This window comes from Serratia sp. root2 (assembly GCF_031931805.1).
In the GTDB taxonomy this organism is placed as follows: Bacteria; Pseudomonadota; Gammaproteobacteria; order Enterobacterales; family Enterobacteriaceae; genus Serratia; species Serratia inhibens.
Window position 1 is genome coordinate 1,082,830 of record NZ_JAUJXB010000001.1, and the last position, 57,671, is coordinate 1,140,500.

Below are 57,671 nucleotides of genomic sequence, written 5' to 3' on the forward strand. Positions count from 1 at the left end.
CCGTAATGTTAGGGAAGGACCATGAGATCAGCGGCCCGATGCTCCAGACGGTGGCGCCGCTGTTACCCCAATCTTCAGGCTGGTGAGCGGAGCTGAGCATATTGGCCCCCAGCGAAATTCGCGGATAGAGATCGGTGGCCGCTACGCGGATGTTGGCCGTCGCGGCGGCAAGCTGTTGTTGTGCCTCGCGCACATCGGGGCGACGGCGCAATAGGGCCAATCCGTCGTTGTCAGGCAAGCCGCGATACGCCAGCGTTGGCGGTTTCAGGCAGGCAAGTGCCGGTGCGGGGGGATTGGAAGGCAGGCGGCCCATTAACACCGCGAGTTCAGCCAATACGCGCTGACGTTCGGTTTTCAACACCGGCAGCTCGGCGCGAGTTTGGTAAACCAAACCTTTAGCACGAACCACATCCAGCATGACAGCGGCCCCGGATTGATGCAGCGCTTCGGTTATCTGCTGCCCTTGCTCAACCTGCGCCAAAGCCCGTTGAGCAATACCGATCCGTTGACCGTAACTACAGGCGCTGAGCCAGGCTCGGGTTGTTTCGGCGGCAACCCACACGCGCACACCGTCTTCTTCGGCCTGAGCAGACTCCGTGTCTGCCTGTGCTGCGCTGGACCTTGAGCGCAGGCGGCCAAACAGGTCGAGTTCCCATTGCAGATCGATTCCGACGCTATAGCGGCTGCCGGTGCGGATCTTGTCGCTTTGACCTAACGCCGCCTCGATTTGATCGTCGAGCGAACTGCCATATCCACCTTTGGCAGAGAAACCTGTGCTGGGCAGTTTTTGCGCATCGGTTTCGCGTAGAATTGCCTGGGCTGCAAGCAAATTTGCCGCTGCCGCACGCAGAGTCCGGTTGTTGCTCAACGCCTGCTCGACGGCCTGGTTTAAGGCGGGATCCTGATACAACGACCACCATTTATCCGGCGTATCCGGCTTGATAGTTTTCGTTTTTGCCAAAGGCTCAGCCGCGAGCGGCAGAGTGGTGAGGGGAAGTTGACCTGGGCCAACCGCACAACCGGCAGATAACACGGGAAGTAAGGCAATCGTCAGCCTTTTGGATATCAACATGCGTCACACTCTTCAATGAGAATGCGTCCAGATTAGCGGGTAAAAAACTGTCTTTATGCCGAGGTTTAGACTTTCATTATCTTGAAATGGTCATTTTTAACGGGCCCACTAGCCAACGCGAGCTTTAGCGATTATCAATAGCCTTCTTCCAATAATCGTTGTCTCGACAGACGCAGGTATCTCCCCATGCCACGAAGTAAAGACCTGCAAGACTGGGTTAAACCGGCCCGGTCGCCAATGCAAATTGAGCGTATCGAAGCCTTTTTCGGTGGCCACGGCTATGAGCTCCATCGCCACGATACCTACGCCATTGGCCGCACCTTGTCCGGTGTGCAAAGTTTCAACTATCGTGGCGGCAGGCGTCATAGCTTGCCCGGCGGCACCCTGGTATTGCATCCGGATGAGCTTCATGACGGGGAGGCGGGTACGCGAGAGGGGTTTCAATACCGCATGGTTTATATCGAGCCGGCATTAATCCAAAAGATACTTGGCGGCAAGCCACTGCCCTTTATTGCGGGCGGTCTTTCTGATGACCCAAGACTCTTTGCTGCGGCTCAACCCTTGCTCAGGGCCATGGAGGACCCGTTTGAAACGCTTGAGGAAGAGGATGCGCTTTATGACCTCGCGCAAACCCTGGCCATTGTCGGGGGACAGCGTTATCAGCGGCGGGCATTCGACTATCAGGCGGCTGAAAAGGCAAGGGAATATATCCATTCCTGTTTCGATAAAAATATTACCCTGGATGAGCTTTCTTCGATCAGCGGCAGAGATCGCTGGAGCCTGAGCCGGGATTTTCGGGTGCTGTTTGGCACCAGCCCCTACCGCTACGTCACTATGCGCCGTCTTGAACATTGCAGACGGCGGATGTTGGCGGGCCATAATCTGGCAGATATCTCAATCGATGCGGGATTTGCGGATCAAAGCCACATGACGCGCCAATTTGTCAGCAATTTTGGCGTTTCTCCTGGCCGCTGGCTGAAGTTTATCAACGGAGGGTGAGCCAGAGGTTGCACAATCATTCAAGATCGCCGCCCGCCGGGTCCACTATGCTGGGTTCCTGTTAACCAAGGAGCCTGAAAATGTATCAACCTATTAATTTCGCTCATAAACTCTCTCTGTTTACTGAACAATGGCAGCCGAAAGTGATTGCCGAGATGAATGACTACCAGTTTAAAGTGGTCAGAATTCACGGTGACTTCGTCTGGCATACGCACGCCGAAACCGATGAAACCCTTATCGTGTTGGACGGTGTTTTGCGCATTGATTTTCGCGATGGTCATGTGCTGGTCAATGCAGGCGAGATGTATGTGGTCCCGCGCGGCATCGAACACAAAACTTCTGCCGAGATCGAAACCCAACTGATGCTTATCGAACCTCGCGGCGTGTTGAACACCGGTGACGAAGGGGGAGAACGTACTGCGGTAAACGATGTCTGGATTTGAAAAATCCCGCCCGGCAAGCCGGTAGCGGGGAGAATAAAAGGCCGCCAAAACAGGCGGCCTGTGAAGGTCAGTCCAGCTTCAGCCGGGCGGTGATTTCAGCAATTTCATTGCGCCATTGCTGTTGCAACGCCGGTTTCTGGTGCCTGGTTTTACGCGCCAAATCCTCCTGCAGTTTAGCCTCGAGTTCGAACAAGCAGGCCAGCAGCCGCTCTTCGTCATGGTGTAACCCCTCGCTGTCGCCGGAGGCGGTTTGCCTGGCCGCTTGTGGCTCGGCACCGCGCTCTTCCGCCAGCCGGGCATAGACCGGTTCCAGATCCTGCCACTCTTCCAGCTGTTGATGGTCAATCAGCCAGAAGCGGTTACAGCTGTTTTCTATCAACATCCGGTCGTGAGTGACCAGCATCACTGCGCCTGCAAACTCGCGCAGGGTTTCCGCCAGCTCCTCTTTGCCTTCCATGTCCAGATGGTTGGTCGGCTCGTCGAGCAGCAACAGCGAATGGTTGGCCAGCGTCAGGCCGACAAACAGCAGGCGCGAACGCTCGCCGCCGCTCAGGGTGCTGATCCGCTGCTGATGGCGCAGGTAAGGGAAACCGGCGCCAATCAGCGCCATTTTGCGCTGATCTTCGGTCAGCGGAGCGAAGTGCGTCAACGCCTCGCTCAGCGTATCGCCATCCTGCAACTGCTGGAGGCTCTGATCGTAATACCCGATACGTACCCTGGGGTGGAATACCGCTTCACCGGAAACGGCGCTTTGGTATTCGCGCCACAGATGCTGCAACAGCGAGGATTTGCCGCAGCCGTTACGGCCAACGATGGCGATGCGATCGCCGCTTTTCACCCGCAGGTGCGCCAGGCGAAACAGCACCGGCGCATTGGCTGCCGGGCGTACATCCAGCTGCGGCAGAGCCAACAGGCGATCGGCGTCCAGGGCTTCACCCCGCAGCCGGAGCCGCCACTGGGTAGCGGCCGTCAGCTGAGTTTGATCTTCTTTCAGACGATCGACCCGTTTTTCCATCTGTTTGGCCTTGCGGGCCAGATCCTCGTTGTCGTACACCCGTCCCCAGACCGCCAGCCGCTGGGCGCTTTTTTCCACCCGTTCGATCTCCTTTTGCTCCGCCTGACGGCGATGCGTATCCGCCGCGTCCTTCTCCACCAGCGCCTGGCGCGCCGCAGAGCAGGGCAAGCGGAAAAACTGCAGGGTTTTGTCGCGCAGGATCCAGGTGCAGTTGGTCACCTTATCCAGCAGGTAACGGTCGTGGGAAACCAGCACGAAGCTGCCTGACCAGCTTTGCAGGAACCGTTCGAGCCACAACAGCGTCGGCAGATCCAGATGGTTGCTGGGTTCATCCAGCAACAGCAGGTCCGGCCGGCGTATCAGCGCGCGCGCCAGCAGCAGGCGGGTATGCTGGCCACCGCTCAGGGTACCGGCGGTCAATGTCCAGGATGACGCGCCAAACCCCAGGCTGGTCAGCAGGACTTCGCCTTGCCAGCTTTCGCTGACGCGCTGGTTTTCCGGCAGACGCGCCAGTACCGCCTCCAGCAGGGTGCAGTCGTGCAGTTCGGGGGGAAGGTGCTGTTCCACTCGCGCCATCAGGCACTGATGAGAGAGGGTTACGCTGCCACTGCCGGCAGACAGATCACCGCTGAGGATTTTAAGCAGGGTGCTTTTGCCGCAGCCGTTGTGGCCGATTAAACCGATGCGATCGCCTTTTTTCAGGCTGAAGGAAACCTCGGCCAGCAGCGGGCCGAACGCGTTGTCGTAACCGACGGATTGTGCAGATAATAATGTGCTCATTGCTTACTCAAGAGTTACAGGCATGCAAATGCCTATCGTCAAACATCGCTGACGACAACCCGGTAAGCCGGAGGGAAGGGACTCGGATTTTAGTAAGCTTCGCTCAAGCCTGGGTTATCGCAGCACGATACCGGTAATGCTTGAGCAGCGGCAATTACTATAGAAGTGTGAGTAAAAAAACAATTCACACATCGGCATAGTAATCCTCCTTTTATAATGTTGGTTAATAGATGGGCTGAGTATAGGGTTATTCTTCAGGATACGCCACTGCCCAATAACTCGGGTTATCAGTAAGCTAAGGACCAAAAGCGGCCAGGTTTCCGGTCGTGCTGTTCGCGGCGATGCAGCAGCAGGAATAATCGTGCTGAATGGGAATAATACTGATATTTAAGCTGAGATTAAGCAGCTATCATAATCCCAGTTTATGCTTAACCAAACGGGCCGGTAAATAATCAATACCGGCCCGTTTGTTTCGTCTGTCTATCATGCCAATGCCGAGCACTGAATTTATGTTAAAACCCCGTCAGATTATTCTTTTCCTGTTCCTGCTGTTTGGGTTGCAGTTGGTGCCGCTGACCAGCGTCGCCGCTGAGGATGACCCTGTTGACATCAGCGCGCCGGATGCCGCCACCGCGCTGAAAAACTACCAAAAGCAGCTGGACAGCATTAAACAGCAGGTCTCCAAGGCCAGCTCAGATACCCAACTCAGTAAGCTGAGGCAGACCACCGACGAGCTGGCCGCGGGGCTGGAAAAGCTGGCAACCGATCTGCAACCGGCACAGGAAAAGTTGCAGGGGCAGTTGGACGTCCTGGGCCCGCAACCCGCCGCCGGTTCGATGCCTGAAACCGCCGCCGTGGTACAACAGCGCAACGCGTTGAACAACAGCAAGAAACAGCTGGATGACGCGCTAAAACGTGCGCAAGAGATGAGAGCTGCCATGCTCGATCTGGGGCAGCAAATCAGCGATATGCGCCGCGTGGCGTTCAAAACCCAGCTGGCGCTAAATACCGGCAGCGTGTTGGGGGTCAAGTTCTGGTCGCCGGTCGTGCAACCTACGGCCGACGACGCACAGCGTCTGGATCAGTTCAATGTCGCCATGCAAGAGGTCTGGGACGCCAGTTGGCAGGAGGAGTGGCGCTACGGCACTCTTGGCTTGCTGCTATTGGCGGTCGTTATCTGGTCATGGGGCCGCTATTTCTCCGAGCGTTTCCTGGCCTGGGTGAGCATTCGTTATCTGCCGGACGGGCGTTTGCGCCGCAGCTTTATGGCGATGGTGACCGTCAGCGTCACGGTCATCACTACCGGCATCGCACTGAATCTGTTGTATCTCACTTTTACCCGCGTGCAGCCGCTACCCGCCATGCTGGAGGATTTTGCCGAGGGGTTTAATCGGCTGGGGATCTTCTGCGCGCTGATCGCCGGACTGGGCCGCGCGACGCTTTCGCTTAACCGCCCGTCATGGCGTTTGGCCTCGCTGGACGACGCCGTCGCTTCCGGTCTGCGTTTCTTCTCGCCGTTGCTGGCTGGGTTGGCGCTGGCGTTTGGCACCGTCGAGCTGATCAATAACGTGGTGAGCGCCAGCCTGGCCACGACCATTTTCGGCAATGGTCTGGTGGCCGGGTTGATCGGCATGGTGCTGCTGGCGATGCCGCTGCGCTCCCAACGCATCCGCCGCAAGCTGGAGCAGCAGGGCGAACACGTCGAGAAGCGCTCCACCATCAGCGGGTTGCTGCACATGGGGACGCTGGTAGGCTCGCTGGTCATCCTGTTCTCGCTGCTGATTGGCTATATCGCCTTCGCCCGTTTCCTGACCTATCAGGTGATCTGGATCGCTCTGGTGCTGATGGCGTTCTATTTCCTGCTGCTGTTTGCCGTCGATCTGTGCGGCGCGATTTTCTCGCCGCAAACCGCCAGCGGTAAAATGCTCAAGAAGTCCTTTAACTTCAAGGACCGTCATTTGGAGCAGATGGCGATAATCTTCACCGCCATCGCCAAATGTTCTTTGCTGTTACTGATGATTGTCGCGTTGTTTAACGGCACGTTCGGCACTACCACCCCTAACTCGCTGTTGGACAAGATTATCGCCATTCTGAGTGGCGAAGGGTTGAAGAGCCTGAACATCGTGCCCGGCAACCTGATCAACGCGGTGATATGCCTGGCCATCGGCATCTATATCATGCGGGTGACCCAGCGTTGGCTGAGTCAGGAACTGTTGCCGAAAACCATTTCAGATATCGGCATTCGCGCCTCGTTGGTCACGCTGTTCAGTAACGTGGGCTATGTGCTGTTGATCTTGATCACCCTGGCGGCGCTGGGCATCCAGTGGAGTAACCTGGCGTGGATTGTCAGTGCGTTGTCGGTCGGTATCGGTTTTGGCTTGCAAGAGATTGTGAAGAACTTTATTTCCGGCATGATCCTGCTGACGGAGCGGCCGGTGAAAGTCGGCGATATGATCGGTATCGGCGGCGTAGAGGGGGATGTGCGCCGGATTAATATCCGTGCCACCGAAATCCAACTCAGCGACCGTTCGACGATGATCGTGCCCAACTCGCAGCTGATCTCGCAAAACGTGCGTAACGCCACCATGGGCAACGCCCAGGGCGTGGTGACCATAGCGTTGACCTTCCCGACGGATATCGATCCTGAGCAGGTGCGCAATATCCTGCTCAGTGCCTATCAGGAGTATGAAGCCATTCAGGAAACGCCGGCGCCTTATGTTCGCTTCAGCCAGCTCGGCCCGGAAGGCATCATCCTCAGCGTGACCGGTTACGTTGCCAGCCCGCGTATGGTCGGCGCTACCAAAAGCGAATTGCTGTTTAATATTCTTAAACTGCTGCGCGCGCAGCGGGTCAGTATGTCCAGCCCGCAGGAAGTGGTATTTATGAAACAGCAGGCGAAGAATCTGATCAACGAAGAGGAGCAGTCTTCTTAACCTTTGCCGGAGGGCGGCGGGCCGGTGAGTTTCTCGGTGGCCCGCCAGTCTGCCGCTTAGTGCATCGCCGGCACTACCGATTGCGAACAGTCGCTGTTGGCGCTGGCGGATGAGTTGTTGCAGGTCTGCGGATCATTATGTACCGGCGGTGGCGGCACGTCCTGTGGACCGCCTCTGCCAATACAACCGGAAAGGACAAAAATCAACATCGCAGGGATTATCGCTTTCATTTCACTCTCCTCAAGCAATCTCACTGCCGTTCACTACTGCGGATACCGTTGTTGAGCGTCGTGTCCGGCTTCAGACCTTGGCGCCGGTCATTATGTAGAGCAGCATGCAAACGATCAGTAATGATATAACGATAGCCCAGATTAATCGGTTCATCTGCGGTCCCTGGTTATTCTGTGAACTCAGGGCCTACCATAGCGCTGCCGATGGCGCAGGGATATCAAAGATTGCCGTTTTTTTGTTCGCCATAGATTCACTCTATATCCTCCCGGCCGAAACCAATTTCACTTTGCCCGGCGAGCGGGCCTATGCTGCAGCGGCATGTGGCAAACTCTCTCAGGAGGAATAATGGAAAAGCATGAGCTGGCGGCATCGGTGTTGGCGGCATTCGGCGGGGCGGACAATCTCATTAAACTGCGTTACTGCGCCAGCCGCATCAGGGCGGAACTGCGCGATGCAGGCCGCTTGGATCGGCCGGGGATTGAGGCGCTGGATGGGGTTAAGGCGTTGCTGGAGGTAGAAACGCCGCGCCGAACCCCGGAGTTTCAATTGGTGGTGGGGCCAGGCAATGCCCGGCCCCTGTATCTGGCGTTGATCGCAGTGACCGGCGAGAAATAACTACAGCAGCAAAGGGCGGATCTGCTCCAGATGCTGATGCATTAACGCCTGCATCTGCACCACATGGGGCGCATCCGCCTTTTCGCGCATCAGGTAAATGCCGACCGTGCAACGCAGGCTTTCCTGCGTCGTTTTCAGCGGCACAATGCCGTAGTCGGCGAAATAACCCGCCATGCAGGTGGGATAAGCCAACATCACCGCGTCAGAATCGTTGACCATGTCCACCGCCGACATCATCGAGTTGGTCGAGCAAATTACCCGTTCCGCCAGGTGCAGCCGGTTACGTGCCAGCCTCTTCGGTTGCATGTCTTCCACCATATGCTGATAGCGGCTTTCGTCCGGCGTCAGTTCCACGCACGGGTAATCCAACAATTCGTCAGGCCCAATCTGCCGGCCCGCCAGCGGATGCCCGCTGCGTACGAACATGCTGTCGGTGGTGCCGAACAGCGGCAAAAAGCTGATGCCGGCCTTGGGGTTCAACCCCTGAATTTCATGACCGATAAACATATCGATATCCCCGCCCAACAGCAGATCCATCAGGCGCAGGTGGTTACCCAGATCGATATGAATATTCACCGTGGGGTGCAGGCTGCGGTAGGCATTAAAACTGTCGCGCACGAACATATACCACCAGGCGTGGCCGGTACCCATGCGCAGGCTCTGTTCCTGACGCGCCTTGATAAACGCCAGTTTGATCAGCGTGTTGTCATAAATGCGCTGCATCATTTGCGCCTGTTCCAGCAGCAGATCGCCGTATTCGGTGGTTTTAACTCCGGTGGAGGTGCGCTCCAGCAGTTGCACTCCCAGATTCTCTTCCAGTTTCTTCATGTTGTGGGTCAGCGTCGGTTGGCTCAGGCACAGTTTGTTTGCTGCATGACTCACATTTTTGAACATCGCAACTTCGATAAACTGCCGCAGAATTTTGTCCACGATCATGTTTTCCGCTAGTGGTATAGAAAGTTTCTATATCGTAGCGGCGAAAAACGATTTCCGCCAATGACCCGCCTTCGATAGTTTGCTCCTATGCCGGTATTCCCAGCCGCCACCAGAGAGGACGCAATGAGAAGATTGATACCGAGTATGGTCGCTACCGCACTGGCTTTGATGGCCGGCCAGGCGCTGGCCGATACCTTGCGGATGGAGTGCGCCCCCAGCAAAGAAGGGCGTCTGTTCTGCAATGAGATTAAGCAGCGCTTCGAGGCTCAGACCGGCCATACCCTGGAGTTTATCGATCTTCCCCGCGCCTCCGACGAAAAACTGTCGCTGTTTCAGCAATTGTTTGCCGCCAAAGACTCCAGCGCCATTGATTTGTTTCAGGCCGATACCGTGTGGATCGGCGTGTTGAACAAACACCTGTTGGATCTGACCGACAGCGTGGACGATATCCGGCAGGATTTTTTCCCCGCCGCCTGGCAGAACAACGTGGTCAATGGCCGGGTCAAGGCGGTTCCGGCTTATCTGGACACCGGGGCGCTCTATTACCGCAAAGATCTGTTGGAAAAGTACGGCGAACAACCGCCGGTCACCTGGGACGATTTGACGCGCATCGCTACCCGCATCCAGCAGGGAGAGCGCCAGGCGGGCCATAAAAACTTCTGGGGGCTGGTGTTCCAGGGCAAATCCTACGAAGGGCTGACCTGCAACGCGCTGGAATGGGTAGCCTCGCAGAACGGCGGGGGATTTATCGACGCCAACGGCAACATCACCATCGACAACCTGCAGGCGGCAAAGGCATTGGACAGGGCCGCCGGCTGGATCGGCACTATCTCGCCGAAGGGCGTGCTGGGCTACATGGAGGAAGAATCCCGCGCGGTATTCCAGAACGGCGACGCGCTGTTCATGCGCAACTGGCCCTACGCCTACGTGCTGGCGCAGGACGGCAGCAGCGTAATCAAAGGCAAGGTCGGCGTGCTGCCGCTGCCAAAGGGCGCGGACGGCAACTCGGTCAGCGCGTTGGGCGGTTGGCAGTGGGCGATCAGCGCCTATACCAAAAACCCCAAGGCGGCGATAGCGCTGCTGAAAATCGTCAGCGATGCCGAGTCGCAGAAAAAGGCGCTGGCGCTGATGGGATGGGCGCCGTCGCGCACCGCGTTGTATGACGATCCCGGTGTATTGGCGCAGGCACCGTATCTGGCTGACTTCAAAGGGATTTTCTCGCAGGCGATGCCACGCCCGGCGACGCAAACCAAAAGGCAGTATGCGCAAGTCTCTAAAGCCATCTACAACGCCACCTTCAATGTGTTGCGCGGTGACAGTGACGGTGTCACGGCGGTGGCGGATTTACAGCAGCGGCTGGAGCGGATTAAAGCCAGAGGATGGCGTTGAAGGCAGTGCAATTCCCCCCATTAACGGCCCGGAGTCTGATGCATGAAACGCGATACGTACAGGTTACCCCTGACCGCCACACCCGCTCCGGCGGCAGTGCAGCCGGCCAGGCGCAGCAAGCTTAATCATCGGCAGCGCCGCAGCCGCATCGCCTGGCTGTTGGTGGCACCGGCAATGTTACTGCTGGCGGCGGTTGCCGGCTGGCCGTTGCTGCGCACCCTGTTTTACAGCTTTACCGACGCGATGCTGGATGCGCCGGACGAATACCGCTTTGTCGGCTTCGCCAACTATCTGGATCTGACCGGGGGCGAACACTCGTACGGCGTACTGGCGGACCCGCAGTGGTGGCAGGCGGTGGGCAATACGCTGCGTTTCAGCCTGCTGTCGGTATCGCTGGAACTGGTGTTCGGCATGCTGCTGGCGCTGCTGATGAACCAGAAATTTCGCGGTCAGGGGCTGGTGCGCACCGCCATCTTGGTTCCCTGGGCGATTCCTACCATTGTCTCCGCCAAGATGTGGGGCTGGATGTTCCACGATCAGTACGGCGTGGTGAACGATCTGCTGCTCAGGTCGGGGATTATCGCCGCGCCGCTGGCCTGGGTCGCGGAGCCGGGGCTGTCGATGTGGGCAGTGGTGATTGCGGACGTCTGGAAAACCACGCCGTTTATGGCGCTGATGCTGCTGGCCGCGTTGCAGCTTATCCCCGGCGATCTGTACGAAGCCGCGCGGGTGGATGGGGCTAACGCCTGGCAGCGGTTCCGGCGCATCACTTTGCCTTTGATCATGCCGGCGATGATCGTTGCGCTGATTTTCCGGGTGATGGATGCGCTGCGGGTATTCGACCTGATCTATGTGCTGACCTCCAACAGCGAAGCCACCATCTCGGTGTCCGGCTATGCCCGCGACCGCATGGTCAGCTATCAGGAAATGGGTTCCGGCTCGGCCGCTTCGGTACTGGTGTTCATGATGGTGGCCGGCATCGCCGCCTGCTTCCTCACGTTGGGCCGCCTGAATGACAAGGAGAAACGCGCATGAAACTGAATCGCCGACAACAAAAGTACGGCCATAAGGCGCTGATTTTCGCCGGCGCCGCGCTGGCCAGCGTCATCTGCCTGTTTCCCTTTTACTACGCGCTGATCACCTCGCTGCGTTCGGGAAGCAGCCTGTTCCAGGTCGCTTACCTGCCGGGTGCGCCGCACTGGGGCAATTATCTGACGGCGTTGATGGATAACGGTATCGCCCGCAGCTTGTTGAACTCGATAGTCGTGGCAACGCTGACGGTAGGTATTTGCCTGCTGGTGTCGATTACCGCCGCCTTCGCTTTGGCGCGAATCAGTTTTCGCGGCCGCAAATATCTGCTGTTCACCATTTTGTGCGTCTCGATGTTCCCCCAGGTAGCGGTGCTGTCCGGCATGTTCGAACTGGTGCGCTTTATGGGGCTGTACGATTCGCTGGGCGCTTTGGTGCTGTCTTACACCACCTTTTCGCTGCCGTTTACCGTCTGGGTGCTGACCACCTTTATGAAGTCGATTCCTGCGGAGCTGGAAGAGGCGGCGATCGTCGACGGCGCCAACACCTGGACCATCATTACCCGCATCTTCGCGCCCATCATGGGGCCGTCGTTGGTGACCACCGGGCTGTTGGCGTTTATCGGCGCCTGGAATGAATTCATGTTCGCCCTGACGTTTGTCATCTCCAGCGGCAAGCGCACCGTGCCGGTGGCGATCGGCATGCTGCAGGGCGCCTCTCAGTTCGAACTCCCCTGGGGCACCATCATGGCGGCCTCGGTCATCGTCACACTGCCGATCATTATGCTGGTTCTGATCTTCCAGCGTCGCATCGTCAGCGGATTAACCAACGGCGCAGTAAAAGGCTGATTTTCGATTAACCCTGAAGCAGGAGAAATGCAATGGCTACAAAAATCGTTTTAGTGGGCGCAGGCAGCGCGCAATTCGGCTACGGCACCCTGGGCGACATCTTCCAGAGCAAGACGCTGTACGGCAGTGAAATTGTGCTGCATGACATCAACCCGACCGCGCTGGCAGTGACCGAGAAAACCGCCCGTGATTTCCTGGCTGCGGAAGATCTGCCGTTTACCGTCAGCGCCACGACCGATCGCAAAACCGCGCTGAGCGGAGCGGAGTTCGTGATTATCTCCATTGAAGTGGGCGACCGCTTTGCGCTGTGGGATCTCGACTGGCAGATCCCGCAGCAGTACGGCATTCAGCAGGTGTATGGTGAAAACGGCGGCCCCGGCGGACTGTTCCACTCGCTGCGCATCATTCCGCCGATCCTCGACATCTGCGCCGACGTGGCGGACATTTGCCCGAACGCCTGGGTATTCAACTATTCAAATCCGATGAGCCGCATTTGCACCACCGTACACCGCCGCTTCCCGCAGCTCAATTTTGTCGGCATGTGCCATGAAATCGCCTCACTTGAGCGCTATCTGCCGGAAATGCTCGGCACCTCCTTCGACAACCTCACTCTGCGCGCCGGCGGGTTGAACCACTTCAGCGTGTTGCTGGAGGCCAGCTATAAAGACAGCGGCAAAGACGCTTACGCCGACGTACGCGCCAAGGCACCGGACTATTTCTCCCGCCTGCCGGGCTACAGCGACATTCTGGCTTACACCCGCAATCACGGCAAACTGGTGGAGACCGAAGGCAGCACCGAACGCGATGCACTGGGCGGCAAAGACAGCGCCTATCCGTGGGCGGACCGCACGCTGTTCAAAGAGATCCTGGAGAAGTTTCACCATTTGCCGATCACCGGCGACAGCCACTTTGGCGAGTATATCCGCTGGGCCAGCGAAGTCAGCGATCACCGCGGCATTCTCGATTTCTACACCTTCTACCGCAACTATCTGGGGCAGGTACAGCCGAAAATCGAACTGAAACTGAAAGAACGCGTGGTGCCGATCATGGAAGGGATCCTCACCGACTCCGGTTATGAAGAGTCTGCGGTCAACATTCCGAACCAGGGGTTTATCAAGCAACTGCCGGCGTTTATTGCCGTCGAAGTCCCGGCGATTATCGACCGCAAGGGCGTGCACGGCATCAAGGTCGACATGCCTGCGGGCATCGGTGGCTTGCTGAGCAACCAGATTGCGATTCACGATCTGACCGCCGACGCCGTGATTGAAGGTTCGCGCGACCTGGTTATCCAGGCGCTGCTGGTGGATTCGGTCAACGATAAATGCCGCGCGATACCGGAGCTGGTGGACGTGATGATTTCACGCCAGGGGCCGTGGCTCGATTACCTGAAATAAGCCGGATGGCGGGGCGCGTGCTTGCGCCCCGTTGAATGCAACTACCTTGGGTTCGGGAGGAATATGGCGCAATTAACGCTGGAAAAACTGCAAAAACGCTATGGCGCTAACGCAGAGGTGATCAAGTCGCTGGATCTGCAGATCAACAGCGGGGAATTCGTGGTGATCGTCGGGCCCTCCGGCTGCGGAAAGTCGACGTTGCTGCGCATGATTGCCGGGCTGGAGGAGATCAGCAGCGGCGGTATGTACATCGATGGCAACTACGTCAATGACGATACGCCGGCCGAGCGCGGTATCGGCATGGTGTTCCAATCCTACGCGCTCTATCCGCACATGAGCGTATACAAAAACATGGCGTTTGCGCTGGAACTGGCCGGTCATTCGGCGGCGGAGATCGACAGCCGGGTGCGCGAAAGCGCCCGCATTTTGCAGCTTGAACCCTTGCTGGAGCGGCGTCCGAAGGATTTGTCCGGCGGGCAACGCCAGCGGGTGGCGATTGGCCGCGCCATCGTGCGCGAGCCGAAGCTGTTTTTGTTCGATGAGCCCTTGTCCAACCTCGATGCGTCGCTGCGCGTACAAATGCGCATGGAGGTGGCCTCGCTGCATAAACGGCTGGGTTCGACCATCATTTACGTGACCCACGATCAGGTCGAAGCCATGACGCTGGCCGACCGCATCGTGGTGCTCAACAAAGGGCATATCGAGCAGGTGGGGACGCCGCTGGAGCTTTACGACCAGCCGGCCAACGAATTTGTCGCCCAGTTTATCGGCTCGCCGAAGATGAACCTGATCCCGGCCATTCTGCGGCGCGCCGGCGAGCGGCAAAGCGTGGTGGAGCTGGACAACGGCAAGGCGCTGGTGCTGCCTATCGCCACGCCGGTGACGGCGGAAGGCCAGAGCGTCAACGTCGGCATTCGTCCGGAGCATATTCGCGGCGGTGAACAGGCGCAGTGCGAGTTTCAGGGCGAGGTGATGTTCGTCGAGCACATGGGCAACGAAACCTACCTTTATCTGGATAACGGCAACGCGGCGGAACCCTGGGTGCTGCGCAACCCCGAACGCTCGACCATTCAGGCCGGAGAAACCGTAGGCGTGCGCCTGCCGGTAGAGTGTTGTTATCTGTTTGACCGCCAGGGTCGAGCGTTCCCACGCATTCTGGCGTCCGAACAGGCACATTAACCGATGATAAGGAACCATGACATGAGCGGTGGGCAAACGGCGCGATGGTGGAAAGAGGCGGTGGTTTATCAAATCTACCCGCGCAGCTTTATGGATTCCAACGGTGACGGCATTGGCGATTTGAACGGCATTACCGCACGACTGGACTATTTGCAGTGGCTGGGCGTAGACGCGATCTGGATCTGCCCGATGTACCGCTCGCCGAATGACGACAATGGCTACGATATCAGCGACTATCAGGCGATTATGGCCGAGTTTGGCACCATGGCGGACTTTGATCGCCTGCTGTCGGAGGTACATGCGCGCGGCATGCGGCTGATTCTCGATCTGGTGGTGAACCACACGTCGGACGAACATCCGTGGTTTATTGAATCCTGTTCATCCAAATCCAGCGCCAGGCGCGACTGGTATATCTGGCGCGACGGCAAAAACGGGGCAGAACCCAATAACTGGGAGAGCATTTTCAACGGTTCGGCCTGGAAGTACCACCCCGACAGCGAACAATACTTCCTGCATCTGTTCTCTGAACGCCAGCCGGATCTGAACTGGGAAAACCCGCAGGTACGCGCTGCACTGTATGACATGATGCGTTGGTGGCTGGACAAGGGCATCGACGGTTTCCGCATCGACGCCATCTGCCATATGAAAAAACAGCCGGGGCTGACCGACATGCCGAACCCGCAAGGGTTGCGGTACGTACCGTCGTTTGAGCGCCACCTCAACTACGATGGCCTGCTGGATTACGTCGATGAGATGTGCGAACAGGTGTTTAACCGCTACGACATCATGACGGTGGGGGAAATGAACGGCGCTTCGGCGGAACAGGGCGAGGATTGGGTGGGGGAACGGCATGGCAGGTTGAACATGATTTTCCAGTTCGAACACGTCAAGCTGTGGGAGAACGCCAATCAGCAGTCGCCGGATGCCGGGTTGGATTTGATCGGCCTGAAAAGCATTTTCACCCGCTGGCAGACACTGCTGGAGGGCAAGGGCTGGAACGCGCTGTACGTCGAGAACCACGATATTCCGCGCGTGGTATCGAAATGGGGGGACGACGGGCGCTACCGACGCGAAAGCGCCACGGCCATTGCCGCGCTGTATTTTCTGATGCAGGGAACGCCGTTTATTTATCAGGGGCAGGAGCTGGGCATGACCAACACCCATTTCGCCGGGCTGGATGACTTTAACGACGTTGCCACCAAAAACCGTGCAGCCGAGCTGCGCCGGCAAGGAATGGATGAGGATCGGATCCTGGCGACGCTGCGCCGCAGTTCGCGTGATAACTCGCGCACGCCGATGCCGTGGAACGACGGGCCTAACGGCGGCTTTAGCGCCGCAACGCCGTGGTTTGCGCTTAACGCCAACTACCGCGATATCAACGTGGCGCGCCAGAGTGGGGAGCCGGACTCGGTGCTGAATTTCTACCGTGCGCTGATCCGGTTACGCAAACAGACTCCGGCGCTGCTGTATGGACGTTACCAATTATTGCTGGCCGAACATCGGCATATTTACGCCTATACCCGCACTCTGGACGAGCGGCAACTGCTGGTGCTGTGTAACCTGAGCGGCGAACCGCAGCAGGTTGATCCCCAACATCTGGCGCTGAACACATGGCAACTGCGGTTGGGCAATTACCCGCAGAGCGAAGAGCCGCAGAGGCTGCGCCCTTATGAGGCGCGAATTTATCAGGCATAGGGGCTTAACCCGCTTTGCGGCCGGGGTCTCTTGGTAAAAGGGGAGCCTCACCGGCCGCATTTTCATCGCACGGAACAATCCCGGTATTTAACTAACCATAACCGGTTTTGTTATTTCGCTTTGCCATAACCTGTTGCTAGCTTTTGTTCGTTCCATCAGGGGATGAATAACAGGGTAATAACAGAAATGACAAAAAAACTTATTAAAATCACAGCGCTGGCACTGTCAGTTTTCGCTGCTCAGGGCACCCAGGCAGCACTTTCGCTGCAGGGGAAAACCATTGGCGTAGCGGTGGTCGGCACGCAACATTTTTGGGATCGCGAAGCATTCAAAGGCGCCAGCGACGAAGTAGAACATTTGGGGGGCAAAGTGGTGGCGGTCGACGGTGGCCGCGATAACCAGGTGCACGCCGACAATCACGATATCCTGCTGGCACGCAAGGTGGATGCGGTGATCAGCATTTTGGGCGACAGCGCCGTCGAGCCCAAATTCAAAGCGTTGCGCGCCGCCGGGATCCCGGTATTCACCGTCGATCACGTATCGCCGTATTCCATCAACAACACAACCTCGGACAACTACAGCATCGGCAGCACCATCGGTCGTTATACCGCCGAGGCGCTGGGTGGCAAAGGCAATGTGGCGGTGTTCAACGCCTTCTCCAACTCACTGCGTATCTGCGGCATTCGCTACGATCTGTGGAAGTACGTGTTGAAAGATTACCCGGACATCAAAATCATTCAACCGGAACTGGCCGAGCAATACGCCAACTCGCCGGAAGATGCGCGCAAGAAAACCCTCGAACTGCTAAGCCAGCACCCGAAAGGCACGCTGGATGCGATTCACGTCGCGTGCTGGGATCAGCCGGCGATCGGCATCGTGCAGGCGCTGGAAGAGAGTGGCCGCGCCGGTGACGTTAAGGTCACGGCGATCGATGCCGGGCCGGAAACCCTGGAAATCATGGCGGAGAAGGATAGCCCGTTGGTCGCCAACGTGGCGCAACAGCCGCGGTTAATCGGCACCACTTCAGCGGATAACGTAGCGCGCCATTTCGCCGGCGAAAAGTTGCAACCGCAAACCTTTGTGCCGGTATTGCCGGTGAAAGGGCCGGAAGAGGCCAGGGCGGTGTACAAACAGCTTGGCTACGGCGAGCTGAAATAACGCCATGAGCCAGCAGGAAACACAGGCCACTCCCGCCGTGGGCGGCCTGGAAATGATTGGCATCGAGAAACGTTTTCCCGGCACCCAGGCGCTGAGCGGTGCCTCACTGCGGGTGCTGCCGGGCGAGGTCCACGGTCTGATTGGCGAAAATGGCGCCGGCAAATCCACCTTGATCAAGATCCTCGCAGGGGTTTATGCGCAAGACGGCGGGGAGATCCGCATTGGCGGCCGACGGCTGGCTTCCGTCACCCCGGCGGCGATACGGGCGGCCGGCGTGCGGTTTATCCATCAGGAACTGCATTTGATCCCGCACTTCACCGTGGCGGAGTCCGTGTATGTCGGCCAGGAGCGGCGCAGCCGTTGGCTGGGGTTGGACAAGCGCGGCATGCGCCATGATGCAGAACGGTTCCTGTTACAGGTGCTGGACACCCGCCTGGACGGTAACCGACTGATCCGCGATCTCAGCATTGCCGAACGCAAGCTGGTGCAGATAGCCCGGGCGTTAATCGACGGGCAGGCGCGACTGGTGGTGTTTGACGAGCCTACTGCGCCGCTGGAAGCCAGAGAGTCGCAATTGCTGTTTAACGCCATTGCCCGCCTGAAGCAGCGCGGTATCGCCATTATTTATGTCTCTCATTATCTCGCTGAAATTGCCCAAATTTGTGACCGCGTCACGGTATTTCGCAATGGGCGTAACGTCGGCACCCTGCAGCAACTGGGTGATGGGGATATCGCGCGCATGATCCCGATGATGGTCGGCCGCGAAATCACCCGCCTGTTTGCTCCGCGCCCGGCTCAGCGTGTGGTGACTGAGCCCTGGCTTAGCGCCGAATGCCTGTCGGACGGCGCACAGCTGCACGGTGTCAGTTTGCAACTGGCGCCGGGGGAGATCGTCGGCATCTCCGGGCTGCTTGGCTCCGGACGCGAAGCCTTGATCGACACGCTGTACGGATTACGCCCGCTGAAGCAGGGGCAACTGCGCATAGCCGGTAAGCCGGTGCGCATTGCTTCCCCGGCGCAGGCCATTACAGCCGGGATGGCGCTGGTGCCCCGTGACCGGCGGCACACCGGTTTGGTGTTGCCCATGCCGGTGGCGGACAACATTAACCTGGCGTCGCTCGGGGCGCTGGCGCGCGCGGGTTGGGAGCTGCGCAAAAAGGCTCGGTTGCGCGCCAAAACGCTGGCGGAGCAGTTGGATATCCGCCCGCGCAATCTGCAATTGCCGGTGCGTTTATTGAGTGGCGGCAATCAGCAAAAGGCGATTCTGGCGCGCTGGCTGGCGACTAATCCGCAACTGTTGATCCTCGACGAACCTACCCTGGGCGTAGACATCGGCGCCAAAGCGGAGATTTACCAACTGGTGGCCGCCCAGGCGGCTGAAGGGCGCTGCGTGCTGGTGTCGTCCAGCGACGGCAGCGAACTGATTGGGCTATGCGATCGCATTCTGGTGATGTTGCGCGGCGAGATTGTCGCGAATGTCCGTACCGCCGGGCTGACGCAGGACGCGCTGCTGGCGTTGACCAGCGGCGGTTCAACGGTGTCCCCTTTATTACAGGAGCCGGTTTTATGAGCCAACTGACTGAGGGCAATGTGGCGGCACGGTCCTGCCGCCGCCGTTTTATGCCGCCCAGAGAGCAGATCGTCGATAAAATACCGCTGCTGCTGTTTGCCGCGCTGCTGGTGTTTTTCTGCTTGCAGGCGCCTTACTTCACCAGTTGGCAGAATCTGAGCACTATCCTCAAGCAAAGCGTGCCCTTGGCGATACTGTGTTTTGGCCTGACCTGCGTGATTACCGGCGGTGGCGATGACGTGGTTTCCGGCGGTATCGATATTTCCCTGCCGGCGATCGCCGTGTTGGCGGCGGCCATAATCAGCAACGGCCTGACCCACAGCGGTGACGGTTATCTGTGGCTGGCGGCACTGGCGTTTGGCGCGGCGCTGCTGGCGGGGGGCGTCAATGCTTTGCTGGTGGTGGCTGTCGGGCTGCCGCCGTTGCTGGCAACGCTGGCCAGTTCGGTGGCGGTGGTGGGCATCGCCAACCTGATCACCCAACAGCGACGCATCAGCGTCAACGACGCGGCCATTGTCGCGCTGCGCGACGAGACCTGGCTGGGGTTACCGCTGATGGTGTGGTTAATGCTCGTCGCGCTTTCGCTTTTTGGCTGGGTATTGCATCGCACCCGTTGGGGCATGCAGTTGCAGGCGGCGGGGGGTAACCGCGAGGCGGCGGAAATCTCCGGCCTGCGCGTCAAACCGCTGGTGATTGGGTCTTATCTGCTGGCGGCTGCGGCGGCCGGTTTGGCGGCCTTTGCCCTGGTGGCTCGCGGCTCGGGCAGTTCGCCCGGCAGTGAAGAACCTCTGCTGCTGGAAATGGTGCTGGCGACTTTTATTGGCGCAGCCTTCTCGCGCCGGCGAGTCGTGACCATCTGGGGGGCGCTGCTGGGTGCCTTGCTGGTTAATGCCTTGTCGAATGGATTGGCGCTGTTGCGGGTAGACATCTTTTGGGTCGGGGCGATCAAAGGCGGGCTGATCTTGCTGGTACTGGCTGCCGCAGCCGGGCAAAACCGGGGAGGAAACCCATGACCGGGTTGAACAATCTTTTGATTCGCTACGGCTTTATGCTGATTGTCATCGTGTTTTTCCTGTTCTTCTCCTGGGGCAATAGCGTGTTTTACAGCCTGGATAATCTCAGCAACCTGTTACAGGGTAACGCAATATTGTTGATTGTCGCGCTGGCCATGACGCTGGTGGTGACCGCCGGTGGCGTTGATCTGTCGGTAGGCGTCGCGCTGGATTTTGGCGCTGCCTTTGCGCTGATCGCCCTGAAGCAATACCAGCTCAGTTGGCAAATGGCGATAGTCGTCGCGCTGGCCGGCGGCGCGCTGATCGGCGCACTCAATGCGTTGTTGATCGTTTACTGCCGGGTTAAGCCCTTTTTGGCGACGCTTGGCACCTTTTTCATCGGCAGCAGCATCGAACGCATTTATACCGACGGTGGGGGTTCGATCGCCTACCGCCGCATGGCGCAGCAATATCACGATCTGGCGGTGGGCAACCTCGGCGGCGTGCCGTTACCGATAGTTATCGCGGCCGTACTGTTGCTGGGTTATTTTCTGTTTTTCGAGCGCACCATCTTCGGCAAGCGGATTCATGCCATCGGGCTGAATCCCCAGGCGGCCCGCGCGGTGGGGATCCGTAATGGTCGTTACCTGTGCGGGTTGTTGATCGTCTCAGGCATGACCTGCGCGCTGGGAGGCGTGATCCTTTCGGCCAACCTGCGTCAGTTTACCCCACTGGCCGGGCAGGCCTATTTGCTGGACGCCATCGCGGCGGTGTTTATCGGCACCGCGTTTCATCCGCAGGGGCGCGCCAACGTGTTGGGCACGCTGGTTGGCGTGCTGTTCCTGGGCATGGTGGCGAACGGCCTGAACCTGATGGGGCTGAACTTTATGGTGAAAGACGCGCTGACCGGCGTGATCCTGGTGGTAGCGCTGGCGCTGTCCTTTATCCAGAGCCGGTTAAAACAAACGCAACAGGCGGAGGCTGGCAGTGAGTCAATATGATGCGGTATTTGTCGGTTTAACCTTGCTCGATATCGCGGGGCGGCCGGTCAGCGCTATCCCGGCAGGCGGCGGCGTGCAGTTTATCGAGCAGATCCGGCTGAACCCGGCGGGCACCGCCAGCGGCGCGGTGATGAATGCCGCCAAGCTGGGGATACGCACCGCTACGTCGGCCTGTCTCGGTGAGGATGAAAAAGCGGATTTTATCCTCAATACCTACCGTCGGCTGGGCATCGATTGCTCGCTGATCCAACGCACCGCACTGGCGGAAACATCCGCCACCATTTTGCCGATCAGGCCCAACGGCGAGCGTCCGGCGCTGCATTATCGTGGGGCTTCGGATTTCCTGTTCGTTGACGAATCGGATTTTGATGCGCTGTGCGATACCCGTTTCTTGCATCATGGCGGCACCGGGCTGCTGGCGGCGATGGATGAGGGGCAAAGCGCCAAATTGTTGCGCCATGCCAAACGGCTCGGCGTTACCACCAGTTTCGACCTGATTGCGCCTGGCCCGCACACTCTGGCGTTGTTGCTGCCGCTGTTGGCCAGCGTCGATTACTTTATGCCGTCGTTGGAGGAGGCGGCTTACCTGTCCGGTCGGCAAACGCCGCAGGAGATTGGCGCGTTTTTCCTCGATCACGGGGTGGGGAGCTGTATTTTCAAAGCCGGTGAGCGGGGGTCCTTTATCGTCACCCGTGATGCCTGCGTGCGGATCCCGGCTTATCAGGTTGAGGTCGTGGACACCACCGGCTGTGGCGACAGTTACTGCGGTGGGTTTATCGCCGGGTTAAGCCGTGGGCTGGCGGTGCCGGAAGCCTGTTTGCTGGCTACGGCGGTGGCGGGGTTGGTCGCAGGCGGGTTGGGATCGGACGCCGGGGTGATCGACTGGGAACACACCCGGCGGTTTATGCAGCAAACGCCGCGCAGCGCTTAGCGCCAGACGTACAGCAGCGGCTCGCCTTTGAGATAGCGCTGTATGTCCTGGGCGATCATCTCGGTATGTTTGACCAGCGTCTCCCGCGTGGCACCGGCGATGTGCGGCGTAATCACCACGTTGTCGAATTCGGTGATAAACGGATGCCGGCGGTAAATAGGTTCGCTGGCATACACGTCCAGCGCCGCGCCGGCCAGCCGTTTCTCCCGCAGGGCGGCAATCAGATCCTCTTCAACCACCACCGCCGCGCGTGAGGTATTGATAAACAGCGCGTGGGGTTTCATGCGGTTAAACAATTCACGGCCAATCAACCCGTCGGTTTGCGGCGTCGCCTTCAGGTGCAGGCTGATAAAATCGGCATCGCTGAACAGCTGTTCCAGCGTGGTTTTCTCAATGCCCGGTTCGTTAATTTCCACGGCGGAAACGTAAGGGTCCGCCACCAACAGCCGCATGCCGAAAGCCCGGGCAATGCGGCCGACGCGTTGGCCAATGCTGCCGTAACCGACGATGCCCAGCGTTTTGTTGCGCAGTTCGCTGCCTTTAAACACTTCATAGGGGCTCGACTTATCCACGTCCCACACCACATCGCTGCGTAGGCCCTCTTTGGTTGCGGCGTCTTGCGGTTGCTCGCGGGTGAATTCGCCGCGCTTGAGCGCGGCGTGAGCCTGGGGAATATGGCGGGCCAGATTCAGCATCAACGCCAGTGTCAGTTCCGCGGCGGCGTCCGAATTGCGGCCTGGGGTGTAGATCACCGGAATATTGCGCCGTGCGGTGGCCTGCAGGTCAATATTGACCGGATTGGCACGGGTACAGGCAATCAGTTTCAACTGCGGGCAGGCGTCGATCACCCGGGCGGTAATATCGTCGTAGCTGGTGATGATAAAGCTGGCGTCATGGGCCAGGTCAATCAGCGCGCTTTCGGTCAGCTTGCTTTCGCCGGCCGCCCAACCGCGGATGACCAATTCGCCCAATTGGCGGAAATCATCAAGCGAGCCGGCGTATTCGGCGGTAAAGAGGGTTTTCATGGTGCGGGGGTTCCTGCGTTAAGGGCATTGAGTATTTGCTCCCGGCTTTGCCACAGCGGTTCAAGCTGAAGACGTAACTGGCGGAACAGTGGATAGAGCGCCTGATAGACCTGCTGATTGGTCGGGTCGGGGATAAACAACCGGCGGCTTTCGGCCTGAACAAGCGTTTCATGTGACACCGTCACGCCAATGCTTTGCGCCGCCAAAATAGCCACGCCACGGGCGCTCAGCTCTTTCACCCGGCTGGTAATCACCCGTCGGCCGGTACAGTCGGCGATGATCTGCAACCAGATGGCCGAAGCGGCTCCGCCGCCGGCAAGATAAAGATCGCCCTGCGGCGGGTAATCGTGCAGCGAGTCTTTAATGGCGAACGCCAGCCCTTCAAACACTGCCCGCAGCAGGTGCAGATTGCCGGTATGCTGACCGATGCCGAAAAAACCTGCGCGGGCCGCCTGGCTGTAGAAAGGGGCGCGTTCACCGTTCAGATAGGGCTGATAAAGCACGCCGCCGCTACCGGCGGGAATGGCGGCGATCTGCTCGCCAATACGCTCGAGATCGCCGTCGCCACCCAGCTCACGTACCGCCCAGTCCAGATTCGGCGTGCCCGCCTGCATGGCGAAGAGGTTGATATAACGTCCTTGCTGCGCATGGGCGACAAAGCGCGTCTTCGGGCTGACCTGCGCCAGGCTGTCGCAGACAATGCCGGTGCAGCAGGTGGTGCCCAAAAGGGTGTAAACGTCGTCATGATGCACTGCGCCAATGCCCAGCGCTGCCGCTGATACATCCAGTGCACCGGCGCACACCGGAATGCCTGCCGCCAGCCCGGTGACAGCCGCCGCTTGCACCGTGATTTCTCCGGCGCGTTGGCCGGGGCGCAACAGTGGCGGGAAAAGCGGCCGAATGTCCTGTAGCCCCAGCTCCGTCAAAACCTCGTCGGAGAGCGTTTCGCTGTGCAGATCGAGCAGCGAGGTGCCGGTATCCGTCAGCTCAAGGTTTGCCGCACCGGTGAGGCGATAGCGGATCCAGTCTTTGGCGAAGAAAAAATAGCGCGTACGACTTAGCGCGTCGGGTTGATTTTCCGCCAACCATTTCAGGATCAGCGAACTGTTGCACGGCAGCAGGCGGGTCCCGGTCTGACGAAACAGCCTTTCTTCCCGTTCCGGCCGTTGCTTTAAACGTGCCACCAACGGCGCGCTGCGAGTGTCGCTCCATAAAATGGCCTTGCGAACCGGTTGCCCTGCGGCATCGACCAGCCAGGCGCCTTCGCCCTGGCCCGAGAGGCCAATGGCAAGGATGCGCCCTTGTTGCAACAACGGCGAGTCGGCCAGCGCTCGCAATGTCGTGACCACATTGCGCCACAACTGTTCCATATCCTGCTCGGCATGGCCGGGGAACGGCACTTCGGTCAGGTTGTCGGCGCTGGCGACCTGGCATTGATTAAACTGCGCGTCGAATAAAACCGACTTGATCTTCGAAGTGCCTATGTCGATGCCGAGATAATAATCCATGAGAGTGCCAATCTGCGGGGAAGGAGATTGCCAGCGTAGCAATGAAGGAAAGGATCCCATATGCCATTTCCGGGAAAGCTAATTCATTAATAAGATTATGATTATTAATACCTTATAACGGAATGGTATTGGTGGCGCGCGAAGGCTTGGTGCTAGTTTTTTATTACTTTATGGCATCAAATAACCATAAATAAGAACGTACGGTTCTTAACCGGCGCAGAGTTTTGATCTTTCATTGGGGGTGACCATGTTTAAAACGACGATTTCCCGTTTGGCTCTGCTGACGGCGCTGGCGCTACCGGTCTCTCTGCTGGCGGCGGAACCGCTGCGGGTGGCGGCCGATCCGGTGCCCCATGCGGAAATCCTGGCCTATGTGCAGAAAATTGACCCGCAGCTGAAACTGAAGGTGATTGAGATCAGTAACGGCGTGAATTCCAATGAACTGTTGGCGCACGGGGACGTGGATGCCAACTACTTCCAGCACCTGCCTTATCTGCATTCGCAAGAGCAGGCGCTGGGCACAAAATTTGCCGTGGCGGCGACGGTGCATATCGAACCCTTGGGGATCTACTCAAGCAAGTATAAAAAGCTGAGCGAGATCCCGGACAACGCCAAAGTGGCGGTACCCAACAACGTCACTAACCTGAGCCGGGCGCTTTATCTGCTGCAGGCGCAAGAGCTGATTAGCCTGAAAGCCGGTTTTAACGATCCGGCCAAGGATCAGGCAACGCCAAAAGACATTGCCAACAACCCCAAACACCTCAAGATACTGGAGATTGAATCGCCACAGATCCCGCGTGCATTGGATGACGTCGATTTGGCGGTGATTAACGGCAACTATGCGCTGGAGGCCGGGCTTACGCCAGCCAAGGATGCGCTGGGGCTGGAAAGCCCGAAAAATAATCCGTATGCCAATATTTTGGTCACTACGCCGCAACTGGAGAACGACCCGCGCATCAGACAGTTGGCCAAAGATTTGCAGTCGCCGGAAGTGGCCAAATTCATTCAGCAAAAATATCAGGGCTCGGTGATCCCCGTGACACCTGCGGACGCCGGCTGATGATTGTCGTAGAAGGGCTGGGTAAAACCTACGGCGTCGGTGAGCCACCGGCGCTGGAGCAGGTGTCGCTGACCATTAACGACGGTGCGGTGTTCGGCATTATCGGCCGCAGCGGCGCAGGCAAGAGCACCCTGATCCGCTGCCTTAATTTGCTGGAGCGGCCCAGCACGGGCCGCATTTTGATGGACGGGCGCGATCTGACCCAACTGAGCGAAGCGGAACTGCGGCGCCAGCGCCAACGTGTCGGCATGATATTTCAGGGGTTCAATCTGCTGCATGCCCGCAACGTGCGAGATAACATCACGGTGCCGCTGGAGATCGCCGGCGTACCGCGTGCGGAACGCATTCGCCGCGCCGGGGAATTGCTCGATCTGGTCGGGCTGAACGACAAGGCACGCGCTTTTCCTTCACAGCTTTCAGGCGGGCAGAAACAGCGTGTCGGTATAGCCCGGGCGCTGGCAGCCCGGCCGGACTATTTGCTTTCCGATGAGGCGACCAGCGCGCTGGATCCGGAAACCACCGCCTCTATTCTTGCCTTGTTAAAAGACATCAACCGTCAGTTGGGGTTAACCATCGTGCTGATCACCCACGAACTGGACGTGGTCAAGGCCATTTGTGACCATGCGGCGCTACTGGCCGCCGGTCGGGTGGTTGAATGGGGGCCGATTGGCGAATTGCTGGCGAACCCGGCATCGCCGCTGGGGCAGGCGCTGTTGCCGGGCTGCCTGACGCCGGTGGCGCCGGAAACCCAGGTGGCGGAGCTGACATTTTTCGACAGCGTACGCGCCTCACCGGTGCTCAGCGAACTGGCGCAGCGCCATGCGGTGGACGTTACGCTGCTGGGTGGGGGCGTTGAACTGATTGCCGGCCAGAGCGTCGGCCGTTTCCGGGTGGGCTTGCGATCGCCGCAGGGCGGCTTGCCGCTGGCGGAGGTGGTGGCGTTCCTCAATCAACGGGGCGTGAGGGCCGAACTGCTATGAGAAATCAATTGCCCTGGGACGATCTTCTGACGCTGGTGCTGAGCGCCACCGGCGAAACCTTGTATATGGTGGCGCTGGCATCGCTGTTTACCTTATTGATCGGTCTGCCGCTGGGCGTGGTGCTGTTTATCACCCGCAAGCAGGGCATCTTGCCCGCACCGCGCATCAACGGGGCGTTGGGCGCTATCGTCAATCTGGGGCGCTCGCTGCCGTTTGTTGTGCTGTTGATTGCCTTGATCCCGTTAACCCGGCTGATCATCGGCACCACGTTAGGCAGTTCCGCGGCGGTAGTGCCGATCACCATTGGCGCTTTTCCGTTCTTTGCGCGCATCGTCGAGTCGGCGTTGGATGAGGTGGAAAAAGGGCGGATCGAGGCGATTTTGTCGATGGGCGGCAATGTGCGCCATGTCATTTTTAAAGTGCTGCTGCCGGAGGCCTTGCCGACGCTGTTGGCCGGGTTGACGCTGACGGTGGTGATGCTGATTGGTTTTTCTTCCATGGCCGGCGTGATTGGCGGTGGCGGGTTAGGCGATCTGGCGATCCGTTATGGCTATCAACGCTTCAACAATCAGGTGATGATCGCGACGGTGATTATTCTGGTGATCCTGGTGCAGGGCGTGCAAACCCTGGGCGATCGCCTGGTGCGCTCGCTGGCGCATCGGCGTTAGGGGTCGCTGGCCATCGCTGTGATGTACCGAAAAATGCTTTGAAATTACGGGGAAATCCGCCACAACAAGGTGCCGTTGATAACGGCACCAAAGGTCTAAACATCATGGACACTGGCTCAGGCTACGTGGCTCCGCTTCAGTAATCCACACGTTATTCATGCCAACGCTTTCTCCCTTGTTCCTGGTTTGCGATATGCATGCAGGAAGACGGGTGTATTGCCCCATTTGGCGCTACAGTTGAAATATATTGGCGAACCTTCAATTAACAGGTGATCGGACCTGTGAAAGTAGCAATAATGCCACTCTGACCGCTCATTTTTCACGCGCGTCGTCAGGTATGATGAATCGGTTGTCACCCCTCATCATGCTGGCAGGATGTTATCCGTATTCTTCGAACGCTCTGGAAGCAAGATGCACACCACCCAGTCACCTGACACCACAAAATTACAGCCTGCGCTCACCGTCTTTGTACTGGTGTTCGCTGCCTGTATCTTCGGTATCGAGAGCCGGCCCATTGGCTTTCTGGCGGCATTTTGGCCGAGCAATGCGGTGTTGCTGGCGGTGTTCGTTCGTTATCCGGGGCTTGTCAGCCGTTTGGGCTGGGTGATGGCGATGTTGGGGTATTTGACGGCAGATCTGATCACCGGCAGCGCGCTCGATAAAACCCTGTTGCTGAACGGCGCCAATATTGCCGGCGTCGCGGTGGGGTATCAGTTTTTTAAGCGTTTGCCGCCGCAGGTCAGAACGCTGGAATGCACCTCAGCCAGCGTTTATCTGTTTGCCATTTGTCTGGTCAGCGCTGCCGTCACCGGGGTAATCGGTGCCTTGGCCTCGGTGCTGTTGTTTGATCGCGAGTATTTCCCCGCCCTGGCGCTGTGGATGTCCTCGGAGTTTACCAATTACATTACGCTGATGCCGTTTATCCTGGCTTTTCCTGCGGATTGGCGAGCTTACCTTCGCGGTATAGCTCGGGGCATTACCCGGCGGCACGGGTGGTATCACACCGGCAGAAAACTGGCGGTTCTGATCCTTCTGGTGCTGGCTTGCGTTGGCAGTATCCTGATTGGCGGGCCTGGCGCCGTGATTTTCCCGATGCCAATCCTGCTGTGGCTGGCGATGTCGTTTTCACTGTTCACCACTCTGGTGGTGGTGCTGCTCTACGTTTTATGGTGCCATCTGGCCATTGATTTGGGTTTGATCGCCATTAACGTCGATATGAAGGCGCTGCAGAACACCGTGTCGATGCGGCTCGGGGTAGCGCTGTTGGCGCTGGGGCCGATTGCGATCGCCAGCATGAATTTCGCCCGCAATGCGCTGCTGCGCCAGCTGGAGCACGTGGCGAACCATGACGCTCTGACCCACGTGCTGACGCGTAATGCCTTTATGCAGCGCGGCTCGCGGTTGCTCACTCAAAAAGGCGAGCAGGTCTGCGTTATGATGCTGGACATCGACTACTTCAAATCCATCAACGATCGTTTTGGGCACTCCGGCGGTGACGCCGCACTGATTTCCTTTACCCGCGCCATCACCGGTGACCTGCGCGATTCCGATCTGTTTGGCCGCATGGGCGGGGAGGAGTTCGCGATCGTTGCGCTTATCGAGCGGCAGCAAGATGCGGTGTATCTGGCCGAACGTCTGCGCCGGCGGGTGGAAATCGAATCGATCGCCATGCCCGCCGGCAATCATCTGCAAATCACCGTCAGCATAGGCATGGTTACCTGCATCGGCGGTACAGAACAAAATCTTGATAATCTGTTGAAAATCGCCGACATGGCGGTCTACAAAGCCAAAAATAGCGGCCGCAACCGCGTCGCCACGCCCGAAATATCCCCACTGATTTACAGCGACCGCTGAAACCTGCCGCCTGTCGTTCATGGTTGACCCCGGCCAGGGGGTCTAAAATGAAAGGGAGCGCGAGCAATGTCGCTTGCGCCATACCTGATGTCCGAACGGACAAGAGGAATCATCTCATGAACTATGTTGATGGCTTTGTCGTGGCGGTGCCTGCCGCCAATAAGGAGGCGTACATTAAGCTGGCTGCCACGGCAGCACCGTTATTTAAAGAGTTCGGCGCGACGCGGGTTGTCGAATGTTGGGGCAATGACGTGCCCGAAGGTAAACTCACCGATTTTCGCGGTGCGGTGAAAGCCGAGGCCGATGAAGTGGTGGTTTTCAGCTGGATCGAATATCCCTCAAAAGCGGTGCGCGACGCCGCCAACGAGAAAATGATGAACGATCCGCGCATGAAGGCGCTGGGCGAGCAGATGCCGTTTGACGGCAAACGCATGATTTTCGGCGGTTTCGAACCTATCCTTGACGAGTAGCGGAGAGGGTATGATGAAAATCACACAACACCTGTGGTTTGAAAGAGACATGGAAGCCGCGCTGCGCTGTTACATCGCACTGATCCCCGGTTCTTCCCTGACCTGGAGTTCCAGCTTGCCCGCCGAGACCCCGAGCGGCCCTGCAGGCAGCGTAAAGCTGGCGGCCTTTACCCTCGGCGATCAACGCTATGCGGCTATTGAAGCCGGCCCGCTCAATGCTTTCAATCACAGTTTTTCGATTATGGTTGAATGCGCGGATCAGGCGGAAGTGGATCGGCTATGGGATGCGTTAAGCGAAGGCGGCACCATAGAACAGTGCGGCTGGTTGCGCGATCGCTGGGGGTTGAGCTGGCAAATTGTCCCCCAGCGGCTGGGCGAGTTGATGAGCGACCCCGACAGCGCGAAGGTGAAACGGGTGACTGAAGCGATGCTGCAGATGGTAAAACTGGATATCGCCGGGCTGGAAGCGGCGGCTCGCGGCTAACTTTTATTCCCGCAACAAGGACGGACCTGATGCACAAAGAGCGGCACAGCATTGAGAATATAGGTTGGCTCCGGGCGGCGGTGCTTGGCGCAAACGACGGGATTGTCTCGACGGCCAGCCTGTTGCTCGGCGTGGCGGCGGCCAATGCGGCACACGGCGGCATCTTGCTCGCCGGCATTGCCGGGCTGGTTGCCGGCGCGATGTCGATGGCTACCGGCGAATACGTTTCGGTGTCATCGCAAGCGGATACGGAAAAGGCCGCACTGGCGGAGGAGCGGTTGGAGTTGCTCAGCGATTACCCGGGCGAGTACCGTGAACTGACCTCTATCTATGTGCATCGCGGGTTGGATTTGGCGCTGGCCAAGCAGGTGGCCGAAAAACTGATGACGCATGATGCGCTGGGAGCCCATGCCCGCGATGAATTGGGGATTTCGGCCATCACCACGGCTCGACCATTGCAGGCGGCACTGGCTTCGGCGCTGAGCTTTTCCGTCGGAGCGCTGCTGCCGTTACTGGTCGCGGTGCTGGCGCCGGTCACATGGACCATTCCGGCCATCGTGGTCTCCGCCCTGGTGTCTTTGGGCGTTCTCGGCGGGATTGCCGCCAGGGCAGGCGGCGCACCGATCCGCCCGGGCATAGTGCGTATCCTGTTCTGGAGCGCGCTGGCGATGGCGGTTTCCTCCGGCGTCGGCCTGCTGTTTGGGTCCGCGCTGGGATAATGGTTACGCTAGCCGCGCAACAAATCAGTTTTTGCATTAATGCCGCTCACGCAAGGCTGAGTTTTTATCATTTGTCAGCGCCGGCGAATCGCTGCACCCTAGGGAAATCGTTACCTGGCGCAGAGAATAACAATGGATAAATCACAGATTCAGCAGTGGATTACGCAATTCCCTTTGGTGCAGGACCTGATCGACCTCAAACCGATAACCTGGTTCAACCCGCGAGCAACGACCTTGCAGGCGGGGTTGCCGTACGTAGGATTGGGCGCCGACGACGTCGCCGACGCGGAGCAGCGGCTGGCGCGTTTTGCCCCCTATCTGAGTGCAGCTTTTCCGGAAACCCGGGCTGCCAACGGCGTGATTGAGTCCGAGGTTGTCGCCATCCCGGCGATGCAAACTGCGCTCGACCAGCGCTATGGGCAGAGACTCGGTGGGCATTTGCTGCTGAAAAAAGACAGCCATCTGCCGATCTCCGGCTCAATCAAAGCGCGCGGGGGCATCTATGAGGTGCTGGCGCATGCGGAAAAACTGGCGCTGGCGGCGGGGTTGTTACAGCTTACGGACGACTACGGCAAGCTGTTCTCGGAGGAGTTTCGCCAGTTTTTCAGCCGTTACCGCATTGCCGTGGGTTCAACCGGCAATCTGGGGATGTCGATCGGCATCATCAGCGCCAGGCTGGGATTCAGCGTTAGCGTGCACATGTCGGCGGACGCGCGCGAATGGAAAAAGCAGAAGCTGCGTGACAATGGCGTCAACGTGGTTGAGTACGAACAGGATTACGGCGTCGCCGTTGAACAGGGCCGACTACAGGCGGCGGGCGATCCGAGCTGCTTTTTTATCGATGACGAAAACTCGCAAACGCTGTTTCTCGGTTATGCGGTGGCCGGTGGCCGCCTAAAACGGCAGTTCGCCGAGCGCGGTATTCAGGTTGACGCGCAGCACCCGCTGTTTGTCTATCTGCCATGCGGCGTCGGCGGTGGGCCGGGCGGGGTGGCCTTTGGGTTGAAGCTGGCCTTTGGCGACCACGTTCACTGCATCTTTGCCGAACCGACGCACTCACCCTGCATGCTGCTTGGGGTGTATACCGGGTTGCATGATCGGATCGCGGTTCAGGATCTTGGCATCGATAACCAAACCGCAGCGGACGGGCTGGCGGTTGGTCGCGCCTCCGGTTTTGTTGGTCGCGCCATGGAGCGCCTGCTCAGCGCTTTTTATACTTTAAGCGATCGCGAGATGTTCGCGCTGCTTGGGCTGTTGGATAGCCAGGAACATATTCAGCTGGAACCTTCGGCGCTGGCGGGCATGGCGGGGCCGTGGCGCGTGGCGGCTAACCCTGAGTGGCTGGCCGGACACGGGCTGGATGAACAGCAGATGAAGCAAGCCACTCACCTGGTATGGGCTACCGGTGGCGGCATGGTGCCCGAGGCGGAAATGGCGAAATACCTGGCCAACGCGCGCGAGGCCGGTTAGTGCGTCAGCAGGGAAAGCTCTTGCGCGCCTTCGAGCAGGATCGGCAAGATGCGCTCGGTCAATTCACTCACCGGGACATGGCCGGCCTGTACGCCGACGTTTAACGCGGCGGTGACGCTGCCGTTGGCCGAGGTGATCGGCACGGCGATGGAACGCAGGCCTATTTCCAGCTCTTGATCGTTAATCGCATAACCCTGCGCGCGGACCTTATCCAGCTCTTCGCGCAGTTTGTCGATGGAGCCGATGGTGTATTGCGTATAGCGCATCAGGGTGATGCGTTGCAGGTAATCATCCCGCTTATCCGCCGGCAAATGGCTCAGCAGCACGCGCCCCATTGAGGTGGCGAACGCCGGCAGCCGGCTGCCTATGTTCAGATCGATAGTCATGATACGTTCGGCGGAGGCGCGGGCGATATACAAAATGTTGTCGCCGTCCAGCGTGGCGATGGAACAGGATTCATTCAGCAATTGGCTGATGTGTTTCAACACCGGCTGGGTGGCCTTGGCCAAGGGTGTTGAGCCGAGATAGGCGTGGGCCAGCGTCAGAATACGCGGGCGCAGCTCGAAGTTTTTGCCGTCCTGCGCGTAAACAAACCCCAACTTGTTCAGGGTATACAGACAACGACGCACCGCAGCGCGCGGAATACCGGTTTTCTGGCTGATTTGCGAAATCGACATCAAGCGGCGTTGTGGGGTAAAGGCCTGGATCACCTCCAGCCCCCGCGCCAGCGAGGCCATAAAGTTGGGATCGCCCTTGAAAGGATCGCCGCTGGCGGCGGACAGCGTAATGTCGTGGGTGGCGATGTCTTCGCCGGCAGAGGTCTTGGCCATTCAGGCTCCCGGTTTAAATACTTACAGCGCCAGATAGCGCAGGGTCGCCACGACGGCCAGCCGCCGGTTATGAATAACCTGATCTTCCGGCGGTTCATGACTTTCGAATAGCGTATTAAAGGTGTACTGGTTGGCAACATAGTGGAAACACAGACTGCTGATCAAGCGGTGTACGTCGGCGGCGCTGGCATCTGCAGTAAACTCCCGGCTTTGCTTGCCGCGCTGCAAGATATCTTCCAGCAAACTCAAGGCGCTCTGATTCAGTGCTTTAATGCGCGGTGACTGGCGGATGTACTGGCCACGCAGCATGTTTTCCATGCAAATCACACGGATGAAGTCAGGGTGTTCCGCATGGTAATTGAAGCTTTCTTCAACCAGCCGGGTCATCGCCTCTACCGGCGGCAACGCTTGCAGATCCAACGAGGATTCGTGCGCGCGGATATGCTGATACACGTGCTCGAGCACCTCCAAATAGAGCGACTCCTTGTTCTTGAAATGATAAACCACCATGCGTTTAGTGGTGGACGCGTGCTCGGCGATGTTTTCCATGCGGGCGCCTTTCAGGCCCGCCTCGGCAAACTCACTCAGCGCCCCGGCGAAGATCCGCTGTTTCAGGCCGACCGGGTCGTTTTTGCGTTTGGTGGCGGGGATATCATCATTGTTCAACACATCAGTCACTTATCGTTTGGGTACACCGGTTAAGAGTAACCGGGGTGACCGGGTAATACAATCCGCTGCGGCGGCGCTTTTGTGAGCGCCATCATGTTGCTCAAACAGGCGATGACGGGGCACAGGATGACACCGCTGCGTTGAGCGACGATTGCCCAATAAACGTGTGGGTAGGTTGTTTAAAGAAAGAACCTGAGCCTAAAAGGGAATCATATTAATAAGAGACTTTTTCCTGCTTCTCATCATGGAGTAGGGAATATATCCATCTGAACAGAGGTTGTGTTTGATATAAAAACGTAATCTGTGGGTTTAAAAACGGGTTATATATACGAATGGAGAACCTTACGGAAAGTGTTTTTTAACCCCCAACCTTTCCGATTGAGACTTTCCTCCGGTTAATTGTTGCAACCTTCGTTTGCACTTTTTGTTCGGATGGACTGTAGTTTATGCTTCTCCTGTTATTTTTTACGGGCTCGTGATGCGATGATACCTACGGACATGCGATAAGCTTTTTTCTTTCCATCGTCGCAAGGCTTAATTTGGCCTGTCGACTTTCAAGAGGTTGAAATGCGGAGGTGAGACCAAGAGTCAGTAATGCTGATAAGGCGCTCATTTATGTCGGATCACGGGTATTTCGGATGAATGGAGAGGAATATCTACCACGCAGGTGACAAGGGGAGGAGGGAAATATATGAAAAAAGCGGTGACGGAAAGTGAGTTCGGATAATCAATCCGACGGTGAATTTCAAATTGAGCAAAAAACGCGCTGCGGACGGGTGGAAAGCCGACAGACATTGCGCAAAGTAAGATTTAGCTGTTGATTTATAGCTTTATGTTAATAACTAACTGATATCATTGATATTTATTCAGGCTTCTCTTTTCTTTTAGAGGCATTGTAACCTGGGGGGTTATCTGCAGTCATGGCTAAACCAAAGTGAAATTTTATGAACATTGACGATTTCACTTTTATTTTCACATTAACAAAGCGTGTTGAGTTTGATTTTATGTTTTTTTACATGCCAGGCTGCAGCTTTGACGCTACTCTGATCCGGCAGTGTCTAATTAAGGATGATGTTTTGCAGGATATGCAGATAGCATAGGGACATGTTATGGATTCTTCTTTGGATCTATTGGATTTTATTGTCTCGAATTTACCTCCTGAAACATTCTCTTTTTATAGCATTGTGAAGTGTTTTTATTTTATCTGAAAAGTCGCTTGTCAAAATATGATGCGCGAGAGTTTTAAGTAAAATAAAATTGCGGGCTACTTCGGTTATTTTAATGTTTTTATCCTGTGGTCGTTAATGGTAAGCGTCAGGAAGCAGTAACAAAACGCAAAGGGCAAAAGAACGCTCCTCAACTCTGAGGGTGCCAACAATCCCAATGCCACTATCTAGTTTAGTTGCGTTACTTTACCGGACCACAGAATATATTTTTTGGAAATATATTTATTCACTCAGGAGCACACTCAATGAACCAGCGTTTGGACTTTATCGGTATTGGTATTGGTCCGTCCAACCTCAGCCTTGCTGCGCTTGGAAGCGAAATCGAGGGTTTCAATTGCAAATTCCTCGAACGCAAACCGCACTTTTCCTGGCACCCCGGCATGATCCTGGCGGATAGCAGCATGCAGACCCATTTCTTGAAGGATCTGGTCACGGCCGTCTCGCCAACCAACCCTTATAGTTTTCTCAACTATCTGGTGAAGAGTAAAAAGTTCTACCGCTTCCTGACGACTGAGCAGCGTACCGCATCACGCGAAGAGTTTGCCGATTATCTCAACTGGGCGGCAACGGGTTTGGATTCGCTGATGTTCAACCAAGAGGTTCGCCGTGTGGACTTTGACGACAATCAGCGGCAGTTTGTCGTCACCACTCAGAATGATGTGCTTTACGCCAAACATCTGTGTGTGGGCATAGGCAAGCAAATCAAACTGCCGGACTGTGTAACCGAACAAAACGATCAATGTTTTCACGCCAGCGAAATGATGTTGCGCCAGCCAAACCTTGCCGGAAAACGCGTGGCCATCGTGGGGGGAGGCCAAAGCGGTGCCGACCTGTTCTTGAATATTTTCCAGGGGGAATGGGGCCGGCCAGAACAGCTTAGCTGGATATCTCGGCGCAACAACTACAACGCGCTTGATGAAGCCGCCTTTGCCAACGAGTATTTTACGCCGGATTATGTCGACAACTTCTACACACTCGGTCGCGCGGCCAAAGAACATATGTTGCTGGAACAAAGGATGACTTCTGATGGGATCACCAGCGAGTCTCTGTTGGCGATTTATCGTGCCATGTATCACCACTTCGATGTCCTCCGAGAGAAGCGATGGGTGCGTTTGCTACCCAGCCGTTCAGTTACGGCCCTTAATGCCAAAGCTCATGCTTATCAATTAGAGACGCTGCATCACCTTGATCAAGGGCGAGAAAGCATTGATGCAGACGTGGTTATTTTTGCCACCGGCTATGAACAGGTCCGCCCGGCCTTTCTTGATTCCCTGGCCGATCGTTTGTTGACCACCGCCGATGGGCAATACCGTATTGCTTCTGATTTTTCCCTTGAGCGGGAGGGGGAACATGAGAATTGCCTGTTTGCGGTCAACGCCAGCATGCACCACCACGGTATCGCCGATCCTCAGCTTAGCCTGATAGCCTGGCGATCGGCTCGCATTCTCAATCGAGCTTTGGGTCAGAACCAATTTGATCTGAGCACCACCCCGGCGATGATTCAATGGCGCAGTGAGCAAGAACAGCCAATCGCTTCAAATTCCTTTGGGACCTCTCGGTCACCTTTTTAATATTTTTATCAAATGACGAGACAGCTTGCATGAGAAAACACATTAATAAATTCATCATGAATCAATTGGCTACCTTTGCGCCGACGTTCAAGACGAAATTTATATACGAAAAGGCATTCGGGAAAAAATTGAATTTAAACCCGCCATCGACATGGAACGAGAAGATAAATTATCTCAAACTCAACGATTACAGCAACAATGCGCTGGTCACGCAATGTGCGGATAAATACGCAGTAAGAGAGTATCTAAAAGCGAAAGGATGTGAAGAAATTCTCAATGAACTCTACTTCGCCTGCGATTCGGTTCATGAGATCCCATGGGATTCTTTACCTGATAAGTTTGTGATTAAGGGAAACCATGGTTCGGGTTACAACCTGATTTGTCAGGATAAAAGTTCGCTGGATATCGTAAAAACGTCGAAAACCATCGAAAACTGGATGCGTGAGGACTATTGGAAGGTTTATGCGGAATTAAACTACAAGAAAATAAATAAAAAAATAATAGGTGAGAAATTCATAGAGTCATCTAATGGCGTTGGCCCTGATGACTATAAAATATACTGCTTTCATGGCGTTCCTTACTGCACATTACTCTGCGTCGGTAGGGAAACCGGCATGCCAAAATATTACTTCTTCGATAAAGACTTCAAGTTTCTTTGTTATAGCCAAGACTGCCTGGCTCTCAGCCAGGCAGAGATCGATGCTTTTGTTAAACCCGAAGGTTATGACGATCTCTTTGAGTACGCCAGAAAATTGTCCGAGCCCTTTGAATTTGTCCGCGTCGATTTCTATATCTCCAATGGCAAAGTCATCTTTGGCGAATTGACCTTCACACCCTCGGCAGGGATTGATACGGACATACTTGAACCCACGGATATCTTGCTCGGGAAGATGCTTAAGCTGAAATAGCGCCTGACACCCTCCACAGGCGGCGGCACTTTTGTGATCCGGGTTAAAGAGTTGTTAAGGTTTGCGGTCGGCACATTGACACAATGAACCTTATGGTTCATTTATAACTGCATATGCCGCCGCCCGTTTCCCCTTTAACGGTGGCGAGCCGATTTGTAACCACTGTCGCAAAGGGGAAAAGTCATGTTTCGTTCAATAGCCACCGTATCCATCGCAGGAACCCTGCCGGAAAAGCTGGAAGCGATTGCCGCCGCCGGTTTTGACGGCGTGGAGATTTTTGAAAACGACCTGCTGTATTATCCCGGCAAACCAGCGGATATCCGTCGTCTGGCGCAGGAGCTTGGGCTGGCGATTACGCTGTTCCAGCCGTTTCGCGACTTTGAGGGCGGCCCACGCGATCGGCTGGCGGCCAATCTCGAACGCGTGCGGCGCAAGTTCGCACTGATGCAAGAGCTTGGTTGCGACCGCATGCTGCTGTGCAGCAACGTAGCGCCTGACTGCTCCGCAGAGATTGAACTGCAGATTGATGATCTGGGGCGACTGGCCTACCTGGCTCAGCAACAGGGCATGGTGGTGGGGTATGAGGCGCTGGCCTGGGGGCGGCATGTAAACCGCTATCGTCAGGCCTGGGAACGGGTTCGCGCCGTTGACAGCCCGGCGTTGGGGTTGGTGCTCGACAGTTTTCATATTTTGGCGTTGGGCGATAACCTCGATCAACTGGACGATATCCCGACGGAGAAAATCAGCTTCCTTCAACTGGCCGATGCGCCATTGATGAACATGGAGGTGATCGAATGGAGCCGGCATTTTCGTTGCTTCCCCGGTCAGGGGGAATTACCGCTGGTCGAATTCACCCGCCGACTGGTTGAAAAAGGCTACGCCGGCCCCTGGTCGCTGGAGATTTTCAACGACGGTTTTCGCGCCACGCCGAGCGCACCCACGGCGCAGGACGGCCTGCGCTCGCTGTTGTACCTGGAAGAGCAGGTGGCCGCCACCCAGCCGCCCACGCCGGAGTTATTCAGCAGCGCGCCTTTGCCTGAAAGCCGGCAGATCGAGTTTATCGAATTTGCGGTAAACCGGCAGGAGGCGGAAAGCCTGGCCGACTGGCTGCGGCAGATGGGGTTCAGCCAGCGCGGTGAGCACCGTTCCAAGGCAGTGACGCTGTACCAAAACGGCGCGGTGCGCATCATCCTCAATCAGCAAAACGACTCATTTGCCGATGATTACCGTGAGCGGCATGGCGCTTCGCTGTGCGCCATGGCCTGGCGGGTGGCTAATCCGTCCGCTTTGCTACAGCGGGCGCATGATTTCGGTTATCCGGTTTATCAGGGGCAGGTTGGCCCGAATGAACACCGCATTCCGGCGCTGTGCGCACCCGACGGCAGCCTGATTTATTTGGTCGAGACCCCGGTCAACGGCGGCGAAGCGGCGATTTATCAGGATGACTTCCATCTGCGGGACAAGCCGACACGGACGGCTTCCGAACTCGAGGGTATCGATCATCTGGCGGTGGCGATGCCTGAAAGCGCATTAAAAAACTGGGTGATGTTCTTGCGCTGCGTGCCGGGTTTCGAACCGGACGGCGAGCAACTGCTGCCGGATCCTTACGGGCTGGTACATAGCCGGGTGATGCACAGCCGTTGTAACGGCATCCGCCTGCCGCTGAACGTCTCGCAGAGCAGTGCGACGCTCAGCGCCAGAACGGTGGAGACCTACCACGGCGCCGGGCTACAGCACGTTGCGTTTTCGACCGGGGATATTTTTCAGGCGGTTGAACAGGCCAAGGCCAACGGCATGCAATTGTTGACCATCGCCGATAACTACTACGAAGATCTGGCTGCACGTTTTGATCTCGACGACGCCTTTATCGCCCGGCTGGCACAGTACCATATTCTCTACGATCGCGACGCGCAGGGCGGCGAACTGTTGCACGTTTACAGCCAGCCGTTTGCCGAAGGGCGGTTCTTCTTTGAATTACTGCAAAGGCTTGGCGGGTACGCCCAGTATGGCGCGGTAAATGGTGCGGCACGTTTGGCGGCGATGCGGCAATTGCGGTGATAGCGAGGCGCGGTTCATCACCGCGCCCGTTCCGATTAGCCGACTTGCCGGAATACCTGGCTCATGCTTTCGGTATCCGGTGCATGTCCGGTATACAGCTGAAACGCCAGCGCAGCCTGATGCACCACCATGCCGTCGCCCACGATGGCCCGGCAGCCTTTTGCGCGGGCCTTTTTCACCAACTCGGTTTCCCGGGGAACATAAATCACGTCCGCCAACCAGTGGCGCGGTTGCAGCCAGTCGATATCCACCGGCATACCCGGGTGGCCGGTCATGCCGATCGGCGTGGCCTGTACCAGACCGTCGCTGTCGGCCAACGCCCCAGCCACGTCTTCCGTCACGCCGATCCGCCGTTCGCCAAAGTGCCGGGCCAACCGTTGTTGCAGGCTGTGACTACGCGCCGGATCCCTATCGTGCAACATCAAATGACCGACTCCGTGCGCCAATAGGCCATAAGCCACCGCATAGCCCGCGCCGCCTGCGCCCACCTGAACCACGCGATTGATATTTTCGCCGGCCAGCCCTTGGTTAAAGTGGGTGATAAACCCGTCGCAGTCGGTATTGTGACCTATGCGTTTGCCATCGTGAAACAGTACGGTATTGACTGCGCCAATGGCGCTGGCCTGAGGCGACAACTCATCCAGCCAGGGAATGACCTGTTGCTTGAACGGATGCGTGATATTGCAGCCGGTGAAACCCAACTGCGCCAGGCTGTCGAGTACCTCAGGCAGGCGGTCGTCAGCCCAGCCGCGCTGGGTGAAATCGAGCAGTTGATAGGCGCAACGCAGACCTTGCCGACGGGCCTCCTGCTCATACAGCTGCGGTGACAGCGAACCCTGAATGCCCTGACCCAGCAGGGCGAGCAAATAGAGCGGGGGGCGTTGTTCATTATTCTTCATGGTTTCTCCGGGGTCAGGGCTTGGTGCCGTGGGTCACGACATGAAGAAAAAATGAACCATTTGGTACTTTATGTAAACCGGCTATTTTCGATTTGTGATCGGCATCATGCTGGCCGAATGTTAAGCAATGTGCGGGTGTTGGCATCGTCATAATGATCCTCCTCACACTTCGACAACATTATTTTTCGCCGCTGCGCTGGCGTTTCACCCGGCAATAAGGTTATTAATTATATTAGTTTTCAGCGTTTTGTATTATCGGCTCTCGGTAGAGCGGTGTTTTAACATGGCGACAAACGTACCAATGGGTTCGATAACCGCCCAGATTATCGATACCCTCCGTTGCCGACTCGCTTGAGAGTTCTTACATTGGAAGTGCGATATTTGAATGTTGGTGCGATTATCGAACATTTGCATTCATTTGCGCCTGTAGCCCTGGTGGCCGTAAAGCGAATAACACAGCGACGCGGAGACAGTCCCGACGCTTATAACGACATTTGCGGCCTGAGCCGACTGTACGGAGGAAGACATTGTGGCTTCAAACGAAATTGATGTTCGCACACTGATTAACGATCGCCCGTTATCCGGGTATCAAAAATTGATCGTTTTGCTTGGATTTATCGTTATTGCACTGGACGGTTTCGACATTACCCTGATGGGCTTTATCGCGCCGGAGCTGAAAAGCGAGTGGGGCGTTGGCAATCATCAGCTTGGCATGGTGATCAGTGCGGCGTTGATCGGCCTGACGATAGGTGCGTTGCTGTCCGGGCCGCTGGCGGATTGGATGGGCCGTAGGGTGATTATCATCAACAGCGTGTTCTTTTTTGGTTTGTGGACGCTGATCACCGCATTTTCGCACAATATCGAGCAAATGATTTTCTTCCGCTTCATGACCGGGCTGGGGCTGGGGGCGGCGATGCCGAACGTCGGCACCCTGATATCCGAATATGCGCCGGAAAAGAAACGGTCGTTCATTATCACCGTGGTGTTCTGCGGATTTACCTTCGGCGCTGCGCTGGGGGGCTTCGCCGCCTCATGGATTATTCCGCAGATGGGCTGGCATGCGCTGCTGCTGCTGGGGGGCATACTGCCGTTGCTTAGCGTGCCGCTGCTGCTCGCCAAGCTGCCGGAATCGGTGCGATTCCTGGTGACCAAGCGCGCCAGCCCTGAACGCATTGGCAAAATTGTGGAAAAACTGGCACCGGGGAGTACCGACGCCAACACGCGCTACACGTTGCCGCCGCTGGTTGCCCCCGGTAAAGGCTCGATGCAGATTGTGGTGTCGCCTCAGTACCGTTTTGGCAGCATCATGCTATGGCTGGGGTATTTTATGGCGCTGTTCCTGGTTTATCTGCTGGGCAGCTGGCTGCCGACGCTGGTGAAAGGCATTGGGATGAGTGTGGCGCAAGCGGCGGTGATTACGGCGTTGTATCAGGCCGGCGGCACCGCAGGCTCGCTGTTTGCCGGCTGGCTGATGGATCGGGTTAATCCCCACAGGGCGCTGGGTGTGATCTACCTGCTGGGCGCCTGTTTCACTGTGATGATAGGGTTGGCTTCTCACAGCAGCGTGATGCTCGGCGTGCTGGCGTTGGCCTGCGGTTTTTGCCTGAACGGCGCCAATACCGGCATGAATGCACTGTCGGCGCACTATTACCCGACCGAGGCGCGGGCGACCGGGTCCAGTTGGATGCATGGCGTCGGGCGCATTGGCGCTATCCTCAGCGCCTTTGCCGGCGCAGAGATGCTGGCACTGGGCTGGGGGTTCGAACGTATCTTTGCCATTATCGCCATTCCAGCGGTGATCACCGCCTGCGCCATTTTCCTTAAGGGTGTCCGGGGTTATAACCGCCAGGCTCAGTTGCCCACAGGCGAAATCGCCAAAAGCATTTGATCGTTGAGGTCGCGCGCCGGTTAATCAGGCCGGTGCGCAGCTGAAAACGCATGTTTCATCAATGTTAAACAGCTCACAGAACTCAATTCCTCAGACCTCGCAAAAAAACCATTCATTGCATTGAAAATTAAAAATTTATTTAAACGTTAACGTTTTCTCGTTCGGTAATCGCACGCTAATTAATTTAACAATATTGAAACTTATTGTCGGCGGTGTTTTGATTTGAAAGTCGATTAACGAACCAAGTTCCGATAATCGCACAATTAGCGGGTGTGCCAGCGTCGTGTCTGGCCGTTCCCGCCAGGCTTATTGCGCCAGGCCAACTTAGGAAACGCCCAATGTCCGATCACAACACCTTAGAGATTCAGTCGTTTATCAATGACAAACCCTTTTCCCGTTATCAGTGGATGATCCTGATACTGTGCTTTTTAACGGTGGCGCTGGACGGATTCGATACGGCGATCATCGGTTTTATCGCCACTTCGCTGGTGCAGGACTGGGGGATTGAGAAGACTTCGCTGGGGCCGGTGATGAGTGCCGCACTGGTGGGGTTGGCGGTGGGCGCGCTGACCGCCGGGCCTTTGGCGGACCGCATTGGCCGCAAAAAGGTGCTGGTGATGTCGCTGATCCTGTTTGGCGGTTTCAGCTTGCTGACGGCATTTGCCACCACCTTGCCCATGTTGACGTTGCTGCGTTTTTTAACCGGGTTGGGGCTGGGGGCAGCGATGCCGAATGCCGCCACTCTGATGTCGGAATATGCGCCCGAACGTAAACGCGCACTGCTGGTGAACCTGATGTTCTGCGGTTTCCCGCTCGGTTCCTCACTGGGCGGTTTCGTTTCCGCCTGGTTGATCCCGCATTTTGGCTGGCAGAGCGTGATGGTGCTGGGCGGCGTAATGCCGCTGCTGCTGGCGGTGGTGCTGATTGTCGCCTTGCCGGAATCCGCCCGTTTCATGGTGGTGCGCGGTTACCCGCGTGAGCGCATCGCTGCAGTGCTCAAGCGCATAGCACCGTTCGATTTGACGGAATCGCTGCGTTTTACCCTGAGTGAAAGCGGCCAGGTGAAGGCGAAATCGGCGCTGGGCGTGATTTTCTCTCAGCGCTATCTGATGGGCACGCTGATGCTGTGCCTGACCTACTTTATGGGCCTGATGATTTTCTACCTGCTGACCAGCTGGTTGCCGCTATTGATCCGCGAAACCGGCGCCTCCATCCGCCAGGCTTCGCTGATTACTGCGCTGTTTCCTCTGGGCGGCGGCATTGGCGTGTTGATTATCGGTTGGCTGATGGACCGGATGAACCCGCACAAGGTGGTGGCGGTGGGGTATCTGCTGACCGGGCTGTTTGTCTGCGCGATTGGCTATGTTTATACCCACCCGATACTGATGGCGGTGACGGTATTCATCGCCGGCACCTGCATGAACGGGGCGCAGTCCTCAATGCCGGCGCTGGCCGCCGGTTTCTATCCTACCCAAGGGCGGGCAACCGGCGTGGCCTGGATGCTGGGGTTGGGGCGTTTTGGCGGCATCCTTGGCGCCATGAGCGGCGGGTTGCTGATGCAAATGCAGTTGTCGTTCAGCACCATTTTTACCCTGTTGGCTATTCCGGCGCTGGTTGCTGCACTGGCGTTGATGATCAAACATTTTTCGTCCCGAACGCCGGCGCTGCCCGGCTCGCTCAACAAAGCGCTATAAGGAGATAAGCATGCGTACACAGGTTGCCATTATCGGCGCAGGCCCGGCCGGATTGATGTTGTCGCACCTGCTGCATTTGCAGGGTATTGAGTCCGTGGTGTTGGAGACGCGCAGCCAACAGGCGGTGGAATCCACTATTCGTGCCGGGGTGCTCGAACAAGGTACGGTAGATCTGCTCAATCAAACAGGTCTTGGCGAGCGTATGCGCAGGGAAGGCGCGCAGCACCACGGCATTCGGCTGGCGTTTGGCGGCCAACAGCACCGGATAGATCTCACCGAACTCACTGACCGGGCGATCACCGTTTATGCCCAGCACGAGGTGTTGAAGGATATGATCGCCGTACGGCAAGCGGCGCAGGCCCAGCTCTATTTTGAGGTTGAGCAGGTGTCATTACAGGCGCTGGACAGCGAACGGCCGCAGGTTCACTACCGCCACGCCGGCGAACAGCGGCAGCTAAGCTGCGATTTCGTTATCGGTTGCGACGGTTTTCACGGTATCAGCCGCGCAGCGATGCCCGGTGGGTTGCGCCAGGATTACACCCGGATCTATCCCTTCGGCTGGTTCGGCATTCTGGTGGAGGCGCCACCGTCCAGCGATGAGTTAATTTACGCCCGACACGCACGCGGCTTTGCGCTGATCAGCACCCGTTCGGCGGGCGTGCAGCGGATGTATTTCCAGTGCGATCCGGCGGAAAACGTCGACCAATGGTCGGACGATCGCATCTGGAACGAACTGGAAACCCGGCTGGAAAATCACGACGGCTGGTCGCTGAAAAAGGGGCGTATTTTCCAGAAAAACGTGGTCGGCATGCGCAGCTTTGTCACCGAGCCCATGCGCTGCAAGCGCCTGCTGCTGGCGGGGGATGCAGCGCATATCGTGCCGCCGACCGGCGCCAAGGGGCTGAATCTGGCGATGGCGGACGTCTGCCTGCTGTCGCAAGCGCTGGAGGCGTTTTATCTGCGCAAAAGCTGGCGGCGGCTGGACAGCTACAGCGACGATGCCCTCAAACGGGTATGGCGCGCCGAGCATTTTTCCTGGTGGATGACCAATATGCTGCATACCCATCCTGACGGCAGCCCATTCCAGCAGCGGCTGCAGCTGTCAGAATTGCAATATACGGTGAAGTCGCGCAGCGCCATGACGGTACTGGCGGAAAATTACGTTGGCTCGCCTTTTCAGATGAACTGACCCCAACCGGGATCACAAAAAACGCAGCCGGCAGCAGAAAGATGTTCAATGTTTCGATTATCGCCCAAAGCAGCGTTTATCGCTCTTGCACCCGGCCTTGGGTCGCGCCATCATCGGAAAAAGCCCCTTTAAGCTCGGAGAATTTATGGAATTACTGACGCCGTTGTTGCGGTCTTCAGCGGTTAGCGAATGTTTCAGCGATGCCGCCACTTTGCAGGGCATGCTGGATTTCGAAGCCGCGCTGGCCACAGCGCAGGCCGGGCTGGGCATCATTCCATCAGACGCCGCGCAACACATCGCCGCCTGTTGCCACAGTCATTCAGTAGACAGCGCCGCGCTGGCGCAGGCGGCGGCGCAGGCCGGCAATCTGGCTATTCCGCTGGTAAAGCAACTCACGGCGTTGGTCGCACAGCGCGATACCGGTGCCGCACGCTTTGTTCACTGGGGAGCGACCAGCCAGGACGCTATCGACAGCGGTTTGATGCTGCAACTGCGGCAGGCTATCGCCCTCACGCAAGAGGATCTGAACCGGTTGATGGCGGCGCTGGTGCAACAAATTACTCTGCATCAGGATTGCGTGCTGGTTGGGCGCACCTGGATGCAGCACGCACTGCCGACCACGCTGGGGCTAAAGCTGGCCGGCTCGCTGGATGCTTTGCTGCGCTACCGTCAACGGCTGGATGAAATGCGCTCTCGGGTGCTGGCGCTGCAACTGGGCGGCGCGGCGGGGACGCTGGCGTCACTGCGCGGGGAAGGCGATCTGCTGGTGACGGCCCTGGCCGAGCGGTTGCAACTGAGCGCAGCGGATACGCCCTGGCACAGCCAGCGCGATCGTCTGCTGGAGATTGCCGGTTGGTATGCCGGTTTAACCGGTACGTTGGGAAAACTGGCACGGGACATCTCCTTATTGATGCAAACCGAAGTGGCGGAGGTTGCCGAACCGGAGGCAGAAGGGCGCGGCGGTTCTTCCACCATGCCACATAAACGCAATCCGGTGGCCTGCGCGGCGATCCTCGCGGCGGCCAACCGGGTTCCGGCGCTGGTCGGCGGGTTGTATGCCGCTATGGTGCAGGAACATGAACGCGGACTGGGGGGGTGGCACGCCGAATGGGAAAGCCTGCCAGAGTTGGTGATGTTGGCGACGGGCGCATTGCACACGGCGGGCGATCTGATCGCCGGTTTGCAGGTGTTCCCGCAGCAGATGCAACATAACCTGAAGTTAACCGGCGGGTTGATCATGGCCGAGTCCGTTACCATGGCGCTGGGCGAGGCTATCGGCCGCCAGCAGGCGCATCAGCTTATTGAAAAGCAGTGCCATCTGGCGCTGGCGCAGCAGCGCACCTTGCACGACGTTTTGCTGGAAGACAGCAGGGTAATGGCGCATTTAACCCCAGAGCGGCTGGCTGTGTTGCTGGATCCGCAGCATTACCTCGGCAGCGCGCAGGCATTTACTCAACGGGTGCTGGATCAGGCATCCCGGTTAACCGCAGGAGCAAAAAGGCATGAATGATGAACAACGTTATCAGCAGGGCATCGAGGTACGGCGGGCGGTGCTGGGGGATGCCCACGTAGACCGCAGTCTTGACCGGCTCAACCCGCTAAACGAAGAGTTTCAGCACTTTATCAGCCGCTACGCCTGGGGGGAGATCTGGACCCGACCGGGGCTGGCGCGCCACACCCGCAGCCTGATTACCATTGCCATGTTGATCGCCCTCAACCGCGAAGCCGAGCTGCGCATGCACCTGAAAGCGGCAGCAAATAATGGCGTGACCCGCGAGGAGATCAAAGAGGTGTTGATGCAAAGCGCGCTGTATTGCGGCCTGCCGGCGGCAAACTCGGCATTCCATCTGGCGGAGGAGGTTTTCGCTGAACAGGATCGCGAAGCGGACTAAGCGGAACCTGTGGCGTTGGCGACGCGGCGCACGGTGGCGATAAACGCCAGCGCCGCATCGCTCAGCTCGCCGTCATTACGGCTCAAAATGCCTACCGCCTCCTCCATGCCCTGGGTGGGCAGCGGCAGGGGGATAAGCTGCCCGGCAGCAATATCGGCTTTAACTGCGCTGGAAGGGACAAACCACACATAGTCAAATTGCAACGTCATTTGGCGCGCCAAAGAGGCGGACAGCGTTTCGATATACTGGCCGGGCAGGCTGAACCCCTGGGTGGATAACAGGTTCTCGGTATTGTGGCGCGGCACCGTGCCTTTGGGCGACAAAATGGCCGGATAGCTCAGTGCCTGCTCGAGGGTGACGGTCTCACTCAACAGCGGGTGCCCCGGGCGCGTCACCATCAGCAATGATTCCAGCAGCAACAGTTCGAAGGCAATCCCGCTCATCATTTCCGGTTCGGCCATGCGGCCAATCGCCACGTCGATGTCGCCCGCTTTGAGCTGCGTCAGCAATTCGGTATTTTTGGCGGTAACAACCTGAATTCGTGAATAAGGGCGCGCCTGCTGATACTGGCCGATGGACTGCGGCAACATGCCCAGCGCGGTGGTCGGCAATGCGCCGATACGCAGCACCCGCGCCGGTGCGTCGTCCATCCTGTCCAGCGCGTGCCCGGCGGCGGTCAGCGCCTCCAGCACCCGCGTGGCATACCCCAAAAACTGTTCGCCTTGTTCGGTCAAGCGGGTTCCCTGCCTGCTGCGCACCAGCAGGCGGTTGCCGGTCAGGGCTTCCAGTTCACTCAGCGTTTTCGACAGTGCCGGCTGGCTCAGGCTCAGTTTGTCGGCGGCACGGCTCAGCGAGCGCTCCTGCGCTACCGCGACAAACCCGTTGATGTGGCGCAAGCGCATGCGCTGCATAAATAAATTGGCTTTTTTCATGCCCCAGTGTAGGGAGTTTTCCCCAGCGGCAACAAGTGACGGCGGCCGCATATTTGCACTGGCGTGCAGATTTTTTGCGGCCGCGGCGGTGGCGGGAACTACAGGTCGAAGAACACCGTTTCGCGATCGCCCTGAATAACAATGTCAAAACGATACACCAGTTCGTCGCCGCGGCGCTCGGGGTGAGCAATCAGCGTTTTGCGGCGTACCTCCAGTTCGATCAGATTCAGCACCGGATCTTGCCGGTTGGCGGCATCTTCGTCGGCAAAATACATCCGGGTATGCAGCCCAAGATTGATACCGCGCGCGACGATCCACAAGTTAACGTGCGGTGCCATCAGGCGGCCGTCACGTCCACAAACGGCACCTGGTTTGACGGTTTCAAAGCGATAGTGGCCGGTTTCGAAATCCGAACAACCGCGGCCCCAACCGCGAAAAGCGCTGTCCAGCGGCTTGTCGTGCTGTTGATCTCCTGGGTGGTTGTAGCGGCCATGCGTATTGGCCTGCCAGATTTCCAGCAGCACATCGCGGATCGGCGAGCCGCTGCCGTCGAATACCCGGCCTTCGATAGTGATGCGCTCACCCTGAGTTTCCGGCTGAGTCAGGATGTGGTTGAAGTTGTTTTCGAAGATGTCGAAGCCGGCGGCAAAGGGGGCCAGGCCGATGTGCACATAAGGCCCGGCGGTTTGCGACGGCGTTTCCGGCAGATACTGTTGCGGCATTATGCTTTCCCCTGCAGACGGTTTTCAAACAGCGTAGCGCGATGGCCTCGCAGCACCAGATCGAAGCGGTAAGCCAGGCTGTCCAGTTGAATCGAGGCGGTTTTATCCAACCCGGCGATCAGCGAGCGTACCGCATCGTCATTTTTGATGGCGCGGACTATTGGGCAACTGGCAATCAGCGGATCGCCCTCAAAATACATTTGGGTGATCAGCCGCTGGGCGAAGGCGTCGCCGGACAGCGAGAAATGAATATGGGCGGGGCGCCAGTCGTTGACCTGGTTGCGCCACGGATAGGGGCCGGGCTTGATGGTGCGGAAGAAGTAATAGCCGTTATCGTCGGTCAGCATACGGCCGCAACCGCCGAAATTAGGGTCTATCGGTGCCAGATACTGATCCTTTTTATGGCGGTAACGCCCGCCGGCGTTGGCTTGCCACACTTCTACCAGCGCATTGCGCAGCGGCAGGCCGTTCTCGTCGCGCACATAGCCGTGCACGATGATACGCTCGCCGATAGGCAGACCCTGTTTGGCGTAATTAAGGATAAGATCGTTATCCAGCGCCCCCAATTCATGCTGGCCGAACACCGGGCCGGTGATTTCTGATAGTGAATTTTGCAGCGAGATCAATGCGTTCTTCGGCGAGCGCAGTACGCTGGTTTTATATTCCGGCACCAGCGCCGGCGGGTGCCGATCGTAGTTGCGATGGTAAAGTTCATTTATCTGGCTCATGCGGAAATCCTCATGGCATAGGCAGGATACAAAGGGCTGATCTGTTTTGTCGTTATGTCAGCGCGAAGGGGAGAAACCCTGTCCCCACACTGAGTCTACGCAAGCCGAAGTGTTACGATAAAGTGAAATCTAGCGGTGTTTTACATAACCTGAGGTTATATAAAGAAAGCAGGTAAACACCTTACTCCGCGGAGATATCAAGAGGAAAGGGAACTCGGACGTCGGTCACGGTTGTTTACTTCACGTGTTGACATTTTATTTGCGGTCGCTGATATTTCAACTTCGATAATGATAACTATTATCAATTAATTTAATGGCAATAGACGATAATGTCCGCTCACGTAAATAAGAGTGATTCGGTGAGTAGTATGTGAATTTTCGAGGCTGACAATGAATGGATGCATCAAGAAGTCAATGGGTTATGCATTTACATTATTTACGTGTATCTGCACGATTAAATATATAAACACACTGAATGGTTTAGACGGGTTTGTGACTTTTGTTTTAATGCTTTTCGTATCAATGTTGATTGGCGTTTTGATTGTTTTTATTGAGCGAGTGAGAATGTCAAAGGTCCAATAAAAATGAGCCACATTGCCGTGGCTCATTCGCGTTTTGATAAGAAAAAACCGTGATTTTTAAAGCTGTTCGCCGTTGCTGGCGATCACGTTGCGGTACCAGTCAAAGCTCTTTTTGCGCGAACGCTCGAGGGTGCCGGTGCCGTCGTCATGCTTGTCCACATAGATAAAGCCATAACGCTTGCCGTACTCGCCGGTAGTGAAGGACACGCAGTCGATACAGCCCCACGGGGTGTAACCGATCAGATCTACGCCGTCTTCGATCACCGCTTTCTTCATCTGCTCGATATGCGCGCTCAGGTAGTCGATGCGGTAATCGTCGTTGATTTGGCCGTCGGCTTCTACTTTGTCAAAGGCGCCAAAACCGTTCTCAACGATAAACAGCGGTTTCTGGTAGCGTTCATACAACACGTTCAGCGAATAACGCAGCCCAACCGGGTCAATCTGCCAGCCCCAATCGGAGGCTTTAACGTGCGGGTTCGGCACGTTGCCCGGGAAGCCGAACATGGCGTCGCTGCTGCTTGGCGCATCCGCCTGCAGGGCGTTGCTCATGTAGTAGCTGAAACCGATGTAGTCTGCGCAACCTTCACGCAGGGTTTGCTCGTCCTGCGGCTGCATTTCAATCTGGAAGCCCTTGCGCTGCCAGTCGCGCAGCAGGTAAGACGGGTAGTAACCGCGTACCTGTACGTCGGTGAACAGGTAACGCTGGTGCATCGCCTCGACGCTGTACATAACGTCGTCGGGCTTGCAGGAGAACGGATAGAAGGGCACGCAGGCCAGCATGCAGCCGATCTTGAATTCCGGGTTAATCTGGTGACCGAGTTTCACGACCTGCGCACTGGCGACGAACTGATGGTGCAATACCTGATACAGCGTTTGCTCCGGGTTCTGTTCTTCGCTGTACACCACACCCGAGCAACAGTAGCCAAACAGCGGATACTGGTAGTTGCTCTGGTTGTTGATCTCGTTAAAGGTCATCCAGTATTTCACTTTGTGCTGATAGCGGCGCAATACCACTTCGCTGAAACGCACGAAGAAATCCACCACCTTGCGGTTTTTCCAGCCGCCGTATTCCTTCACCAGATGATAAGGCATTTCAAAGTGGGACAGGGTGATCACCGGCTGAATGTTGTATTTCAGCAGTTCATCGAACAGGTCGTCGTAGAATTGCAGGCCGGCTTCGTTCGGTTCCAACTCATCCCCTTTAGGGAAGATGCGCGTCCAGGCTATTGAAGTGCGGAAGCATTTGAAGCCCATTTCGGCAAACAGCGCCACGTCCTGCTTATAGCGGCCGTAAAAATCCACGGCTTCGTGGTTAGGGTAGCTATAACCTTCCAGCACGCCGTCGGTCATCACGCGATCCACACCGTGTGAACCGCCCGACAATACATCGGCAATGCTTGGGCCTTTACCGCCCTGATCCCAACCGCCTTCAACCTGGTGCGCGGCGACGGCGCCCCCCCACAGAAAATCTTTCGGTAACTGTTGCTGTTTCATTGTTGGATTCTCATTCGTTTATTAATGAAAGGCTATACGCAAAATAATTGGAGTTGCATCACGGCGGCAAGACCGTAAATCCCCAGGGGCTTAGTAAGCTAAGTGAGTGGGGTGCGCGGGCGCGGCCAACACAGATGCAGCTTCAAGTATGAAGGGTATATTTTGTTAGCGTCTGAGAATAGAGTAACAAGTTGGAATTAAAAGTCACGATATAACAAATCGCCGCTTCGGTAACTTGTCACATTAAAAAAACAGGCTGTTTTATTTTGCGGCGTTAATATTCCCCAGCCGCTTGCCGATGGTTTCAATAATGTAAATGACCGGGATCTGGGTGGTAATATTATGTTGACCGGCAATGAGCTGTTGGGGGACGTGATAGGAGAGGTTGAAGTCCGCTATTTTGGCCAACGACGAGGTTTCGTTGTTGGTGATGCTGACAATCTTGCAGTGATGCAGGCTGAACTGGCTGGCGAGACGCAGGATCTCTTCGGTTTCGCCGGAAACCGAAAGCATAATCGCCACCGCGCTTTTATACATATCGCTGTTTATTGGGTAATAAGGATCGTCAATATGGGTGCTGAATTTCCCGACGTTGGAAAAGAAACGCGCACCGTATCTGCCCAACGCGCCCGAGGTGCTTACGCCGACGAAAATAATGCGTTCCGCCGCGGCGATATGCTGCACCGCCTGATCGATTTGCTGATTAAACTCGTCGTTGTTGATGCTTTTAAAAAAGCTGATGATCTCGCTGGTGCCAAAATCCATCGGCATCACTTCCGCCTGTTCCAGATACAGCTTGAAACGGATACGAAATTCGGAATACCCCTCGCACCCCATTTTCTTGCAAAAGCGCAACACGGTGGTGGTAGACACCCCGGCGGCCTCGGCCAGTTCGCGGATCGTCATGTACATCACCGGGTTCTTGTTTTTGATGACGTAGTTATAAACCATCATTTCCAGCGCGTTGAGTTCGGCGATTGCTTTATGGGTAAACATAGACTTATCCGGCTAGTGGCAACAGAGCTTAATCAGCGGGCTAACATAACAAATTTTGCCGTTGCCCGCTCGTGGTTTCCGTTGCTTTTCAGGCGCGTTTAGCCTTATCCAGCAGGGCGTCATGCCCCGGTTCGGACCCGGTCAGATCGCACTCCTTCGGCAGCCGCCAGGCGATGATGCCGGCGATAATCAGCGAGACGGCCAGCCCGCAGACGGCGACGTTCTGGCCGTACAGATAAATCATCACGCCGACCAGATAAGGCCCGCAGAAACCGCCCAGATTGCCCAGGCCGTTGATCACGCCGCGCGCGCCGCCGGCCACTTCCGCCGAGGCAATGCGGCCAGGCATCGACCAGAACGGGCTGGTGGCGGCCTTGAGGAAGAATCCGCAGACCACCAGGGCGATATAGGCTGCCACCAGGTTATGGCGCAGTACCACCGAGGCCAACAGCGCGGCGGCGAAGCAGAACAGTGAAACCATCACCCACAGGCGACGCTTGCCGGTTTTGTCGGTGAGTACCGAAATCAGGTAAATCCCCAGCAGCGTGGCGACGAAGGGCAAAATGGCCAGAAACCCGACCGAAGCCATATTGCCGCCGGTGAGATTTTTCAGGATGGTGGGGAGCCACAGGGTGTAGCCGTAATCGCCGGTTTGATAAAAGAAGTTCAGCAGCACCAGCTTCATCAGCCCTTTATTGCGAAACACATCTCTTAATGGAGCATTACTGACCGGCTGCGTTTTGCTGCGTGCCTGGCGTTCACGCGCCAATTCGGTTATCAGGTATTCACGCTCGCGGGCCGGTAACCAACGCGCTTCCTGCGGACGATCGCTGATCAACAGCCACCACACGGCCAACACCAGCAGCGACAGCAATCCTTCGAGAATAAACAGCCAGCGCCAGTCGAGCTGATTGATGATGGCACCGGAAATCGGTGCGGTAAGCATGCCGCCAAGAGGGGCGAACATCATGACGAAAGCGTTGGCGCGCCCCAGTTCTTTCTCCGGGAACCAGTTGCTGATCATGGTCAGCACCACCGGCAGCATGCCCCCTTCGGAAATGCCCAGAACAAAGCGCAGCACCAGCAGTTGATAGTGGTTGGTGACAAATCCGGTGGCTACCGACACCACCGCCCACGCGCACAAAGACCAGGCGATAAAACGTTTGCCGCTGCCGTTGACCGCGATGCGCCCACCGGGCACCTGCAAAAACAGGTAACCGATAAAGAAAATGCCGCTGGCCAGACCGGCCATCTGGCTGGTGATGCCTAAATCACTTTCCATGCCACCGGGCAGCGCAAAACTGATATTAACCCGGTCCATAAAAGAAATAATGCAGGCGATCAGGATCGGGGCAATAACCCGCAGCCAGCGGGTGTTGGGGATTTTATTATCCATAGCGATCTCTCTTTGCGGGCACAGGGTATACCCGTCGCCTTTCAAGCCGCAGCGTTGTTGGCTGCAGCGTGAAATTCATAGGGTATAAATAAGGTTCTGTCGTTCAAAATGAGTAAAACCTGTTAATTATTCGATAGCGTTGGGCAGAGGCTGGTGCCTGAAATAGGCACTGACGTTGGCGAACACGATATCGCTCATCTTTTGCCGGGTTTCGTGCGTGCCACTGGCGACGTGGGGTTGCAGCACCACGTTGTTCATGCCAATCAATGCGGTGGGGACTCGTGGCTCGTCGGCGTAGACATCCAGTCCGGCACCTGCGATGGCGCCGCTTTGCAGGGCATCGATCAGATCCTGCTCATTAACGATGCTGCCGCGGGCAATGTTAATCACCAGCGCGTGCGGCGGCAGAGCGTCGAAGATCCTCTTGTCCACCAGGCCGATGCTGTCTTTTCCGCCGGAAATGGCGATAACAAAGAAGTCGCTTTCCCGCGCCAGGGAGAGGGGATCAGGGAAGTAGGCATAGGGTAATGCGCCATCCTGTTGGTGACTGGCGTATTGAATCCGCATGTTGAAAGCGGCAGCTCGCCGGGCAATGGCGCGGCCGATGTTGCCCATGCCAAAAATGCCGAGGCGCTTGCCGCTGACCTGCACCGACAGGCCCGGCGCTTCCTGCAGCCAGCGGCCTTCACGCACAAAGCGGTCGTAGTGGCACAGCTGGCGCGCGGTTGCCAACAGCAGCCCCAGCGCCATATCCGCCACGTCTTCCGTCAGTGCGCCGGAGGTGATAGTGACCGCGATGCCGCGCTGCCGGGTATAGCTCAGGTCAATGGCGTCGGTACCCACGCCGAAAACGGCAATCAGCCCCAGATTCGGCAATTGTTCCAGTACCGACGTAGCAGCCCCAACGTCGCCACGGGTGACCAATGCGGTGAGGTTTCCGCCGTTGGCTGCCAGGAAAGCGGCAGGATCGGCCTGTTCGTAGAGACGGTGTACGACAAAATTGGCCTCAAGGCGGGCAAGCAGGCTGTCCATTAGCGGAGCGATTAACAACACGTCATTGGGGGTATCAGTCATCATTTTTACCTGTTCAGAAAACATCATGGCTTGGTTGCTGTTATCAAAGCGGTTTTCAGACGGCGGTTTTGCGACAGATATCACGCTGAAGAGTGTTAACAAACTGTGTTACCGGTAATGTGATCGACGGGAGAAAACAGGTAACAGCGCGCTGTAACATAGCTGCGCAAAAAATCGAAATTCATAAGCCAATAATTGGTTTTCATTAGCCTGATTTTAGCTAAGTCGGGCTAGATGCTTTTACTATAAGCCCTAATGAAAAGTTATTTATTGCTGGTCGGAAAGGGTAATAAATTGAAGTTAATGAAAGAAAACAACCCTACTGAAAAAAAGAAAACATGCTGGAGGTGAATATGTCCTATGCATCTGCACAAAGGTTTAAAACTCATTCCAACGCGAATGCGGATAACCCAGGCAGGGATAACCGCGTAGCCCAAAATGCCGCCGTCTTCGAGCGCGATCTGACGCCGGAGGCCAGTTGGCAATTACTTAACAGCGGGGCGGCGGTGTTGGTGGATATCCGTACTCCGGAGGAGCGAAAAACCTTTGGCTACGTTGAACAATCCGTACTGGTTCCCTGGCTAACCGGTTCGAATAAAATCCGCAACCCGCGTTTTTTCCTCGAGTTAAGCAAAGTCGTCGACAAACAACAGCAGGTCATCTTGCTGTGCCAAACCGGCAAACGCTCTGCCGATGCGGTGCTGGCCGCCCTTAAAGCCGGTTATGCGCAGGCTTACGGGGTGCAAGGCGGGGTTGAGGGCGCACGACATTTGCCCTGGCTAAAGACAGCCTGACGGCGCTCGAACCGAGTGGGTCATTGGGCGTCATCACATAAACAGAGGGAATTATGACTCGCTTTTCACAGCCGCAAGAAAATACCAACTGGCAACTTGCCGATATCGTTAATGAGCTGCGCTCAGCGCGGCTGTCCTGGCGCGAACGCAGCGGCCAGGCGTCGCTTTCCGGGCAAAAGGAGCTGCCGTCGAAAAGTGTGGTCGGCGAAATAACCGAATCGCTGCGGGCGATTTTATTCCCGATGCGATTGGGACCGGACGATCTGCGTCATGAAAGCGAAGACTACTTCGTCGGTCATGCGCTGGATGCGGTGCTGAATGCGCTGTTGATACAGGTGCGCCTTGCCCTGGGGTTTAGCCGTTCCGAGGGCGAAGACGCCGGGCAAGGGAACTCGCTCAATACGCAGGCGGTGACGCTGGTGCGGCAGTTCGCCACCGTGCTGCCGGCCATTCGCCGCCGGTTGGACAGCGATATTCTGGCCGCTTATCACGGCGATCCTTCCGCTCGCAGCGTAGACGAGGTGTTACTGTGTTTCCCCGGCGTCAACGCCATTATCCACCACCGACTGGCGCACTATTTCTATCTCGCGGGCGTTCCTTTGCTGGCGCGCATCATCGCCGAAAAGGCTCACGGTGAAACCGGTATCGATATTCATCCCGGCGCGCAAATCGATGACGGATTTTTTATCGATCACGGCACTGGCGTAGTGATTGGCGAAACCGCCATTATCGGCAAGCGGGTCCGTCTCTATCAGGCGGTGACGTTGGGTGCCAAACGCTTTGTCACCGAGGAGTCCGGCATTCTGCAAAAAGGGCAGCCACGCCATCCGATTATTGAAGACGATGTGGTGATCTACGCCGGTGCCACTTTGCTGGGCAGAATTACCATTGGCAAGGGCTCTTCCATTGGCGGCAACGTCTGGCTGACGCGCAGCGTCAAACCGGGCAGTAATATTCGCCAGGCAAATATCCAGAGCGACAGTCATGAATTTGGCTCAGGTATTTAATCTGGCGCATTTCAACTCTGTTAATAACCCGCAGTGAGGTCTGCGAAACGAAATAAATAAATCGATATTTTATTTAACGCGCTATTTAACCGGTAATTATTAATTATTTATCACCAGCCTATTTTTTCAGGAGAAACAACCATGTCCCAACAAAATGACGCCCGGCTTGCATTAGGCGATAATGCAGCACGGCAATTGGCTAACGCGACGAAAACCGTCCCGCAATTATCCATTATCACCCCGCGTTGGTTAGTGCATTTGCTGCAATGGACACCGGTCGAGGCAGGGATATTCCGCCTTAACAAGGTCAAGAACCCGTTAAATGTTCAGGTTGCCTGCTCGCAGCGCGATGAAGGGTTATTACCGCAGACCTATGTGGATTACGAAGAGGCGCCGCGCGAGTATTTTCTCAATGCCGTTACCACCATTCTGGACGTGCATACCCGTGTCTCCGATTTGTACAGCAGCCCGCACGATCAAATTCGCGAACAGCTGCGTCTGACCATTGAAACCATTAAAGAGCGCCAGGAAAACGAACTGATCAACAACCCTGAGTACGGTTTATTGGCCAGCGTCGATGATGCCCAGCGTATTTCAACGCTGACCGGTGCGCCGACGCCGGACGATCTGGACGAGTTGATCACCAAAGTATGGAAAGAACCCGGTTTCTTCCTG

General features: G+C 56.9%; 50 protein-coding genes (2 of these 50 only partly in view). 34 read left to right on the forward strand and 16 right to left on the reverse strand.

Going from position 1 to position 57,671, the window contains the following annotated elements:
• Positions 1–1,072, reverse strand: partial view of a TolC family protein gene (locus QZQ97_RS05090; RefSeq protein ID WP_311992524.1) — the 5' portion only. The gene continues 428 nt to the left of window position 1, outside the view; only the first 1,072 of its 1,500 coding nucleotides appear in the window; the start codon lies at positions 1,070–1,072; its stop codon lies beyond the left edge, outside the window.
• A gap of 186 nt (positions 1,073–1,258) precedes the next feature.
• Here QZQ97_RS05090 and QZQ97_RS05095 point away from each other — a divergent pair, with 186 nt between their 5' ends.
• Both QZQ97_RS05095 and QZQ97_RS05100 read left to right on the forward strand, forming a co-directional pair.
• Complete coding sequence (locus tag QZQ97_RS05095) at positions 1,259–2,071, forward strand: AraC family transcriptional regulator (RefSeq protein ID WP_311992525.1); 813 nt, start codon at positions 1,259–1,261, stop codon at positions 2,069–2,071.
• Between the two features lie 80 nt (positions 2,072–2,151).
• Positions 2,152–2,514 (forward strand): cupin domain-containing protein, encoded by a 363-nt coding sequence (locus QZQ97_RS05100; RefSeq protein WP_311992526.1) that lies wholly within the window; start codon positions 2,152–2,154, stop codon positions 2,512–2,514.
• A 67-nt stretch (positions 2,515–2,581) separates the two neighbouring features.
• Here QZQ97_RS05100 and QZQ97_RS05105 read toward each other — a convergent pair whose 3' ends face one another.
• The gene (locus QZQ97_RS05105) at positions 2,582–4,309 is read right to left on the reverse strand and encodes an ABC-F family ATP-binding cassette domain-containing protein (RefSeq protein ID WP_311992527.1); all 1,728 of its coding nucleotides are present in this window, start codon (positions 4,307–4,309) and stop codon (positions 2,582–2,584) included.
• A gap of 509 nt (positions 4,310–4,818) precedes the next feature.
• Here QZQ97_RS05105 and QZQ97_RS05110 point away from each other — a divergent pair.
• Positions 4,819–7,242 carry a DUF3772 domain-containing protein gene (locus tag QZQ97_RS05110; protein WP_311992528.1) on the forward strand — a complete coding sequence of 808 codons (2,424 nt, stop codon included), beginning with the start codon at positions 4,819–4,821 and terminating at the stop codon, positions 7,240–7,242.
• Positions 7,243–7,298: 56 nt separating this feature from the next.
• On the opposite strand, the gene QZQ97_RS05115 is transcribed toward QZQ97_RS05110, so the two are convergent.
• Positions 7,299–7,472, reverse strand: coding sequence for a hypothetical protein (locus QZQ97_RS05115; protein WP_164713317.1), 174 nt, complete (start codon positions 7,470–7,472; stop codon positions 7,299–7,301).
• A gap of 346 nt (positions 7,473–7,818) precedes the next feature.
• Here QZQ97_RS05115 and QZQ97_RS05120 point away from each other — a divergent pair, with 346 nt between their 5' ends.
• A complete protein-coding gene (locus QZQ97_RS05120) occupies positions 7,819–8,088 on the forward strand; it encodes a PTS transporter subunit EIIB (protein WP_311992529.1) in 270 nt (89 codons plus the stop codon).
• On the opposite strand, the gene QZQ97_RS05125 is transcribed toward QZQ97_RS05120, so the two are convergent.
• On the reverse strand, positions 8,089–9,024 hold the full coding sequence (locus tag QZQ97_RS05125; RefSeq protein ID WP_311992530.1) for a LysR family transcriptional regulator: 936 nt from the start codon (positions 9,022–9,024) through the stop codon (positions 8,089–8,091).
• A 123-nt stretch (positions 9,025–9,147) separates the two neighbouring features.
• Here QZQ97_RS05125 and QZQ97_RS05130 point away from each other — a divergent pair, with 123 nt between their 5' ends.
• From QZQ97_RS05130 to QZQ97_RS05180, 11 genes are all read left to right on the forward strand, one after another.
• Entirely contained in the window at positions 9,148–10,413 is a 1,266-nt protein-coding gene (locus QZQ97_RS05130) for an ABC transporter substrate-binding protein (protein ID WP_311992531.1), read from the forward strand.
• A gap of 42 nt (positions 10,414–10,455) precedes the next feature.
• Positions 10,456–11,448, forward strand: a complete 993-nt coding sequence (locus QZQ97_RS05135) for a carbohydrate ABC transporter permease (RefSeq protein ID WP_311992532.1) — start codon at positions 10,456–10,458, stop codon at positions 11,446–11,448.
• Positions 11,445–12,290 (forward strand): carbohydrate ABC transporter permease, encoded by an 846-nt coding sequence (locus QZQ97_RS05140; protein ID WP_311992533.1) that lies wholly within the window; start codon positions 11,445–11,447, stop codon positions 12,288–12,290. Before QZQ97_RS05135 ends, QZQ97_RS05140 begins: the two co-directional genes overlap by 4 nt.
• A gap of 32 nt (positions 12,291–12,322) precedes the next feature.
• Positions 12,323–13,684, forward strand: a complete 1,362-nt coding sequence (locus tag QZQ97_RS05145) for a family 4 glycosyl hydrolase (protein WP_311992534.1) — start codon at positions 12,323–12,325, stop codon at positions 13,682–13,684.
• Positions 13,685–13,747: 63 nt separating this feature from the next.
• Positions 13,748–14,863, forward strand: a complete 1,116-nt coding sequence (locus QZQ97_RS05150; RefSeq protein ID WP_311992535.1) for an ABC transporter ATP-binding protein — start codon at positions 13,748–13,750, stop codon at positions 14,861–14,863.
• Between the two features lie 21 nt (positions 14,864–14,884).
• The gene (locus QZQ97_RS05155) at positions 14,885–16,558 is read left to right on the forward strand and encodes a glycoside hydrolase family 13 protein (protein WP_311992536.1); all 1,674 of its coding nucleotides are present in this window, start codon (positions 14,885–14,887) and stop codon (positions 16,556–16,558) included.
• A gap of 186 nt (positions 16,559–16,744) precedes the next feature.
• A complete protein-coding gene (locus QZQ97_RS05160; protein ID WP_311992537.1) occupies positions 16,745–17,716 on the forward strand; it encodes a sugar ABC transporter substrate-binding protein in 972 nt (323 codons plus the stop codon).
• Between the two features lie 4 nt (positions 17,717–17,720).
• Positions 17,721–19,286, forward strand: coding sequence for a sugar ABC transporter ATP-binding protein (locus QZQ97_RS05165; protein ID WP_311992538.1), 1,566 nt, complete (start codon positions 17,721–17,723; stop codon positions 19,284–19,286).
• Positions 19,283–20,299: an ABC transporter permease gene (locus QZQ97_RS05170; RefSeq protein WP_311992539.1), complete on the forward strand. Its 1,017-nt coding sequence runs from the start codon at positions 19,283–19,285 to the stop codon at positions 20,297–20,299. The genes QZQ97_RS05165 and QZQ97_RS05170 overlap by 4 nt, the downstream gene beginning before the upstream one ends.
• Positions 20,296–21,279: an ABC transporter permease gene (locus QZQ97_RS05175; RefSeq protein WP_311992540.1), complete on the forward strand. Its 984-nt coding sequence runs from the start codon at positions 20,296–20,298 to the stop codon at positions 21,277–21,279. Before QZQ97_RS05170 ends, QZQ97_RS05175 begins: the two co-directional genes overlap by 4 nt.
• Complete coding sequence (locus tag QZQ97_RS05180; RefSeq protein WP_311992541.1) at positions 21,266–22,210, forward strand: carbohydrate kinase family protein; 945 nt, start codon at positions 21,266–21,268, stop codon at positions 22,208–22,210. The genes QZQ97_RS05175 and QZQ97_RS05180 overlap by 14 nt, the downstream gene beginning before the upstream one ends.
• Here the strand turns inward: QZQ97_RS05180 and QZQ97_RS05185 are convergent.
• Together QZQ97_RS05185 and QZQ97_RS05190 are read right to left on the reverse strand one after the other, a co-directional pair.
• Positions 22,207–23,235 carry a 2-hydroxyacid dehydrogenase gene (locus QZQ97_RS05185; RefSeq protein WP_311992542.1) on the reverse strand — a complete coding sequence of 343 codons (1,029 nt, stop codon included), beginning with the start codon at positions 23,233–23,235 and terminating at the stop codon, positions 22,207–22,209. The two genes, QZQ97_RS05180 and QZQ97_RS05185, sit on opposite strands and share 4 nt — an antisense overlap.
• Entirely contained in the window at positions 23,232–24,743 is a 1,512-nt protein-coding gene (locus QZQ97_RS05190) for an FGGY-family carbohydrate kinase (RefSeq protein ID WP_311992543.1), read from the reverse strand. The genes QZQ97_RS05185 and QZQ97_RS05190 overlap by 4 nt, the downstream gene beginning before the upstream one ends.
• Positions 24,744–24,990: 247 nt before the next feature.
• On the opposite strand from QZQ97_RS05190, the gene QZQ97_RS05195 reads away from it, so the two are divergent.
• The 8 genes from QZQ97_RS05195 (at position 24,991) to QZQ97_RS05230 (ending at position 32,448) form a co-directional block, all read left to right on the forward strand.
• Positions 24,991–25,803 (forward strand): MetQ/NlpA family ABC transporter substrate-binding protein, encoded by an 813-nt coding sequence (locus QZQ97_RS05195; RefSeq protein WP_311992544.1) that lies wholly within the window; start codon positions 24,991–24,993, stop codon positions 25,801–25,803.
• Entirely contained in the window at positions 25,803–26,783 is a 981-nt protein-coding gene (locus QZQ97_RS05200; RefSeq protein ID WP_311992545.1) for a methionine ABC transporter ATP-binding protein, read from the forward strand. The genes QZQ97_RS05195 and QZQ97_RS05200 overlap by 1 nt, the downstream gene beginning before the upstream one ends.
• On the forward strand, positions 26,780–27,451 hold the full coding sequence (locus tag QZQ97_RS05205) for a methionine ABC transporter permease (protein WP_311992546.1): 672 nt from the start codon (positions 26,780–26,782) through the stop codon (positions 27,449–27,451). The genes QZQ97_RS05200 and QZQ97_RS05205 overlap by 4 nt, the downstream gene beginning before the upstream one ends.
• 411 nt (positions 27,452–27,862) lie before the next feature.
• Positions 27,863–29,305: a GGDEF domain-containing protein gene (locus QZQ97_RS05210; protein WP_311992547.1), complete on the forward strand. Its 1,443-nt coding sequence runs from the start codon at positions 27,863–27,865 to the stop codon at positions 29,303–29,305.
• Positions 29,306–29,421: 116 nt separating this feature from the next.
• Positions 29,422–29,775: a DUF1428 domain-containing protein gene (locus tag QZQ97_RS05215; RefSeq protein ID WP_311992548.1), complete on the forward strand. Its 354-nt coding sequence runs from the start codon at positions 29,422–29,424 to the stop codon at positions 29,773–29,775.
• A gap of 13 nt (positions 29,776–29,788) precedes the next feature.
• On the forward strand, positions 29,789–30,259 hold the full coding sequence (locus tag QZQ97_RS05220) for a VOC family protein (RefSeq protein WP_311993872.1): 471 nt from the start codon (positions 29,789–29,791) through the stop codon (positions 30,257–30,259).
• Positions 30,260–30,288: 29 nt separating this feature from the next.
• Positions 30,289–30,978 carry a VIT1/CCC1 transporter family protein gene (locus tag QZQ97_RS05225; protein ID WP_311992549.1) on the forward strand — a complete coding sequence of 230 codons (690 nt, stop codon included), beginning with the start codon at positions 30,289–30,291 and terminating at the stop codon, positions 30,976–30,978.
• Between the two features lie 132 nt (positions 30,979–31,110).
• Positions 31,111–32,448, forward strand: coding sequence for a D-serine ammonia-lyase (locus tag QZQ97_RS05230; protein WP_311992550.1), 1,338 nt, complete (start codon positions 31,111–31,113; stop codon positions 32,446–32,448).
• On the opposite strand, the gene QZQ97_RS05235 is transcribed toward QZQ97_RS05230, so the two are convergent.
• Both QZQ97_RS05235 and QZQ97_RS05240 read right to left on the reverse strand, forming a co-directional pair.
• A complete protein-coding gene (locus tag QZQ97_RS05235) occupies positions 32,445–33,278 on the reverse strand; it encodes an IclR family transcriptional regulator domain-containing protein (protein ID WP_311992551.1) in 834 nt (277 codons plus the stop codon). The genes QZQ97_RS05230 and QZQ97_RS05235 overlap by 4 nt on opposite strands.
• 21 nt (positions 33,279–33,299) lie before the next feature.
• Positions 33,300–33,947, reverse strand: coding sequence for a TetR/AcrR family transcriptional regulator (locus QZQ97_RS05240; RefSeq protein ID WP_311992552.1), 648 nt, complete (start codon positions 33,945–33,947; stop codon positions 33,300–33,302).
• A 1,471-nt stretch (positions 33,948–35,418) separates the two neighbouring features.
• Between QZQ97_RS05240 and QZQ97_RS05245 the strand changes: the two genes are divergently transcribed.
• The 3 genes from QZQ97_RS05245 (at position 35,419) to QZQ97_RS05255 (ending at position 39,710) form a co-directional block, all read left to right on the forward strand.
• Positions 35,419–36,744: a lysine N(6)-hydroxylase/L-ornithine N(5)-oxygenase family protein gene (locus tag QZQ97_RS05245; RefSeq protein WP_311992553.1), complete on the forward strand. Its 1,326-nt coding sequence runs from the start codon at positions 35,419–35,421 to the stop codon at positions 36,742–36,744.
• A 29-nt stretch (positions 36,745–36,773) separates the two neighbouring features.
• Positions 36,774–37,652 carry an ATP-grasp fold amidoligase family protein gene (locus QZQ97_RS05250; protein WP_311992554.1) on the forward strand — a complete coding sequence of 293 codons (879 nt, stop codon included), beginning with the start codon at positions 36,774–36,776 and terminating at the stop codon, positions 37,650–37,652.
• A 183-nt stretch (positions 37,653–37,835) separates the two neighbouring features.
• A complete protein-coding gene (locus QZQ97_RS05255; protein ID WP_311992555.1) occupies positions 37,836–39,710 on the forward strand; it encodes a bifunctional sugar phosphate isomerase/epimerase/4-hydroxyphenylpyruvate dioxygenase family protein in 1,875 nt (624 codons plus the stop codon).
• Positions 39,711–39,745: 35 nt separating this feature from the next.
• Here QZQ97_RS05255 and QZQ97_RS05260 read toward each other — a convergent pair whose 3' ends face one another.
• Positions 39,746–40,609, reverse strand: coding sequence for a shikimate dehydrogenase (locus QZQ97_RS05260; RefSeq protein WP_311992556.1), 864 nt, complete (start codon positions 40,607–40,609; stop codon positions 39,746–39,748).
• A gap of 526 nt (positions 40,610–41,135) precedes the next feature.
• On the opposite strand from QZQ97_RS05260, the gene QZQ97_RS05265 reads away from it, so the two are divergent.
• From QZQ97_RS05265 to pcaC, 5 genes are all read left to right on the forward strand, one after another.
• A complete protein-coding gene (locus QZQ97_RS05265) occupies positions 41,136–42,497 on the forward strand; it encodes an MFS transporter (protein WP_442995187.1) in 1,362 nt (453 codons plus the stop codon).
• A 338-nt stretch (positions 42,498–42,835) separates the two neighbouring features.
• The gene (locus QZQ97_RS05270; protein WP_311992558.1) at positions 42,836–44,191 is read left to right on the forward strand and encodes an MFS transporter; all 1,356 of its coding nucleotides are present in this window, start codon (positions 42,836–42,838) and stop codon (positions 44,189–44,191) included.
• Between the two features lie 10 nt (positions 44,192–44,201).
• Positions 44,202–45,380 carry a 4-hydroxybenzoate 3-monooxygenase gene (locus QZQ97_RS05275; RefSeq protein ID WP_311992559.1) on the forward strand — a complete coding sequence of 393 codons (1,179 nt, stop codon included), beginning with the start codon at positions 44,202–44,204 and terminating at the stop codon, positions 45,378–45,380.
• 145 nt (positions 45,381–45,525) lie between these two features.
• Entirely contained in the window at positions 45,526–46,890 is a 1,365-nt protein-coding gene (locus tag QZQ97_RS05280) for a 3-carboxy-cis,cis-muconate cycloisomerase (protein WP_311992560.1), read from the forward strand.
• Positions 46,883–47,272: a 4-carboxymuconolactone decarboxylase gene (gene pcaC, locus QZQ97_RS05285; RefSeq protein WP_311992561.1), complete on the forward strand. Its 390-nt coding sequence runs from the start codon at positions 46,883–46,885 to the stop codon at positions 47,270–47,272. The genes QZQ97_RS05280 and pcaC overlap by 8 nt, the downstream gene beginning before the upstream one ends.
• On the opposite strand, the gene QZQ97_RS05290 is transcribed toward pcaC, so the two are convergent.
• The 7 genes from QZQ97_RS05290 to QZQ97_RS05320 form a co-directional block, all read right to left on the reverse strand.
• Complete coding sequence (locus QZQ97_RS05290) at positions 47,269–48,204, reverse strand: LysR substrate-binding domain-containing protein (protein ID WP_311992562.1); 936 nt, start codon at positions 48,202–48,204, stop codon at positions 47,269–47,271. The two genes, pcaC and QZQ97_RS05290, sit on opposite strands and share 4 nt — an antisense overlap.
• Positions 48,205–48,302: 98 nt before the next feature.
• Positions 48,303–48,926, reverse strand: a complete 624-nt coding sequence (gene pcaG / locus QZQ97_RS05295) for a protocatechuate 3,4-dioxygenase subunit alpha (RefSeq protein WP_311992563.1) — start codon at positions 48,924–48,926, stop codon at positions 48,303–48,305.
• On the reverse strand, positions 48,926–49,654 hold the full coding sequence (pcaH, locus tag QZQ97_RS05300; protein ID WP_063199531.1) for a protocatechuate 3,4-dioxygenase subunit beta: 729 nt from the start codon (positions 49,652–49,654) through the stop codon (positions 48,926–48,928). The genes pcaG and pcaH overlap by 1 nt, the downstream gene beginning before the upstream one ends.
• A gap of 638 nt (positions 49,655–50,292) precedes the next feature.
• A complete protein-coding gene (locus QZQ97_RS05305) occupies positions 50,293–51,729 on the reverse strand; it encodes a 6-phospho-beta-glucosidase (RefSeq protein WP_311992565.1) in 1,437 nt (478 codons plus the stop codon).
• A 261-nt stretch (positions 51,730–51,990) separates the two neighbouring features.
• A complete protein-coding gene (locus tag QZQ97_RS05310; protein WP_006321961.1) occupies positions 51,991–52,725 on the reverse strand; it encodes a MurR/RpiR family transcriptional regulator in 735 nt (244 codons plus the stop codon).
• A gap of 88 nt (positions 52,726–52,813) precedes the next feature.
• On the reverse strand, positions 52,814–54,121 hold the full coding sequence (locus QZQ97_RS05315; RefSeq protein WP_311992566.1) for an MFS transporter: 1,308 nt from the start codon (positions 54,119–54,121) through the stop codon (positions 52,814–52,816).
• Positions 54,122–54,247: 126 nt separating this feature from the next.
• A complete protein-coding gene (locus QZQ97_RS05320) occupies positions 54,248–55,198 on the reverse strand; it encodes a 2-hydroxyacid dehydrogenase (RefSeq protein ID WP_311992567.1) in 951 nt (316 codons plus the stop codon).
• 350 nt (positions 55,199–55,548) lie between these two features.
• Between QZQ97_RS05320 and QZQ97_RS05325 the strand changes: the two genes are divergently transcribed.
• From QZQ97_RS05325 to QZQ97_RS05335, 3 genes are all read left to right on the forward strand, one after another.
• Positions 55,549–55,989 carry a rhodanese-like domain-containing protein gene (locus QZQ97_RS05325; protein WP_311992568.1) on the forward strand — a complete coding sequence of 147 codons (441 nt, stop codon included), beginning with the start codon at positions 55,549–55,551 and terminating at the stop codon, positions 55,987–55,989.
• A 53-nt stretch (positions 55,990–56,042) separates the two neighbouring features.
• Positions 56,043–56,996 carry a serine O-acetyltransferase EpsC gene (epsC, locus tag QZQ97_RS05330; RefSeq protein WP_311992569.1) on the forward strand — a complete coding sequence of 318 codons (954 nt, stop codon included), beginning with the start codon at positions 56,043–56,045 and terminating at the stop codon, positions 56,994–56,996.
• Positions 56,997–57,137: 141 nt separating this feature from the next.
• A protein-coding gene (locus QZQ97_RS05335; protein ID WP_311992570.1) for a family 2A encapsulin nanocompartment shell protein crosses the window boundary here: on the forward strand, positions 57,138–57,671 show its 5' portion. The gene runs 399 nt beyond the window's last position; 534 of the gene's 933 nt are visible here — the first part of the coding sequence; its start codon is at positions 57,138–57,140; the stop codon falls past the right edge of the window.

Excerpts from the sequence above, each read along its gene's own strand:
- QZQ97_RS05095 (WP_311992525.1), top strand. The coding sequence starts at position 1,259 with ATGCCACGAAGTAAAGACCTGCAAGACTGGGTTAAACCGGCCCGGTCG.
- QZQ97_RS05100 (WP_311992526.1), top strand. The coding sequence starts at position 2,152 with ATGTATCAACCTATTAATTTCGCTCATAAACTCTCTCTGTTTACTGAA.
- QZQ97_RS05105 (WP_311992527.1), bottom strand. The coding sequence starts at position 4,309 with ATGAGCACATTATTATCTGCACAATCCGTCGGTTACGACAACGCGTTC.
- QZQ97_RS05110 (WP_311992528.1), top strand. The coding sequence starts at position 4,819 with ATGTTAAAACCCCGTCAGATTATTCTTTTCCTGTTCCTGCTGTTTGGG.
- QZQ97_RS05115 (WP_164713317.1), bottom strand. The coding sequence starts at position 7,472 with ATGAAAGCGATAATCCCTGCGATGTTGATTTTTGTCCTTTCCGGTTGT.
- QZQ97_RS05120 (WP_311992529.1), top strand. The coding sequence starts at position 7,819 with ATGGAAAAGCATGAGCTGGCGGCATCGGTGTTGGCGGCATTCGGCGGG.
- QZQ97_RS05125 (WP_311992530.1), bottom strand. The coding sequence starts at position 9,024 with ATGATCGTGGACAAAATTCTGCGGCAGTTTATCGAAGTTGCGATGTTC.
- QZQ97_RS05130 (WP_311992531.1), top strand. The coding sequence starts at position 9,148 with ATGAGAAGATTGATACCGAGTATGGTCGCTACCGCACTGGCTTTGATG.
- QZQ97_RS05135 (WP_311992532.1), top strand. The coding sequence starts at position 10,456 with ATGAAACGCGATACGTACAGGTTACCCCTGACCGCCACACCCGCTCCG.
- QZQ97_RS05140 (WP_311992533.1), top strand. The coding sequence starts at position 11,445 with ATGAAACTGAATCGCCGACAACAAAAGTACGGCCATAAGGCGCTGATT.
- QZQ97_RS05145 (WP_311992534.1), top strand. The coding sequence starts at position 12,323 with ATGGCTACAAAAATCGTTTTAGTGGGCGCAGGCAGCGCGCAATTCGGC.
- QZQ97_RS05150 (WP_311992535.1), top strand. The coding sequence starts at position 13,748 with ATGGCGCAATTAACGCTGGAAAAACTGCAAAAACGCTATGGCGCTAAC.
- QZQ97_RS05155 (WP_311992536.1), top strand. The coding sequence starts at position 14,885 with ATGAGCGGTGGGCAAACGGCGCGATGGTGGAAAGAGGCGGTGGTTTAT.
- QZQ97_RS05160 (WP_311992537.1), top strand. The coding sequence starts at position 16,745 with ATGACAAAAAAACTTATTAAAATCACAGCGCTGGCACTGTCAGTTTTC.
- QZQ97_RS05165 (WP_311992538.1), top strand. The coding sequence starts at position 17,721 with ATGAGCCAGCAGGAAACACAGGCCACTCCCGCCGTGGGCGGCCTGGAA.
- QZQ97_RS05170 (WP_311992539.1), top strand. The coding sequence starts at position 19,283 with ATGAGCCAACTGACTGAGGGCAATGTGGCGGCACGGTCCTGCCGCCGC.
- QZQ97_RS05175 (WP_311992540.1), top strand. The coding sequence starts at position 20,296 with ATGACCGGGTTGAACAATCTTTTGATTCGCTACGGCTTTATGCTGATT.
- QZQ97_RS05185 (WP_311992542.1), bottom strand. The coding sequence starts at position 23,235 with ATGAAAACCCTCTTTACCGCCGAATACGCCGGCTCGCTTGATGATTTC.
- QZQ97_RS05190 (WP_311992543.1), bottom strand. The coding sequence starts at position 24,743 with ATGGATTATTATCTCGGCATCGACATAGGCACTTCGAAGATCAAGTCG.
- QZQ97_RS05195 (WP_311992544.1), top strand. The coding sequence starts at position 24,991 with ATGTTTAAAACGACGATTTCCCGTTTGGCTCTGCTGACGGCGCTGGCG.
- QZQ97_RS05200 (WP_311992545.1), top strand. The coding sequence starts at position 25,803 with ATGATTGTCGTAGAAGGGCTGGGTAAAACCTACGGCGTCGGTGAGCCA.
- QZQ97_RS05205 (WP_311992546.1), top strand. The coding sequence starts at position 26,780 with ATGAGAAATCAATTGCCCTGGGACGATCTTCTGACGCTGGTGCTGAGC.
- QZQ97_RS05210 (WP_311992547.1), top strand. The coding sequence starts at position 27,863 with ATGCACACCACCCAGTCACCTGACACCACAAAATTACAGCCTGCGCTC.
- QZQ97_RS05215 (WP_311992548.1), top strand. The coding sequence starts at position 29,422 with ATGAACTATGTTGATGGCTTTGTCGTGGCGGTGCCTGCCGCCAATAAG.
- QZQ97_RS05220 (WP_311993872.1), top strand. The coding sequence starts at position 29,789 with ATGAAAATCACACAACACCTGTGGTTTGAAAGAGACATGGAAGCCGCG.
- QZQ97_RS05225 (WP_311992549.1), top strand. The coding sequence starts at position 30,289 with ATGCACAAAGAGCGGCACAGCATTGAGAATATAGGTTGGCTCCGGGCG.
- QZQ97_RS05230 (WP_311992550.1), top strand. The coding sequence starts at position 31,111 with ATGGATAAATCACAGATTCAGCAGTGGATTACGCAATTCCCTTTGGTG.
- QZQ97_RS05235 (WP_311992551.1), bottom strand. The coding sequence starts at position 33,278 with ATGGCCAAGACCTCTGCCGGCGAAGACATCGCCACCCACGACATTACG.
- QZQ97_RS05245 (WP_311992553.1), top strand. The coding sequence starts at position 35,419 with ATGAACCAGCGTTTGGACTTTATCGGTATTGGTATTGGTCCGTCCAAC.
- QZQ97_RS05250 (WP_311992554.1), top strand. The coding sequence starts at position 36,774 with ATGAGAAAACACATTAATAAATTCATCATGAATCAATTGGCTACCTTT.
- QZQ97_RS05255 (WP_311992555.1), top strand. The coding sequence starts at position 37,836 with ATGTTTCGTTCAATAGCCACCGTATCCATCGCAGGAACCCTGCCGGAA.
- QZQ97_RS05260 (WP_311992556.1), bottom strand. The coding sequence starts at position 40,609 with ATGAAGAATAATGAACAACGCCCCCCGCTCTATTTGCTCGCCCTGCTG.
- QZQ97_RS05270 (WP_311992558.1), top strand. The coding sequence starts at position 42,836 with ATGTCCGATCACAACACCTTAGAGATTCAGTCGTTTATCAATGACAAA.
- QZQ97_RS05275 (WP_311992559.1), top strand. The coding sequence starts at position 44,202 with ATGCGTACACAGGTTGCCATTATCGGCGCAGGCCCGGCCGGATTGATG.
- QZQ97_RS05280 (WP_311992560.1), top strand. The coding sequence starts at position 45,526 with ATGGAATTACTGACGCCGTTGTTGCGGTCTTCAGCGGTTAGCGAATGT.
- pcaC (WP_311992561.1), top strand. The coding sequence starts at position 46,883 with ATGAATGATGAACAACGTTATCAGCAGGGCATCGAGGTACGGCGGGCG.
- QZQ97_RS05290 (WP_311992562.1), bottom strand. The coding sequence starts at position 48,204 with ATGAAAAAAGCCAATTTATTTATGCAGCGCATGCGCTTGCGCCACATC.
- pcaG (WP_311992563.1), bottom strand. The coding sequence starts at position 48,926 with ATGCCGCAACAGTATCTGCCGGAAACGCCGTCGCAAACCGCCGGGCCT.
- pcaH (WP_063199531.1), bottom strand. The coding sequence starts at position 49,654 with ATGAGCCAGATAAATGAACTTTACCATCGCAACTACGATCGGCACCCG.
- QZQ97_RS05305 (WP_311992565.1), bottom strand. The coding sequence starts at position 51,729 with ATGAAACAGCAACAGTTACCGAAAGATTTTCTGTGGGGGGGCGCCGTC.
- QZQ97_RS05310 (WP_006321961.1), bottom strand. The coding sequence starts at position 52,725 with ATGTTTACCCATAAAGCAATCGCCGAACTCAACGCGCTGGAAATGATG.
- QZQ97_RS05315 (WP_311992566.1), bottom strand. The coding sequence starts at position 54,121 with ATGGATAATAAAATCCCCAACACCCGCTGGCTGCGGGTTATTGCCCCG.
- QZQ97_RS05320 (WP_311992567.1), bottom strand. The coding sequence starts at position 55,198 with ATGATGACTGATACCCCCAATGACGTGTTGTTAATCGCTCCGCTAATG.
- QZQ97_RS05325 (WP_311992568.1), top strand. The coding sequence starts at position 55,549 with ATGTCCTATGCATCTGCACAAAGGTTTAAAACTCATTCCAACGCGAAT.
- epsC (WP_311992569.1), top strand. The coding sequence starts at position 56,043 with ATGACTCGCTTTTCACAGCCGCAAGAAAATACCAACTGGCAACTTGCC.